46 protein-coding genes and 1 pseudogene (1 of these 47 only partly in view) are annotated in these 57671 nt (G+C 74.6%); 23 read left to right on the forward strand and 24 right to left on the reverse strand.

Features of this window, described 5'->3' with window-relative positions:
- Nucleotides 1-216 precede the first annotated feature (216 nt).
- Nucleotides 217-1161: a hypothetical protein gene (locus ACSLTV_RS15360; protein ID WP_435612316.1), complete on the reverse strand. Its 945-nt coding sequence runs from the start codon at nucleotides 1159-1161 to the stop codon at nucleotides 217-219.
- Between the two features lie 305 nt (nucleotides 1162-1466).
- On the opposite strand from ACSLTV_RS15360, the gene ACSLTV_RS15365 reads away from it, so the two are divergent.
- From ACSLTV_RS15365 to ACSLTV_RS15400, 8 genes are all read left to right on the forward strand, one after another.
- Nucleotides 1467-1868 carry a cupin domain-containing protein gene (locus tag ACSLTV_RS15365; RefSeq protein WP_432157643.1) on the forward strand — a complete coding sequence of 134 codons (402 nt, stop codon included), beginning with the start codon at nucleotides 1467-1469 and terminating at the stop codon, nucleotides 1866-1868.
- Between the two features lie 105 nt (nucleotides 1869-1973).
- Nucleotides 1974-2663, forward strand: a complete 690-nt coding sequence (locus tag ACSLTV_RS15370; protein ID WP_432157642.1) for a lipoprotein — start codon at nucleotides 1974-1976, stop codon at nucleotides 2661-2663.
- Between the two features lie 116 nt (nucleotides 2664-2779).
- On the forward strand, nucleotides 2780-5260 hold the full coding sequence (locus tag ACSLTV_RS15375; RefSeq protein ID WP_435612317.1) for a SpoIIE family protein phosphatase: 2481 nt from the start codon (nucleotides 2780-2782) through the stop codon (nucleotides 5258-5260).
- 61 nt (nucleotides 5261-5321) lie between these two features.
- A complete protein-coding gene (locus tag ACSLTV_RS15380) occupies nucleotides 5322-8108 on the forward strand; it encodes a SpoIIE family protein phosphatase (RefSeq protein ID WP_432136482.1) in 2787 nt (928 codons plus the stop codon).
- A gap of 122 nt (nucleotides 8109-8230) precedes the next feature.
- Complete coding sequence (locus ACSLTV_RS15385; protein WP_432136481.1) at nucleotides 8231-9595, forward strand: FAD-dependent oxidoreductase; 1365 nt, start codon at nucleotides 8231-8233, stop codon at nucleotides 9593-9595.
- 214 nt (nucleotides 9596-9809) lie between these two features.
- Nucleotides 9810-10775 carry a DUF1152 domain-containing protein gene (locus tag ACSLTV_RS15390; RefSeq protein WP_432136480.1) on the forward strand — a complete coding sequence of 322 codons (966 nt, stop codon included), beginning with the start codon at nucleotides 9810-9812 and terminating at the stop codon, nucleotides 10773-10775.
- 414 nt (nucleotides 10776-11189) lie between these two features.
- Nucleotides 11190-11681, forward strand: coding sequence for a hypothetical protein (locus ACSLTV_RS15395; protein WP_432136479.1), 492 nt, complete (start codon nucleotides 11190-11192; stop codon nucleotides 11679-11681).
- Between the two features lie 294 nt (nucleotides 11682-11975).
- A complete protein-coding gene (locus ACSLTV_RS15400) occupies nucleotides 11976-13211 on the forward strand; it encodes a hypothetical protein (protein WP_432136478.1) in 1236 nt (411 codons plus the stop codon).
- Nucleotides 13212-13601: 390 nt separating this feature from the next.
- Here ACSLTV_RS15400 and ACSLTV_RS15405 read toward each other — a convergent pair whose 3' ends face one another.
- The gene (locus ACSLTV_RS15405; protein WP_435612318.1) at nucleotides 13602-14624 is read right to left on the reverse strand and encodes a hypothetical protein; all 1023 of its coding nucleotides are present in this window, start codon (nucleotides 14622-14624) and stop codon (nucleotides 13602-13604) included.
- A gap of 231 nt (nucleotides 14625-14855) precedes the next feature.
- Between ACSLTV_RS15405 and ACSLTV_RS15410 the strand changes: the two genes are divergently transcribed.
- From ACSLTV_RS15410 to tgmB, 3 genes are all read left to right on the forward strand, one after another.
- Nucleotides 14856-15227, forward strand: coding sequence for a YkvA family protein (locus ACSLTV_RS15410; protein ID WP_432136476.1), 372 nt, complete (start codon nucleotides 14856-14858; stop codon nucleotides 15225-15227).
- A 117-nt stretch (nucleotides 15228-15344) separates the two neighbouring features.
- Nucleotides 15345-15536 carry a putative ATP-grasp-modified RiPP gene (gene tgmA / locus ACSLTV_RS15415; protein WP_435612319.1) on the forward strand — a complete coding sequence of 64 codons (192 nt, stop codon included), beginning with the start codon at nucleotides 15345-15347 and terminating at the stop codon, nucleotides 15534-15536.
- Nucleotides 15537-15552: 16 nt separating this feature from the next.
- On the forward strand, nucleotides 15553-16551 hold the full coding sequence (tgmB, locus tag ACSLTV_RS15420; protein ID WP_435612320.1) for an ATP-grasp ribosomal peptide maturase: 999 nt from the start codon (nucleotides 15553-15555) through the stop codon (nucleotides 16549-16551).
- A 105-nt stretch (nucleotides 16552-16656) separates the two neighbouring features.
- On the opposite strand, the pseudogene ACSLTV_RS15425 reads toward tgmB, so the two are convergent.
- The 9 genes and pseudogenes from ACSLTV_RS15425 to bdeA all read right to left on the reverse strand — a co-directional run.
- A pseudogene (locus ACSLTV_RS15425) lies at nucleotides 16657-16947 on the reverse strand (ABC transporter ATP-binding protein); the annotation flags it as partial.
- Between the two features lie 186 nt (nucleotides 16948-17133).
- Nucleotides 17134-18402: an ABC transporter substrate-binding protein gene (locus ACSLTV_RS15430; RefSeq protein WP_432136473.1), complete on the reverse strand. Its 1269-nt coding sequence runs from the start codon at nucleotides 18400-18402 to the stop codon at nucleotides 17134-17136.
- On the reverse strand, nucleotides 18399-19535 hold the full coding sequence (locus ACSLTV_RS15435) for a branched-chain amino acid ABC transporter permease (protein WP_432155360.1): 1137 nt from the start codon (nucleotides 19533-19535) through the stop codon (nucleotides 18399-18401). The genes ACSLTV_RS15430 and ACSLTV_RS15435 overlap by 4 nt, the downstream gene beginning before the upstream one ends.
- A 4-nt stretch (nucleotides 19536-19539) precedes the next feature.
- Entirely contained in the window at nucleotides 19540-20436 is an 897-nt protein-coding gene (locus ACSLTV_RS15440; RefSeq protein ID WP_432155216.1) for a branched-chain amino acid ABC transporter permease, read from the reverse strand.
- On the reverse strand, nucleotides 20433-21236 hold the full coding sequence (locus ACSLTV_RS15445) for an ABC transporter ATP-binding protein (RefSeq protein ID WP_432136471.1): 804 nt from the start codon (nucleotides 21234-21236) through the stop codon (nucleotides 20433-20435). Before ACSLTV_RS15445 ends, ACSLTV_RS15440 begins: the two co-directional genes overlap by 4 nt.
- The gene (locus tag ACSLTV_RS15450; RefSeq protein ID WP_432136470.1) at nucleotides 21233-22072 is read right to left on the reverse strand and encodes an ABC transporter ATP-binding protein; all 840 of its coding nucleotides are present in this window, start codon (nucleotides 22070-22072) and stop codon (nucleotides 21233-21235) included. Before ACSLTV_RS15450 ends, ACSLTV_RS15445 begins: the two co-directional genes overlap by 4 nt.
- Nucleotides 22073-22637: 565 nt before the next feature.
- The gene (locus tag ACSLTV_RS15455) at nucleotides 22638-23927 is read right to left on the reverse strand and encodes a PucR family transcriptional regulator (RefSeq protein WP_432155217.1); all 1290 of its coding nucleotides are present in this window, start codon (nucleotides 23925-23927) and stop codon (nucleotides 22638-22640) included.
- A 74-nt stretch (nucleotides 23928-24001) separates the two neighbouring features.
- A complete protein-coding gene (locus tag ACSLTV_RS15460) occupies nucleotides 24002-27451 on the reverse strand; it encodes a helix-turn-helix transcriptional regulator (RefSeq protein WP_435612321.1) in 3450 nt (1149 codons plus the stop codon).
- A gap of 222 nt (nucleotides 27452-27673) precedes the next feature.
- A complete protein-coding gene (bdeA, locus tag ACSLTV_RS15465) occupies nucleotides 27674-28594 on the reverse strand; it encodes a bis(hydroxyethyl) terephthalate hydrolase (RefSeq protein WP_432136467.1) in 921 nt (306 codons plus the stop codon).
- 433 nt (nucleotides 28595-29027) lie between these two features.
- Here bdeA and ACSLTV_RS15470 point away from each other — a divergent pair, with 433 nt between their 5' ends.
- Nucleotides 29028-29234 carry a hypothetical protein gene (locus tag ACSLTV_RS15470; protein ID WP_432136466.1) on the forward strand — a complete coding sequence of 69 codons (207 nt, stop codon included), beginning with the start codon at nucleotides 29028-29030 and terminating at the stop codon, nucleotides 29232-29234.
- Here ACSLTV_RS15470 and ACSLTV_RS15475 read toward each other — a convergent pair.
- Complete coding sequence (locus ACSLTV_RS15475; RefSeq protein ID WP_432136465.1) at nucleotides 29231-30412, reverse strand: sulfite oxidase; 1182 nt, start codon at nucleotides 30410-30412, stop codon at nucleotides 29231-29233. The two genes, ACSLTV_RS15470 and ACSLTV_RS15475, sit on opposite strands and share 4 nt — an antisense overlap.
- Nucleotides 30413-30549: 137 nt before the next feature.
- Entirely contained in the window at nucleotides 30550-31011 is a 462-nt protein-coding gene (locus ACSLTV_RS15480; protein WP_432136464.1) for a DUF5709 domain-containing protein, read from the reverse strand.
- Between the two features lie 341 nt (nucleotides 31012-31352).
- Here ACSLTV_RS15480 and ACSLTV_RS15485 point away from each other — a divergent pair, with 341 nt between their 5' ends.
- Together ACSLTV_RS15485 and ACSLTV_RS15490 are read left to right on the forward strand one after the other, a co-directional pair.
- Nucleotides 31353-32825: an APC family permease gene (locus ACSLTV_RS15485; protein ID WP_435612322.1), complete on the forward strand. Its 1473-nt coding sequence runs from the start codon at nucleotides 31353-31355 to the stop codon at nucleotides 32823-32825.
- 9 nt (nucleotides 32826-32834) lie between these two features.
- A complete protein-coding gene (locus ACSLTV_RS15490) occupies nucleotides 32835-33794 on the forward strand; it encodes a hypothetical protein (protein WP_432136462.1) in 960 nt (319 codons plus the stop codon).
- 258 nt (nucleotides 33795-34052) lie between these two features.
- Here the strand turns inward: ACSLTV_RS15490 and ACSLTV_RS15495 are convergent, their stop codons facing one another.
- The 3 genes from ACSLTV_RS15495 to ACSLTV_RS15505 all read right to left on the reverse strand — a co-directional run bounded on the left by ACSLTV_RS15495 (nucleotide 34053) and on the right by ACSLTV_RS15505 (nucleotide 36375).
- Nucleotides 34053-34997 carry a lysylphosphatidylglycerol synthase domain-containing protein gene (locus ACSLTV_RS15495; protein WP_435612323.1) on the reverse strand — a complete coding sequence of 315 codons (945 nt, stop codon included), beginning with the start codon at nucleotides 34995-34997 and terminating at the stop codon, nucleotides 34053-34055.
- 147 nt (nucleotides 34998-35144) lie between these two features.
- The gene (locus tag ACSLTV_RS15500; RefSeq protein WP_432155221.1) at nucleotides 35145-35900 is read right to left on the reverse strand and encodes an HAD family hydrolase; all 756 of its coding nucleotides are present in this window, start codon (nucleotides 35898-35900) and stop codon (nucleotides 35145-35147) included.
- A 79-nt stretch (nucleotides 35901-35979) separates the two neighbouring features.
- Complete coding sequence (locus ACSLTV_RS15505; RefSeq protein WP_435612324.1) at nucleotides 35980-36375, reverse strand: YybH family protein; 396 nt, start codon at nucleotides 36373-36375, stop codon at nucleotides 35980-35982.
- Nucleotides 36376-36411: 36 nt separating this feature from the next.
- On the opposite strand from ACSLTV_RS15505, the gene ACSLTV_RS15510 reads away from it, so the two are divergent.
- Nucleotides 36412-37077: a nucleoside/nucleotide kinase family protein gene (locus ACSLTV_RS15510; protein WP_435612325.1), complete on the forward strand. Its 666-nt coding sequence runs from the start codon at nucleotides 36412-36414 to the stop codon at nucleotides 37075-37077.
- Nucleotides 37078-37159: 82 nt separating this feature from the next.
- Here ACSLTV_RS15510 and ACSLTV_RS15515 read toward each other — a convergent pair whose 3' ends face one another.
- The 5 genes from ACSLTV_RS15515 to ACSLTV_RS15535 all read right to left on the reverse strand — a co-directional run bounded on the left by ACSLTV_RS15515 (nucleotide 37160) and on the right by ACSLTV_RS15535 (nucleotide 43666).
- Nucleotides 37160-38995 carry a hypothetical protein gene (locus tag ACSLTV_RS15515; RefSeq protein WP_435612326.1) on the reverse strand — a complete coding sequence of 612 codons (1836 nt, stop codon included), beginning with the start codon at nucleotides 38993-38995 and terminating at the stop codon, nucleotides 37160-37162.
- Nucleotides 38996-39001: 6 nt separating this feature from the next.
- Nucleotides 39002-39880, reverse strand: a complete 879-nt coding sequence (locus tag ACSLTV_RS15520) for a carbohydrate ABC transporter permease (protein WP_432136456.1) — start codon at nucleotides 39878-39880, stop codon at nucleotides 39002-39004.
- 30 nt (nucleotides 39881-39910) lie between these two features.
- Nucleotides 39911-40888 carry a carbohydrate ABC transporter permease gene (locus ACSLTV_RS15525; protein WP_432136455.1) on the reverse strand — a complete coding sequence of 326 codons (978 nt, stop codon included), beginning with the start codon at nucleotides 40886-40888 and terminating at the stop codon, nucleotides 39911-39913.
- Nucleotides 40889-40935: 47 nt separating this feature from the next.
- Nucleotides 40936-42267, reverse strand: coding sequence for an ABC transporter substrate-binding protein (locus ACSLTV_RS15530; protein WP_432136454.1), 1332 nt, complete (start codon nucleotides 42265-42267; stop codon nucleotides 40936-40938).
- Nucleotides 42268-42532: 265 nt separating this feature from the next.
- Nucleotides 42533-43666, reverse strand: a complete 1134-nt coding sequence (locus ACSLTV_RS15535) for an ROK family protein (protein ID WP_432136453.1) — start codon at nucleotides 43664-43666, stop codon at nucleotides 42533-42535.
- 213 nt (nucleotides 43667-43879) lie between these two features.
- Here ACSLTV_RS15535 and ACSLTV_RS15540 point away from each other — a divergent pair, with 213 nt between their 5' ends.
- The 5 genes from ACSLTV_RS15540 to ACSLTV_RS15560 all read left to right on the forward strand — a co-directional run bounded on the left by ACSLTV_RS15540 (nucleotide 43880) and on the right by ACSLTV_RS15560 (nucleotide 51315).
- The gene (locus ACSLTV_RS15540; protein ID WP_435612327.1) at nucleotides 43880-44821 is read left to right on the forward strand and encodes an N-acetylglucosamine kinase; all 942 of its coding nucleotides are present in this window, start codon (nucleotides 43880-43882) and stop codon (nucleotides 44819-44821) included.
- Nucleotides 44822-45018: 197 nt separating this feature from the next.
- A complete protein-coding gene (locus tag ACSLTV_RS15545; protein ID WP_435612328.1) occupies nucleotides 45019-46944 on the forward strand; it encodes a phosphatase PAP2 family protein in 1926 nt (641 codons plus the stop codon).
- A gap of 273 nt (nucleotides 46945-47217) precedes the next feature.
- Nucleotides 47218-48141, forward strand: coding sequence for a MurR/RpiR family transcriptional regulator (locus ACSLTV_RS15550; protein ID WP_432136450.1), 924 nt, complete (start codon nucleotides 47218-47220; stop codon nucleotides 48139-48141).
- Between the two features lie 309 nt (nucleotides 48142-48450).
- Nucleotides 48451-48831: a hypothetical protein gene (locus tag ACSLTV_RS15555; protein ID WP_432136449.1), complete on the forward strand. Its 381-nt coding sequence runs from the start codon at nucleotides 48451-48453 to the stop codon at nucleotides 48829-48831.
- Nucleotides 48832-48924: 93 nt separating this feature from the next.
- Entirely contained in the window at nucleotides 48925-51315 is a 2391-nt protein-coding gene (locus tag ACSLTV_RS15560) for a SpoIIE family protein phosphatase (protein ID WP_435612329.1), read from the forward strand.
- Nucleotides 51316-51551: 236 nt separating this feature from the next.
- On the opposite strand, the gene ACSLTV_RS15565 is transcribed toward ACSLTV_RS15560, so the two are convergent.
- The gene (locus tag ACSLTV_RS15565; protein WP_435612330.1) at nucleotides 51552-52190 is read right to left on the reverse strand and encodes a peptidoglycan-binding domain-containing protein; all 639 of its coding nucleotides are present in this window, start codon (nucleotides 52188-52190) and stop codon (nucleotides 51552-51554) included.
- Nucleotides 52191-52251: 61 nt separating this feature from the next.
- Complete coding sequence (locus ACSLTV_RS15570) at nucleotides 52252-53079, reverse strand: hypothetical protein (RefSeq protein WP_435612331.1); 828 nt, start codon at nucleotides 53077-53079, stop codon at nucleotides 52252-52254.
- 181 nt (nucleotides 53080-53260) lie between these two features.
- On the opposite strand from ACSLTV_RS15570, the gene ACSLTV_RS15575 reads away from it, so the two are divergent.
- The 3 genes from ACSLTV_RS15575 to ACSLTV_RS15585 all read left to right on the forward strand — a co-directional run bounded on the left by ACSLTV_RS15575 (nucleotide 53261) and on the right by ACSLTV_RS15585 (nucleotide 57495).
- Nucleotides 53261-53929, forward strand: a complete 669-nt coding sequence (locus ACSLTV_RS15575; protein ID WP_432136536.1) for a TetR family transcriptional regulator — start codon at nucleotides 53261-53263, stop codon at nucleotides 53927-53929.
- A 161-nt stretch (nucleotides 53930-54090) separates the two neighbouring features.
- Complete coding sequence (locus tag ACSLTV_RS15580) at nucleotides 54091-54504, forward strand: Zn-ribbon domain-containing OB-fold protein (RefSeq protein WP_432136445.1); 414 nt, start codon at nucleotides 54091-54093, stop codon at nucleotides 54502-54504.
- A 204-nt stretch (nucleotides 54505-54708) separates the two neighbouring features.
- Entirely contained in the window at nucleotides 54709-57495 is a 2787-nt protein-coding gene (locus ACSLTV_RS15585) for a hypothetical protein (protein WP_435612332.1), read from the forward strand.
- Nucleotides 57496-57578: 83 nt separating this feature from the next.
- On the opposite strand, the gene ACSLTV_RS15590 is transcribed toward ACSLTV_RS15585, so the two are convergent.
- A protein-coding gene (locus tag ACSLTV_RS15590; RefSeq protein WP_432136443.1) for a PPOX class F420-dependent oxidoreductase crosses the window boundary here: on the reverse strand, nucleotides 57579-57671 show its final stretch. 288 nt of this gene lie beyond the right edge of the window; the window shows 93 of its 381 coding nt (coding positions 289-381); the start codon falls outside the window, past its right edge; its stop codon occupies nucleotides 57579-57581.

The raw sequence follows: 57671 nt of genomic DNA on the forward strand, positions 1-57671 counted from the left end.
CCGGCGGCTCGGGCATCGGCACGCGCGCGTGGCGGACGCGGAGCAGCCGTGCACGCGCGCGAAGCACCGCGGGGACGGTCGGAAACGGTCGGGGACGAGGGCGGCTGTGCCCTTGTGCCTGCGGCTACCCGGGATGCACCCGTCACGGTGCCTCAGGAGCTTGCGTGCGTCGTAGAGCGGGTGACGGAGGCGCCTCGGCCGGGGGCTTGCGCCCGCTCACCGGGTCAGCGTGTCCCGCGCCCGTTGTGCCGCGTTGGCCCAGTCGAAGGCGGCGCTCGCCGAGAGCGTGACCCGGTCCAGGGGGTCGGCGGCGGGCACCCGCGGAGAGGTCGTCGCGGCCTTCCGGACCGGCACGACCGCCGGCGCGCGCACCGGTTCGTCCGGCGGCTCGGGGGCCGGGCCGCCGGTGAGCCCCAGCCGCCGCAGCCAGTCGCCCGCCCGCGCCCGCAGGGCCTGCTCCCGGCCGTGCAGCAGGCCGAGGACGATCGCCGCGCCGACGGCGACCAGGTGTTCCCGGCCGGCGAGATTCGGCTTGGCCACGGCCTCGACGATCATCGAGCCGCCGGTGAGGACGAACACGACCGGGGCCCGCCGGATGACCGAGATGTACGTGAACAGCCCGACGACGGCCGCCGACGGGCCCGTGTCCAGCACCTGCCCGGCCTCAGGGGGCAGCCCGAAGCCCCACCAGCCCGGTCCCACCGCCATCATCAGGCGTGCGGTGAACGTGCCGGCGAGCGTGGTGGCGTAGGCGACGAAGAGGGTGCGACGGCGGCCGATGGCGGTCTCGGCCAGCGCGAAGGCGAGGAAGAGCTGGGTGAGTCCGGCCCAGACGGGGAGGTCCAGCGCGGGAACGTACAAGGACACGGGGGTGCGCAGCAGCGCCAGCCACAGGGGCAGGTCGCCGCGGACCCCGCCGGTGACGCGGACCACGGTGGCGCCGGTGGGATGCTGGGCGATGGCGTGGAAGAAGATCACGCCCGCGCAGGCGACGGCCGCGAGCAGCAGGGCGGACGGGCCACGCCGGAAGAGTTCCCGGACCGGCTCGACGAAGATGCCCCGCCACTCGCCGAGCACCGTACGCCCGGCCGCACGGGCCATCCGGGAGAACACGGCCCATGCCCGGGCGCTCCCGGACGGCCACCGCTTCTCTGGACGCACAGGGCCCCCTACTCGCTCACCGCTGACTGGTCGTGACGATCGATTGTCGGCCCTGCGCGGGCGGTATCGACCACAGGCACTCCGGCAGACGTGAAAGCCATCGGGAGGGTTGCCCCGTGCCCGGGTCCTGTGACCGACGTCGCGGGCGGCAGGGTGCGGCCCGCCTCCCCGGGTGGGGCGGGTGCGCGTGACACAGAGTTCACTGCGCGTAGCGGTGGGTGGGATAACCTCACCGGCGTGGATCACATAGCCGACAGGAACGACAGGATGACCGCCGCGGCCGCGTTAGGACCGGGGGCCGCCGTATGACGGGCCCGACCTGTGCGACCGCCACGTCGACGGCCGGTCCCGCCCCCTCCGTGCTGGCCGACGGCCTGCTCTGCGAGCGCCTCGCCCTCTCCGTCCCGCAGGGCACCCGTGCGGTGGTCGCCCGCTACGACATCCCCCCGGGCGACACCCTGCCCTGGCACTACCACGAGGGGCGCGTCATCGCCGTGGTCACGTCGGGCACCCTCACCCGGACCCTGGCCGACGGCTCGGAGTGCGTGACGCCGGCCGGGGGATGCATCGTGGAGCCCGTGGGCCCCCGGGGCGTGCACAAGGCCGAGAACCGCGGTGACGAGATCCTCACCCTGCACGCCGTCTTCTTCGTGCCCCAGGGCAGCCCCCTCTCCACCGGCGCCCCGCCCCCGGACGGCCTGACGTGACCCTGGGCGGGGACAGGACGCGGGGCCCCGGGGCGCCCGGGGTGTGTGCAGGTGGTACCGGGCGCTCGGCTAGAGTTCGCCGCTCAAGTCGAGAGGAGACGTGCGGTGTGGTGCGGGGCGGGGAACGCGGTCCGGGGTCTGGCCGCGGCGGCATGCGCGGCGGGACTGCTGACGGGCTGTGGGCAAGGCGGGGGTGAGGGCGAGGCGCGGGCGTCCGGGACACCGTCGGCGTCGGCGTCGGCGTCGGGTGAGAAGGCCGCCCGGGCCGTCGGCAGCGTCGGCGGCGCCGGTTCGGCGTGCGAACTTCCGGTCACCTTCGCGCTGGCCGAGCGGTGGCATCCGGACGCCGTCTCCCTCGGGGCGGACGCCGACCCCCCGCTCGACGAGGAAGTGGCCGAGGAGGTGGCCGCACTCGCCCGGCAGGGCTACGTGACCCTGGCCTGCGAACTCGACGCCAAGCCGGCGGGCCACATCGGCTTCCTGCGCGTGTACACCGGCGAGCCGGGGGACGCGGACGCACGGCAGGTCCTGGAGGCGTTCCTGCGCGCGGAGGACGGTGTCGAGGAGGCCGAGTACCGCTCCTTCCGGTCGGGCCCCCTGTCCGGCACGGAAGTGCAGTACCGGCACACGGTGGAAGTCCTGGACGAGACCAGGACCGAGCGCGCCCTCGCCGTCGTCGCGCCCGACGGTCCGGTCGTCCTGCAGCTCGGCGGCCTGGACGACGAGGAACACCGCGACATGCTCCCGGCGTACGAGCTGGCCAAGCAGACCCTGCGGGTGACCGCCCGGCGGTAGCGGCCCCGCGGCGCCCGGCACACGCAGGTCGGCGCTCCCGCGGATGCACAGCGGGTGCCGGGTGGCGCATTCTTGCTGTGTCGCCCACCCGGCGGCGTACGGACGAGGTGGGGCGGATGACTGGGAGCGCCGAGGTGGAACAGCGGCCGCCCGGGCGGCTGGCCGCGCTGCTGACCGGGACCGCCACGGACGCGCTGCGCGCGGCCGGCGGCCTGGGCGCGGGTGTCTACCTACGCTCCCCCGCGCCCGCGGTGTTGCGGCTGGCGGTGCTCACCGGCCTTCCGGGGCCGCTCTTCCGGCACTGGTGGCAGGTGCACGTGGACCGGCCGTTCCCGGTGACCGACGCACACCGCTCGGGCCTGCCGGTGGTGCTGGCCGATGCGACCGAGACGATGCGCCGGTACCCGCAGTTCGCGGCCGGGCTGCCGTTCCAGTTCGGCACCCTGGTGGTGCCGGTCGTGGCTGACGGGCGGGCGTACGGCGTGCTGATCGTGCTACGGCCGGCCACCGACGACGCCGCCGACCTGGTGACCGAACGGGACCGGCTGACCGGGCTGGCCGGGGACCTGGGGGCGGCGCTGGCCCGGCTGGAGGCCGGCGGTCCGCCCGTGGTCTGGGACGACGAGCCGCTGTGCGTGCGTCCGCCGGCCGCCGGACCGGAGCAGGCGCGCGTCGGCCACTTCGTGTGGGACCCGGCGACGGACAGCGTGTCCGCCGACTCTTCGGCCCACACGCTGCTGGGTCTGCCCGCGGGCACCTTCCCGGCGCCGTCGGACGCGCTGACCCGCGCGATGTCCGCCACGGACACCCCGCCGGTCGGCGTCCTCCTGCGGGCGGCCGCCGGCGGCCGCCCACCGCCGCAGCCGGTGCGGGTGCGCACGGCCGACGGGGCGGTGCGGCTGCTGGACCTGTGTGCGCCGCCCGCCCCCGCGGCCACCCCGCCCGCGTCGCCGCTGGTCACCGGGATCCTGCTGGACGCGGCGCCGACCGCCCTCGGGGACGCGGCGGCCGACCTGCTGCCGCAGGGGGTGTTCTGTCTCGACCGGCTCGGCGTCATCGTCTACGCCAACCCGCGCGCCGCCGAGCTGCTGGGCGTACCCCGCTCCCGGCTGCTCGGGCGCCCGCTGTGGGAGGCCGTGCCGTGGTGGCGGGAGACGGCCGGGGAGGACCATCTGCGGGCCGCCCTGCTGGCACCGGAGCCGGTGCACTTCCATGTCCGGCGGTCCGCGCCGGGGCCCTACGAGGGTGACTGGCTGAGCGTGTCCGTGCACCCGGGGCCGGACATCCTCACCTGCACGGCCGTCCCGGCGAACCGCATGGCGCAGGAGTCGGCGCCGGAGGGGACGGCGGTGGTGTCCGACGCGACCGCGCCGGTGCAGCGGCCCATCGGGCTGGCGATCGCGCTGACGGAGGCGGTGACCGCGCGCCAGGTGTCGGCGGTGGTGATGCAGGAGGTGCTGCCCGCCTTCGGCGGTCGCCGGCTGGCGATCTACCTGCTGCAGGAGCGGCACCTGTACCTCGCCTGGGAGGCAGGGTTCCCGGAGGGCTTCCTCGCCCCGTTCGAGGGGGTCGGGCTGGACGCGCGGCTGCCGGGCGTGGAGACGCTGACCACCGGCCGCCCGCTGTTCTTCGACTCGATGCGGCAGCTCGAGGACGCCTACCCGGGCATCGCGCTGGACGCCACGGTGGGCGCGCGCGCCTTCCTGCCGCTGATCGCCTCCGGCCGTCCCGTCGGCTCCTGCATCCTCGGCTTCGACCGCGAGCGCAGTTTCAGCTCCGAGGAGCGCACGGTCCTCACCGCGCTCGCCGGGCTGATCGCGCACGCCATGGAGAAGGCGCACCGTTACGAGACGGAGGCGGCTCTCGCGCGCGGACTGCAGCGGGCGCTGCTGCCGCGGCGGCTGTCCAGCCACCCGGGCGTGGAGACCGCCGGGCGGTACCTGCCGGGCACCGAGGGCATGGACGTGGGCGGCGACTGGTACGACGTGGTGGAGGCCGGGGACGGGCTGGCGCTGGTCATCGGGGACGTCCAGGGACACGGGGTGCAGGCGGCGGCCACGATGGGGCAGCTGCGCAGCGCCGTACGGGCGTTCGCGCTGGGCGACCGGCCTCCGGAGGAGGTCATGGGCGGCACCAACCTGCTGCTGATCGACCTGGACCCGGGGCAGTTCGCGAGCTGCTGCTACGTACGGCTGGACCCGGCCACCGGGCTGGCCCGGGTGGTGCGCGCCGGGCACCCGCCGCCGCTGGTGCGCGACCCCGACGGCCGGACCCGGGTGGTGGAGCTGCCCGGCGGGATGGTGCTGGGCGTGGACCCGCGCGCCCACTATCCGGTGGCGGAACTGCGGCTGGCGCCCGGCGCGATCCTGGCGCTGTACACGGACGGGCTGGTGGAGCGGCCCGGCGCCGACATCGACGACGGGATCACCGCGCTGCGGCGGGCGCTCGCGAAGGTCGGCGACCTGGACGCGCGGCCGCTGGCGGAGGTCGCCGACCGGCTCACCGCGACGGCCCGGCAGGCCGTCGACCGGCCCGACGACATAGCGCTGCTCCTGGCCACCCGGGACGGCTCCGGCGCGGGCGGGGGTGCGCGGTGATCGCCGGCGGGTTCCGTGGCGCCCCTCGCCTCTCCGGGCCGGGCAGTGTAGACATGGGCACATGGCCCGACTTCCGGAGCGATCGGAGATCCGGTCGGCCCGCAGCCCCCGAGAACCGCGCACCCGGCGCCCGCCCGTGCGTGCCCGGCCCGGAACCGAGGACCGGGTGACCTCCCGGCAGCGCCCCTCCGCCGGCACCGCGTCCGAGCCGCGGCGGCCCGCCAAGGGCCGCGCGGCGCTGCGCGGCCGCAGCCTGGCGGGACAGGTGTTCGTGTTCCAGGTGGCCATCGTGGTGCTGCTCGTCGTGGCGGCGGTGGTGGCGCTGGTGCTGCAGGTCCGGCACGACATCACGAGGGAGGCCCGTAACCGCTCCCTGGCGGTGGCCCAGACCTTCGCGAACTCCCCCGGAATCGTCGAGGCGTTGCGCTCCCCCGATCCGACGGCGGTGCTGCAACCGCGGGCGGAGGCCGCCCGGGCCGCCACCGACGTGGACTTCATCGTGGTGACGGACCCCGACGGCACCCGCTACACCCACCCCAAGCCGGACCGCATCGGCAAGCAGTTCGTCGGCAACATCGCCCCGGCGCAGGCCGGGGGGATCGTGGTGGAGGAGATCGACGGCACCATCGGGCGGCTGGTGCAGGCGGTGGTGCCGGTGAAGGACGCCGACGGGCGGGTCGTCGGTCTGGTGTCGTCCGGCATCACCACCGAGCACGTGGGCGGGACCGTCAACCAGCAGTTGCCGCTGCTGCTCTTCGCCGCCGCCGTCGCGCTCGCCCTGGCGACGGCGGGCACCGCGCTGGTCAGCAGACGGCTGCTGCGCCAGACGCATGGGCTGGGCCCGCACGAGATGACCCGGATGTACGAGCATCACGACGCGGTGCTGCACACGGTGCGCGAGGGCGTGATCATCGTGGGCGGCGACGGCCGGCTGATGCTGGCCAACGACGAGGCGCACCGCCTGCTCGACCTGCCCCAGGACGCCGAGCGGCGCCCCGTGCTGGACCTGGGCCTCGATCCGGACACGGCCGACCTGCTCGCGTCGGGCCGGGTGGCCACGGACGAGGTGCACCTGGTCGGGGACCGGCTGCTGGCGATCAACCAGCGGCCCACCGACGTGGCGGGCGGTCCGGCGGGGAGCGTGGCGACCCTGCGCGACTCCACGGAGCTGCGCGCACTGTCGGGTCGCGCGGAGGCGGCCCGTGAGCGGCTGGACCTGCTGTACGCGGCCGGGGTGGGCATCGGCACCAGTCTGGACGTGACGCGGACGGCTCAGGAGCTGACGGAGCTCGCGGTGCCCCGGTTCGCGGACTTCGCCACGGTCGACCTGTACGACGCGGTGCTCGCCGGGGAGGAACCGCGGCCGGAGAGCGCGCTGCGGCGGACGGCGCTCGGCGCGCGCCGCCCCGGGGCGCCGCTGTACGCGGTGGGTGAGCAGATACGGTTCATCGGCTCTTCCCCGCAGGGCCGCAGCCTGGCGGAGAGCCGGGCGGTGCTGGAGGCCAGGCTCGCCGAGGCTCCGGGCTGGCGAGCCCAGGACCTGGAACGTTCGGAGCAGGTCCTGGGGTTCGGCATCCACTCGCTGATCACGGTGCCGGTGCGGGCGGGTGCGCTGGTCCTGGGCGTGGTCAGCTTCTGGCGGTCCGAGCGGCCGGAACCGTTCGACGCGGAGGAGGTGGCCCTGGCGGAGGAGCTGGTGGCGCGGGCGGCGGTGTCCATCGACAACGCGCGCCGCTTCACCCGCGAGCACGGGCTGGCGGTCACCCTGCAGCGCAGCCTGCTGCCGCGCACACTGCCGGAGCAGAACGCCCTGGACATCGCCTACCGCTATCTGCCGGCGCAGGCCGGCGTGGGCGGCGACTGGTTCGACGTGCTCCCGCTGTCGGGCGCCCGGGTGGCGCTGGTGGTCGGCGATGTCGTCGGGCACGGGCTGCACGCGGCGGCCACGATGGGCCGGCTGCGCACCGCGGTGCACAACTTCTCCGCGCTGGACCTGTCGCCGGAGGAACTGCTCGGCCTGCTGGACGAGCTGGTGGCACGCATCGACCAGGACGAGACCGCGGAGGGGGCGGTGGGCCCCGTCTCCGGCGCGACCTGTCTGTACGCGATCTACGACCCGGCGGCCCGGCGCTGCACGGTGGCACGGGCCGGTCATCCTCCGCCCGCGCTGGTCCACCCGGACGGCCGGGTGGAGTACCCGGAGGTGCCGGTGGGTCAGCCCCTGGGGCTGGGCGGGATGCCGTTCGAGTCCGCCGAGCTGGAGCTGGCCGAGGAGAGCCGGCTGGTGCTGTACACGGACGGGCTGATCGAGGACCGGGAGCGGGACATCGACGCGGGCCTGGAGCTGCTGCGCGCCGCCCTGGAGCGGGCCGACGGCTCACCGGAGGGGACGTGCCAGGTGGTGCTGGAGTCGATGCTGCCGCCCCGTCCGAGCGACGACATCGCGCTGCTGGTGGCCCGCACCCGGGCGCTGGGCGCGGACCGGGTCGCCGAGTGGGAGGTGCGCATGGACCCGGCGGCGGTCGGGGAGGTACGGGCGGCGGTCACCCGGCAGCTGGACCGCTGGGGGCTGGTGGAGCTGACCTTCACCACGGAGCTGATCCTGAGCGAGCTGGTCACCAACGCCATCCGCTACGGCAGTGCCCCGGTGCGGGTACGGCTGCTCCGTGACCGCTCGCTGATCTGCGAGGTCTTCGACGGCAGCAGCACCTCGCCGCACCTGCGGTACGCGGCGATGACGGACGAGGGCGGGCGCGGGCTGTTCCTGGTGGCGCAGCTGGCCGAGCGGTGGGGCACGCGGTACACGGCGACCGGGAAGATCATCTGGGCCGAGCAGCCGCTATCATGAGTTCTTGGGGGACTCATAAAAGAGCCTTATGAGCTCATAGGTCGGACCCGCGTACCGACTTAGGCTTGCCTTAGTTTAGGCTTCCTTCGAGTCGATCTTCCACCGCTCGAAGGGACCTGATCATGCCCCGCCCCCTGCGGGTAGCCATCGTCGGAGCCGGCCCGGCCGGGATCTACGCCGCCGACGCGCTGCTGAAGTCCGAAGTGGCCGCCGACCCCGGCGTGTCCATCGACCTCTTCGAGCGCATGCCGGCCCCGTTCGGCCTCATCCGCTACGGCGTGGCCCCGGACCACCCCCGTATCAAGGGCATCGTCACCGCCCTGCACCAGGTGCTCGACAAGCCGCAGGTCCGCCTCTTCGGCAACGTCACCTACGGAGCCGACATCCACCTCGACGACCTGCGCGCGTTCTACGACGCGGTGGTCTTCTCCACCGGCGCCATGGCCGACCGCGAGCTGCGGATCCCCGGCGTCGACCTGGACGGTTCCTACGGCGCCGCCGACTTCGCGTCCTGGTACGACGGCCACCCGGACGTGCCGCGCACCTGGCCTCTGGACGCGGAGAAGGTCGCCGTCCTGGGCGTCGGCAACGTGGCGCTCGACATCTCCCGGATCCTCGCGAAGACCGCGGACGAGCTGCTGCCGACCGAGATCCCGCCGAACGTCCACGAGGGCCTGAAGGCCAACAAGGCCGTGGAGATCCACGTCTTCGGCCGAAGGGGCCCGGCGCAGGCCAAGTTCAGCCCGATGGAGCTGCGCGAGCTGGACCACTCCCCCACCATCGAGGTCATCGTCAACCCCGAGGACATCGACTACGACGAGGGCTCCATCGCCGAGCGGCGGGGCAACAAGCAGGTCGACATGGTCGCCAAGACCCTGGAGAACTGGGCGATCCGCGACGTCGGCGACCGCCCGCACAAGCTGTACCTGCACTTCTTCGAGTCGCCGGTGGAGATCCTGGGCGAGGACGGCAAGGTCGTCGGCCTGCGCACCGAGCGCACGGAACTGGACGGTACAGGCAACGTCAAGGGCACCGGTCAGTTCACCGACTGGGACGTCGACGCGGTGTACCGCGCGGTCGGCTACCTCTCGGACAAGCTGCCCAAGCTGCCCTGGGACATCGAGTCGGGCACGGTCCCCGACCGGGGCGGCCGGGTGCTCCAGGAGTCCGGCGAGCACCTCCGGTCCACGTACGTCACCGGCTGGATCCGGCGTGGCCCGGTCGGCCTGATCGGCCACACCAAGGGCGACGCCAACGAGACGGTGGCCAACCTGCTGGACGACCACGCGAACGGCAGGCTGCACACGCCGGACTCTCCGGCGCCCGAGGCGGTCGAGGCGTTCCTCGCCGAGCGCGAGGTCCGCTACACCACCTGGGAGGGCTGGTACAAGCTGGACGCCGCCGAGAAGGCGCTGGGCGAGCCCCAGGGCCGCGAGCGCGTGAAGATCGTCGAGCGCGAGGACATGCTCCGCGCGAGCGGCGCCTGACCCGGGCGGAGGGGCCCGCGGGTGAGGACCACGACGCTGTCGGACCGGCGTCGTGCGGACCACCCGCGGGCCCCTCCGCATCCCGGGCTCGCCGGCCCCTCCACGTCCCGGGGCCCTCGGGCTCTCCGCGTACCGGGAACCGTGAGGCCCTCCGCGTCCCGGTGATCGGGCAAAACCACGGGCCCGATGATCGACATCCTGTTACGTTCCCCCGGTGTTCTCTCTCCACGAACCTCCGCTGTTCACCCGGCTGCGCGACGCCCGCCGGGTGCTGATCGCCGGCGCGGGCGGCGGCTTCGACGTGTACGCGGGGCTCCCGCTGGCCCTCGCCCTGCGCTCGGCGGGCAAGGACGTCCACCTGGCCAACCTGTCCTTCGTGGACCTGTACGGTCTGCCGGCCGAGGTGTTCGAGGCGCCCGACCTCGCGGCCGTACGGCCGGACACCCCCGGCCACCACGGCTACTTCCCGGAGCGCACGCTGGCTCGCTGGCTGGACGGCCAGGGCCTCCCCGCCACGGTGTACGCCTTCTCCCGCACCGGGGTCGCCCCGCTGACCGACGCCTACCGCGCGCTGCTGGACCGGCTGGGCGGGGTGGACGCGATCGTGCTGGTGGACGGCGGGACCGACATCCTCATGCGGGGCGACGAGCACGGGCTCGGCACGCCGGAGGAGGACATGGCCAGCCTGGCCGCGGTGCATGCGCTGACGGACGTGGCCCAACGGCTCGTCGTCTGCCTGGGCTTCGGCGTCGACGCGTATCACGGCGTCAACCACGCCCTCGTGCTGGAGAACCTGGCGGCGCTGGACCGTGAGGGCGCCTATCTCGGTGCCTTCTCGGTGCCCCGTGACAGCGCCGAGGGCGCCGCGTACCTCGACGCGGTGGCCCACGCGCAGACGTGTACACCGGACCGCCCGAGCATCGTCAACGGCTCGGTCGCCGCGGCCGTCCGCGGGGAATTCGGCGATGTGCGCTTCACCGAGCGCACCAGGGGCGGCGAGTTGTTCGTCAATCCGCTCATGGCCCTGTACTTCTGTGTCGACGCGGACGGTCTGGCCCGGCGCAACCTGTATCTGGACCGGCTCTCGGACACCGTCCTGATGCGTCAGATCAGCTCCCGGATCGAGGAGTTCCGCGACGAGGTGCCCCGGCCGCGCCGCCCGCGCGCGTTCCCGCACTGACCGCTCGCGGTCCCAGCAGACCGCCGGGCCACGAGAACTGCCGCTCCGCGCCGCGGCACAGGGCCGGCCCGGCCGCCCCGGCGCCCTCTCGACCACGGCCCCGGCCACCTGGCGCGGGACGGCGTGCGGTGGGAGGGCACGGGCCATGCCGGCCCGCCCCTGGACCGCACGTGTGCCGTCGATGCGCCGACACGCCGGACGATAACGCGTCGGATGCTGTGAAACGCGCCCTCACCGGGTAGATCTCCCTCAGCGCACCTGCGCGCCGCCCTCTCGACGACAAAAGGACACATGGCCTTGGCTCTCGCGTACCCCGACGCCCCATCAACTCGCCGCCCGGGTCGGTCGTGGACGATCCGGGTGACGGGACACCGCGACCGCAGCGCTTCCGTCAGCTGCTCCTCGGGCTGCCGTATGCCCGCCCGTTCCCGGGACATCGCGGCCCTGCGCCGTTTCGCCGACGCCCACGCGGCCGCCCACGCCCGGGCCGCGACCGTACGGCCGGACGCCTCCTGCGGCTGCCGGCTGCACAAGTGCTCCGCCCATGAGGGCGCGCGCGTGACCTGCGCCGGGGCCGTGGTGCTGGTGCTGCGGCACGACCCGTCGGTGGGCCAGGTGTGGACGCTCACCGAGGTCTGCTCGGCGTGCGCCCCGCTGATGAGCCACACACGAGTGGTCGCCCGGGCCGCCCCGCCCGCCCGCCGGCCCGCCGAGGCACCCGCCGACGGCAGCCCTTCCGAGGCGCCGGCGCACCGGACCCGTGCTCCGGACACGCCGCGCGCCCCCGAGACGCGCGCCGTACCCGGCGGCTTCAGCGCTCCCGCACCGGGGCCCGCACCGGACGGCGCCCGGGTCGGCGGCCAGCGGCGCCGCCGGGGCCGTACCGGGGACGGCCGCCGGGTGTGAGACGCCGGGACGTGCCGCGGATGGCGGGCAGGGCCCGCCCCGACGCGGATGGTGGGCGGTCCCTGCCCGCCCCGTCGATTGTCGGGCTCCGCCCACGGCCAGGACACGGGTGTGCACCGGCCGGCTGGTGCGCGCCGTACGCGCCCCGAGCGCGCGGCGCGCGCCCCGTGGATTCGGTGGTGCGACGCGGCGCGTAGGGGCGCGGTGCCGCGGGCACACCCCCATGTGATCGACTTCGCCGGACGGCGGGCGATACTGGAACACGCACGCCGTCCCCCTCCCCCAGATGGACTCATGCCGACCTCCTCCACCGACCGTCCGCCGACCCCCTCCACGGTGTGGCTGGCCCGGGGCCGCCATACCGGTGCCGCACCGGCCGAGGAGGTGGTGCGGCAGCTGCGGCGACGCAAGAACGCGGGCGACGTCCTGGACTTCCTGGAGCTGTCCGACGCCGAGCGCCCCGCCGGCCGCCGGGTCTTCGAGGCCCGCTGGACCGTCCCCGGGGACGTGACCGTGCGCGCCCGGCTTGAGCTGGCGGACGCCGTTCCCGGCCGCGGGCCGGGCCAGGCGCGGGAGTGGATCCTGGTCGCGGAGGCCGAGGCCCCCTGGAGCCAGACGTGGCCGGCGCCCAGCGGCCGGTTCTGGCCCGAGCCGGAGCGCGCGCGGGAGCCCGGGGACGCGGAGGGCGGCTGGGACCACGCCGCCCTGCCGGGGCTGCGGCTGGGGGCCGCCAACCGGCTGCCCGAGGACGACAAGGATCTCCGGCGGGTGCTGCGGGCCGCGCTGCGGGACGACTGGAGCGTCCATCTGGTGGTGCACGAGGCGATGACGACGGACGAGCGGGGCAGCGCGTCCCTGGTGCGCTTCCTTCCGGCGGGCCTGCGCGACCGGGTCGTCGAACACCGGGCCGCGCCTCACCAGTTGCGTGCCGTCAACTGGGCGCTGCGCGATTCGGGAGCGCAGGTGCCGCGCGGCGGGGCCGTGCTGCTGCCGGGCGGGCCTGGCTCACGGCCCGACGACGGCGACTGGTCCTTCGCCGTGCGGACCGTCTTCCTCGACGGGTCCGAGCCGTCGGAGCTCATCGACGCGGTGACCCGGTACACCGCCGTTCCCGGTCCGCTGCCGTCCGGTGCCGAGGAGGTCCTCACCGCGCTGCGCGAGCAGTGGCACGTGCTGACGCCCGAGGAGGAGCTGGCCCGGCAGAAGCAGCTGGTCGCCATGTACGCGGAGGCGCTGGAGTCGATGACGCGCTCCCGCGACCTGTACCGGGAGGCCGCCGAGCGGGCGCACGAGGCGCTGGCCGTACTGCGGGAGAACGCCGCCGACGCGCCGGCGGCCGGCCTCCCGGAGTCGCAGCCGGCCGCGCGTCCCACGGGCTCCCCGTTCCAGCAGCTGACCCGGACGCTGGAGCGCCTGAAGCTGCCCGGCAAGTCAGCAAGGCCGCCCCACTCCCCCACCGATCCCGGTGCTGCGCCGGGTGTCCTGCCCGGGCAGCGCGGCGAGGAGGAGTCTTCGGGCCCGGGGCGGTGAGGGCCGGCTGAACACGGGAGGCGGGCGGGCGGGGTCGGGCCGAGCACCGTCCGCTCGTGGGCGGTGGGCGGAGCCCGTCCGGTGCCGCCCGGGGGTGTGCACGGCGGTCCCGTCCACCGGCACCGGCCGGCCGAGCGGACCGTCCGCGGTGGCGCGCACCGCGGTCAGGCCTTCACCTGCCGGTGACGGGACGTCCGCCAGACGGGTGATCGGGTCGGCGGCCGTCGGCATGTGCCTGGAGGCAGGTCACGCAGCCGTTCGAAGGGGGGAACACGCTCGTACCCACCCGGCCGAGGCGGCGTCCGCCGGCCGCGCCGATGGACGCCGTCACGGGGCCGTGGCGCCTGGCCGGCCCCCGCCACGGAAGGGCGGGGGCCGGACACGCCCGTGTCAGCCCGTCCCGACGGGTGTCTCGGGCGCGGGCTCGGCCGGTGCGGGGCGGCTCGTGGGCTGCAGCGCCGGCAGCAGGGCCGTCAGTGCGACAACCGCCGTGCACACGGCGACCGCGCCGGCCTGCCAGGGGGGCGCCGCCATCGCCTCCAGCACCCGGGTCAGCCGCTCAGGACCGAAGCGGTCCGCGAACACCGCCCAGTCGGCCAGGGCGGCCGGTACCACCACGGCGGCCACGAGCAGCACGACGGCGGGCCGCAGGAAGAGCACCAGGGCCGGCATGACGCACAGCGCGGAGACGCCGACGAGCGTCCCGAACCCCTGCGCGGAGAGGCCCGTGGTGGTGAGCGGCGCGTGGGCCGCCCCGCAGGCCGGCAGGAGCACGGCGGCGAGCCGGGCGGGCCACGGCGGCGGCCCGGGCACCCGCCCGGGAGCCGCCTCGCGACGGCCACCGGTCACCGCACGGGTCCGGCTGCTGACCGTCACCCAGGGGAGACCGTCCTCCTCCGGTTGCCGACCGCCCTCGGCGGCGGGCTGCGGGTCGTCGGCGCCGGACGGGGGCGGCGTGAGTTCCACCACACCCAGCCGCCCTATCAGGTCGACGAGTTCCTCTATCGGCCGCCGGGTGGCGGCGGTGCGCATGGCCTCCTGTTCGCAGTGGGGTTCGAGCGCGGTGCGGTGCAGCAGCGCCATCAGCTGGCTGACTTCCTCCACCGGTCTGCGCTCGGTGGCGGCGCGGATCAGTTCGTCGGCGCTGTCCGCGGGCCGCGGCGGCTGGGTCAGCAGGATGACCAGCCGGGCGACGTCCTCCACGGAACGGCCGACTCCGGCGGAGCGCAACGCGTCACCGGCGGCCCGCGCGTCATCGGGCGACCGCTGCAGCAGGGTGATGAGCTGGGCGACCTCCTCCAGTGGCCGGTCGGCCACGGCGGCCCGGACCAGTTCGTCCACCACGCCGGTGCGCGGCGCTTCGGCCGGAGGCTCCGGTGGCGGCGCCGAGGTGGCGGCCGGCAGCTCGCTCACGGGGATCGCGGTGGGATTCGAAGGGACTGAGGGAGACCGGGTGGTCATGGTGTGCCCCATGCAAGGGAGGCGGCCGCTCCATGCGCCCCCGAGGCGCGGCGCGCGACTACGTTGCCCATTAGGAGCCACCTGGACGGCGCCGCGCCACTCGGGTGAGCCACAAGGAGGAGAAACGGGTACTCCGTGAGAGGGGGCCCGCGTCCGGCGTGCCCCGGACTCCGGGGAGGACCCGTGGACACGACCACGACTGTGATCGTCGTCACCTCGCTCCTCGCGGCCGCCACGCTCGCCGTCGCCGCGGGGCTGGCCGTACGACTGGTACGGACCCGACGCGACCTGCGCCGGGCCGGGCTGCCGACCGGACCGCGCTGGGTGTTCTGGGGCGCGGTCCTCTACCTGTTCCTGCCCACCGACCTGCTGCCCGACCCCGTGTACCTGGACGACATCGGGGTGCTCCTGCTCGCCCTGCGCTCGCTGCGCGCGCCGCTCGCCGGGCGGGAGCGCGGGGCCGGCGGGGAATCCTCTGACGACGAGTCAACCTTTCGGCGTCCCGCGACCGTCTCAGGTCCGGGACGTCGAACGCGCCGCGCTCACGGAGCGTAAGGAAACCAACCACTCGTTCGATTCGTATAAGTAAGAGGAAGCCCAGAAGATCGATGGGCGAAGCGACGACGCGGCAGATCACGGCTCGGTCGGCGCAGCACCGAAGAGGGAGAGACGATGCAACCGTTCGCGCTCAACTACGCTCGCCCGGTGGCGGAGTTGGAGGTTTCCACTCCGTACGCCTACGACTCCGGACTGCAGTTGAACGTACTCCTCGACGGGCGGATCGCCGCCTCGGACCACTCACTGCTCAGAGAGCTGGGAACCACCACGTCCACCGCGGGCTCGAAGACCCACTTCGACGACTGAACGCGGATTCACGACGATGACGGTGCTGATCCTGACCAGTGAACAGGACGTGACGGCGGACATGGTGGTGGTCCACCTCCACGCGTCCGGGGTTCCCGTGGTCCGGTTCGACCCCGCCGACCTCACGGGCGGGGTGTCCCTGTCCGGGGAATACGTGCACGGCGCCTTCCGCGGGCATCTGTGGGCCGGCGGCCGGCTGGTCGGCATGGACGGGCTGCGGTCCGTCTGGGTACGCCGGCCCGGGGTGCCCGCCTCCCGGGTCGCGGAGCCCTCGGCCTGGCTGACCGAGGAGTCCGCGCAGGCGCTGTACGGGATGCTGCGGGGCACGCAGGCGCGCTGGATGAACCATCCGGACGCGGCTCGCCGGGCCCGGCACAAGCCCTGGCAGCTCCGGCTGGCGCAGCGCTGCGGGCTGCCCGTGCCGGCCACGCTGATCACCACCTTCCCGCAGGCGGCCCGGGAGTTCGCCGAGCGGTTCCCGGACCTGGTGGTCAAGCCGGTGTCCGGGGCGCATCCGCAGGAACCGCCGCGTGCGGTGCCGACCAGCAGGGTGGCGCCGGACACCGACTTCTCGGCGGTGGCGTTCGGGCCGACGCTGCTGCAGCGGCGGGTGGTCAAGCAGGCGGACATCCGGCTCACCGCGGTGGGCGAGCGGATGCTCGCGGCCCGCAAGGCGACCTCGCCGGACGCCGACCCCGACGAGGTCGACGTGCGCTTCGCCTCGGCGGCCACACCGTGGCTGCCGGTGGAGGTGCCGCCCCGGGTGGCCGCCGGGGTCCGCGCGTATCTGAGAGGGGCGGAACTGGCCTACGGAGCCTTCGACTTCGCGGAGGACTCGGACGGCACGTGGTGGTTCCTGGAGTGCAACCAGTCCGGCCAGTTCGGCTTCGTCGAGGTGGAGACGGGGCAGCCGATCGCCCGGACGATCGCGGAGTGGCTGTCCACTCCGGCGCCGGTGCCGGCGGCCGGCGAGCGGGCGCCCTGCGGAGGGGGTGCGAGCAGCATGCTGAGCTGAGCCCACCGCTCCGCCGGGCCCCCCGCGTACCGGGCGGGGAAGCCCGCCCGGAGCTCCCGTCGGGCGCGCCGGTCAGGCCGCCTGCCCCCGGTGCAGGGCGGTGTACCCGTAGAGCAGGCGGACGTACAGCAGGTGCAGGGGGTAGTTGACCACCAGGATCACCATGATGACGCCGGTGGCGGTCCACAACCGGGAGACCGGCTGGTGCTGTACGACGGTGTCGATGATGTGGGCGGTGATCAGCGGCAGCAGCCAGACGGGGCTGTGCTTGACGGTGAACACGACGACGGCGCACGCCAGTTGTCAGCGGTCGGCACGCAGGAGGTAGGCGAGGGTGCGGACGGGATGTTCGTCCCGGTAGCGGTGGTCGAGCGGTCGTTCGTGCGACGACGCCATCTGGGGTGGTCCTTCAGGAAGCCGGGTGGGTGCAACCGCTTCCTATCCCACGCGGGCCCGCAGGTCCAACGCGTTCCGGCGAACGCATTCAGCAGGGCCGTCGCTCAATGGGCCGGGCGCTCGGCCCGCCCGCACCCCGTGCCGGTCCGGCCCGCGTCGAGGTGACGCGGGCCGGACTCCGGTCGGTCAGGAGCGGCCGGCGAGGTATTCCTCGACGCCCGGCGCCTGGTGGGCCTCCTCCACGTCGACCAGGCCACCGGCGGCCTGCGCGTCGGGCTTGAGGACGTAGTTCTTCAGGCTGGCCGGGCGGGCGGCGTCGGAGAAGTCCTGCGGGGTGCCGAGGCCGGTGTCGGCGTTGGTCTGCGAGCGGTGTGCCTTGACCACGTCCTCACGGGCGAGGCTGCCCGCGGCGCACGCCTTCTTCAGGTCGGCGCCCATCAGTTGGGCGGCGTTGTAGCCGGACAGCACGCCCGAGTCGACCTGCGCGCCCGGGTACTTCTTCTGGTAGGCCGCGACCATCTTCTGGACGCCCGGCAGGTCCGAGCTCACGGCGGGCGCCGCGCTGATGACGCTGAGCATGGCGGTCAGGGCGGGCGCGGCCGGCGTCTTCATCAGCTGCGGTGCGAAGCCCGGGGCGTTGCTGACCACCGGGACGCGCAGGCCCCGGGAGGCGGCGACGCCGACCAGCGACGCCGTCTGGGCGGGCCCGGCGCTGATCAGGATCGCCTTCACGCCCTCCTTGCGCAGCGCGGACACCTGCGCGGACAGGTCCGTGTCGGTCGCCTTGATCTTCTGCCCGGCGACCTTCATGCCGGCGCGTTCGGCCGCCCAGGTCGAGCCTTCGAGGGCGTTGCTGCCGTAGTCGCCCTCGAAGTAGACGTGGCCGATGGTGTCGCCCTTCTTCAGGCCCTTGGTGCGCACGAGGTAGTCGACGGCGGCGATCATGTCGACGTCGTAGGTGGTGCCGATGACCTGGACGGCGTCCTTGTCCAGCAGGGAGGCGGCCCACGCCTGGGGGAAGGTCAGCAGTTGGTCGCGCCCGATGTCGTCGAGCAGCGCGGCGACCACCGGGGAACCGATGACCTGCGGCAGCGCGACGACGTCCGGGGCGATGTCGGCGTAGGCGGTGACCGCCTTCTGCACGTCGTAGCCGTGGTCCTTGACGACGATCTCCACCTTGCGACCGCAGATGCCGCCGGCGGCGTTGGTCTCGTCGGCCCACATCTGCTGGGCCTGCACGATGCTCTTGCCGAGGGTGGCGTAGGGGCCGGTGAGGTCGGTGAGGGCGCCGAGGCGGACGGTGTCGGCGCTCACCCCGGGCCCCGCCTTGACGCCGTCGGCGCCGTCGTCGGTGCTCTTGTCGCCGGCCTTGGAGCTGCAGCCGGTGGCCGCGATCAGCAGTGCGGCCAGGGCGGAGGCGAGGGCGATGCGGGGGGTGCGGTGCGTGGCGTTCACGGGGTGTGCTCCTTGGTTCGTGCGGCGGAGGCGGGAGGGTGGTCGGCGGGCTCGCGGTCCGGGTCGGGGCCGGGGGCCGGCCCGGTGCCCGGGGGGCGCGTCCGGCCGCGCAGCCGGGCGACCGCCCGGCGGGTCAGACCGTGCAGGCCGTCGGGCGCGTACAGGAGGATCACGACGATGGCCGCGCCGTACAGGTAGCGGGCCGCCTCCGTGGGACCCACACCGCCGTCCCCGGCGCCGGGCGTGGTGACCAGCGGCAACTGGTCGGCGTACCGCGTCATCAGCAGCGGCAGGGCGGTGACGAAGACCGCTCCGGCGGTGGCGCCGGCCACCGAGCCGAGTCCGCCGATGACGATCATCGCCAGGTAGTCCACGGAGAGCGCGAGGCCGAAGTAGTCGGGCACCACGCGGCGGAAGGCGAGGGCGAGGAACACCCCGGCCAGACCCGCGTACATGGAGGACACCACGAAGGCGGCCGAGCGGTGCCGGGCGATGTTCACGCCCATCACCGCCGCGGCGGTCTCGCTGTCGCGCAACGCGGCCAGGGCCCGGCCGGGGCGTCCCCGCAGCAGGCCGCGTGCGGTGAACCAGGTGAGCGCGAACAGGGCGAGCCCGAGGAACCACAGCCGTTCCTCCGCACCGAACGGCACGCCGAGGACGACGAGTTCGGAAGCGGAGTCGAAGGCGACCCCACCGATGCGGAACACCGGCACCGAGCTGCCGTTGAAGCCTCCGGTGACGGAGTCCGCGGTCAGCAGCAGGTGGTGGCCGAGGAAGACCAGGGCGAGCGTGGCGACGCCCAGGTAGATGCCCCGCACCCGCCCGGCGACCGGGCTGAACAACCCGCCCGCCGCTCCGGACAGCAACACCGCCAGCACCAGCGCGAGGACGGGCGGCAGTCCCGGTCCCCGGTCGCCGTCGGCGAACCAGGTGTAGCCGTAGGCGCCGACGGCCAGGAAGAAGGCGTGGCCGAGGGAGAGTTGCCCGGCGGTGCCGCTGAGCAGGCCGAGACCGATCGCGCCGATGGCGGCGGCCATGGCGAACAGTCCGATGCGCAGCCAGAAGGCGTCCAGGTAGAACGGCGGTACGCACAGCAAAAGCGCGACGACGAGGATGCGCGCCCGGCGCGCCATCAGGTCAGACACGGGCCGCTTCCTTTCCGCCGAAGAGCCCGGTGGGCCGGATCAGCAGGACGACCACCATCACGGCGTAGGGTGCGACGTCGCCGAAGCCCTCGCCGAGGACGTGCAGGTCGGACTGGTAACCCGCGACGAGTGCCTCGGTCAGGCCGATGACCAGGCTGCCCGCGAGGGCGCCGGCCGGGGAGGCCATGCCGCCGAGGATCGCGGCGGGGAACGCCTTCAGGGCGATCTGTCCGGTGGTGCGCTCCAGCCCCGGCGCGGGGAACGCCGCCAGGAAGACGGCGGCCAGGGCGGCGAGCGCACCGGCCAGGCACCAGGCGTACGTGCGCACCCGGTTCAGCCGTACGCCCATCAGCGCGGCCGCCTCCACGTCCTCGGCCGCCGCGCGCAGCGACAGGCCCCAGGGGGTGAACCGGAAGAGGGCGAAGACACCGGCGATGACGACGGCGGACACCGCGATGGCGGCGAGCCGGCTGTCGGCGACGGTGACCTGTCCGAGCCGGGCGACGCCGTCGCCCCACGGGTCGCCGAGGGAGAGCAGGTCGCCGCCGATGCGCCGGGCCAGCTCGGTGGCGAGGACGATGTCGACGCCGATGGTGACGATCGTCTGGACGTGGGCGGCCGCCGGATCGGGGTCGCCGCGGCGCAGCAGCAGCCGGTCCAGGGCGCCCGACACGGCGGCGGTCACCAGCACACCCACCGCGAGGGCCCCGGCGAAGCCGAGGTCGTCGTGGAGGACGGCGACGAGGTAGCCGCCGAGCAGGAGCAGGGAGCCCTGGGCGAAGTTGATGACGCCGCTGGCCTTGAAGACGACGACGAAGCCGAGGGCCACGAGGGCGTAGACCGCGCCGAGGGCGAGGCCGTTGAGCAGGTTGTCCAGGAGCCCGGTCATGCGGCGTCCTCTCCTTCCGCGCCGGTGCCGAGGTAGGCGCGCAGCACCTCCGGGTGGCGGCGGATCTCGTCGGGGGTGCCGTGGGCGATCGGCCGGCCGAAGTCGAGGACGGTGACCTCGTCGGCGAGCCGCATCACCAGGCCCATGTCGTGCTCCACCAGCAGCACGGACAGGCCGAGTTCGGCGCGGACGGCGTGCACCACCTCGACGGTCCGGGCGCGTTCGGCACCGTTCATGCCGGCCACGGGCTCGTCGAGGAGCAGGACACGCGGCTCCAGGCAGAGGGCGCGGGCCAGTTCGACGCGCTTGCGGTCGCCGTACGACAGGAGGGCCACGGGGGTGTCGAAGTGCTGCCCCAGGCCGGTCAGTTCGGCGATCTCGCGGGCGCGGGCCAGATGCTCGCGCTGCTCGCGCACCGCCGCGGGCAGTCGCAGGGCGCTGGCCAGGAAGCCGGCCCGGGACAGGGCGTGGCGGCCCAGCATCAGGTTGTCGGCGACGGTGCCGGCGGTGGTGACGATGTTCTGGAAGGTGCGGGCGACGCCCAGCGCGGCGATCCGGTGGGGTGCCAGGCCGGTGAGGTCGGTGTCGCCGAGCAGTACCTGGCCGGCCGCCGGGCGGTACAGGCCGGACAGCACGTTGAAGCAGGTGGACTTGCCCGCCCCGTTGGGGCCGATGATCGCGTGCACCGAGCCCGGGGCGACCGTGAAGGACACCTCGTCGAGTGCGGTCAGGCCCGCGAAGCGCACGGTGACGTCCCGGACGGCGAGCGTCGGGGGTGGTGCGGTGGTGCGGTCGTTCACGCGGCCCCCTGGTCGCCGGTCGTCACGTCGGTGGTGGTGTTCTCGGTGCCGGCCGTCTCGCCGAGGTACAGCCGGCGTACGGCGTCGGTGCGGGCGAGTTCGGCGGCGGGGCCGGACAGGCGGACCTCCCCGACCTCCAGCACGTGGGCGTGGTCGGCCAGGGACAGGGCCATGCCCGCGTTCTGCTCGACCAGCAGGACGGCGGTGCCCTGGGCATTGATCTCGCGGATCACCTCGGCGATCCGGTCGACCATGCGCGGGGCGAGGCCGAGGGAGGGCTCGTCGAGCAGCAGCAGGCGCGGGGCGGCCATCAGCGCGCGGCCGATGGCCAGCATCTGCTGTTCGCCCCCGGAGAGCAGACCGGCGTGCTGGCGGCCCCGCTCGGCGAGGACGGGGAAGAGGGTGAACACCCGGTCGCGGGCCTCCCGCACCAGGGCCGGGGCGCGTCGGCCGAGCCCGAGCCCGCCACTGCGCAGGTTCTCCTCGACGGTGAGACCGGCGAAGACGCGCCGGCCCTCCGGGACCTGGACGACTCCGGCCCGGACCGCGCGCACCGGGTCCCGGCCGTCCAGCGCGGTGTCGCCGTAGCGGATCCGGCCGGCGGTCAGGGTGCCGCGGTGCAGGCGCAGCGTCCCGGACACCGCCCGCAGCAGGGTGGTCTTGCCCGCGCCGTTGGCGCCGAGCAGGGTCACCACGCCGCCGTGCGGCACGGTCAGCGAGACGGAGCGCAGAGCGGACACCGCGCGTCCGTACATCACGTCGATCCCCTCGACGCTGAGTGCGGGCGGTTCGAGCGGTGGTCCCGCGGACCGTTGTCTCGGTGGTGCTTCGGGCATCGCGGCTCCTCGGTCCGTGCCGCGCGGGCACGGCGCTTCGGCGGTTCCTGGCAGGGCAGCCCACGACAACACGGCGACGGGATGCGGTACAGGCACCGGGAACTGGGTCGCTGCGCGGGCCCAGCGGGGGGTGGGGGAGGTTGTGCGGGGGCACAGGGGGGCGGCGCGGCGCGGACGGCGTGAGCCGGGCCGAGGGCTCACCGGACGGGAGGCCAAGGCGGACGGAGACCGGGGCATACGGCAGACCGGAGCGGACGGGAGGCCAGGGCGGACGGCAGACCGGAGGGACGGGAGACGGGAGCGGACGGTGGCGCGCCGGCCCGGGGTCGACTGGGAAGGTCGGCCGGCGGGGCTGCGGCACGGGCTGGGGCTGGACTGGATCAGCCGGTGACCGGGCCGGGCGAGGAGCCGGGCCAGAGGAAGGCGCGCCGACCCAGCGCGGCAAGGTCCGTGGCCCGGCCGGGAAACGTCGGCGGCAGGAAGGGGCACGTCGATGGCGCGGCGGGGCGTCCGTCGCCCGGCATTCGAAGGCGGGGGCGAGCCCGCAGGGTGGTGGCGGCCGGGGTCAGTGTGTGCGCAGGCCCCGGGCCGTCAGGGCGAGGCTGATCTCCACCATGTCGGTGGGACGGGAGAGAGAGCGGCCGGTGAGCTGCTCGTAGCGGCGCAGGCGGTTGAGGACCGTGTTGCGGTGGCAGTAGAGCCGCTCACCGGCCCGCTGCGCCGAGCCGTCGCAGGCCAGCCAGGCGGCGAGGGTGTCCAGCAGGACCTCCGCGTCGGCGGGATCCAGCGCGGCCAGCGGGCCGAGGACCCGGTCGGCGAGGGCCTGCCCGAGTTCGGGTGCCGCCAGGACCAGGGCGGCCGGGAGCCGGTCGGTGAGCCGGACCGTGCCGCCGGCGGGCGGGCACATGCGCAGGGCCGTGTCCGCGAGACGACGGGCGTCTCCGACGGCGGCCAGTCCCGACACGGCCGTGCTGACACCGACGCGCACGCCGGGTGCCGGCCCGCCGGGAACGGCGAGGTCGGCCGGAACGGCCGGCAGCGGTGCCGCGGGGTCTTCCGGGAGCAGGACGATGCCGTAGTCGGCGTCCTGCCCGGTGTGCCAGTGGGCCCGGGTGCCCTCCCCCAGGACGGCGCGCGCCGCGGCGCCGACCGCCGCCGTGCCGCCGGCCGCCGCGACGACGGCGTACCGGCCGTGCTCGGGCAGGTTCAGTGCCTGGGCGGTCTCCGGGAGGTCGGCGATGCGGATGCTGCCGTCGAGGAGGGCCCCGGTCAGCACCCGCAGCCGGTTCTCGCGCCGCCAGGCCAGCTGCCGCTCGGCCTGGCGGTAGGCGTCGGCCACGAGGGTGCAGTGCTCGTCGACGAAGTGCCACACGTCGGCGGCGACGTGCACCAGGAGCCGGACGTCCTCGGGCGCGGTCCGCGAGGTCTCCTCGACCAGGGACTGCCACACCAGGGACCCGCCGAGGCGGAAGGCGTGCAGCAGCGCGTCCAGCGGCAGTCCCTGTTCGGCGCGGGTGGTGCCGATGCGCCAGGTGCAGCGGTGGGCCGCGTCGCGGTTGCCGCGCGGGTCGAGCAGGGAGGCCACGCTGTGCCGCAGCGAGCGGTTCACCTCCTGCCAGGTGGTGCCGGCGTCCTGGTCCATGCAGAGGCGGTAGGCCGGTTCCTGGTCCTGCAGCGCCGCCAGGAGCCGGTCGGTCAGCTCCGGCAGGTCGTCCAGCAGGACACGGGCCGCGCGGTGCAGGACGTGCAGGGCGTCGGCGTCGATCAGCGACCGGACCCGCCGGGCGCGCGAGCGCGGAGCCGGCGCGGCCGGCGCGGGGCGCAGCGCTGCACGGGGCCGTACGGCGTGCTGCATGACGGTCCTCCCCAGGGTCGGTGTCCGGGCTGGTGCGTCCTGACCCGCAGGATGACATACCGTCCGGTCGGTCCCTAGGGGTGTGCGGCGGTCTTTTCACTCGGTCCGGCGCGTCCGGCCTGTTCGGTCAGCTCCACGAGCCGGGCGAGTTCCACCCGGGAGCGGACACCGAGGGCGGCGAAGACCTTGCGCAGGTGGTAGTCGACGGTGCGGGTGCTGACGGTCAGGGCCTGGGCGACCTCCCGGTTGGTGGCGCCGCGGGCGACGTGGCGGACGATGCGCAGTTGCTGCGGGGTGAGCGCCGTGAGGTCACCGGCCCCGGCGCCGCCCGCCGAGACGCCGTTGGCCCGCAGTTCGGCCCGGGCCTGCTCGGCCCATGCGCGGGCGCCGCAGCGTTCGAAGCCGACCAGGGCGGCACCGAGGTGTTCCCTGGCCTCGCGCAGCCGACGCCGGCGGCGCAGCCACTGGCCGTGCAGGAGCTCGGTACGAGCCCGCTCGAAGTCGCCGCCCGCCCGTTCGTGCAGGTCGAGAGCGCGGCGGTAGAGGAGGTCGGCGCGGTCGGGCGGGGCCAGCAGGGCGCGGCAGCGCAGCAGCTGGGCGGGGGCCTGCGGGTCGGCCCCGAAGCGGGCCCAGAGGGCGAACTCGTCGACCAGAGCGGCCAGGCCGTCGCGTCGGCCGGCGCGTACGGCCGCCTCGACCGCGCAGGGGACGGCCAGCATCCAGACCGCGAAGTGCCCACGCCGCGGGCCCGGCCGCACCAGCGGGGCCAGCCGGTCGGCGGCCTCGGAGGGGCGCCCGGCGCCCAGGTCGGCGCGGGCCGCGGCCCACTCGGTGAGCGTGGCGGTCTGGGTGAGCCCGTGGCTCAGCGCGATCCGCAGCGCCGCCGACACATGCCGGCCGAGCGCTTCGCGGTCCCCGTCGATGGAGGCGGCCAGGGCCAGCACCGCGTGGTGGTGGGCGGCGATGTTGCGCTGGCCCGCCCGGTGCGCGGCACGCAGCCCCTCCTCGGCGTGGGTACGCGCCACCGCGTGCCGTCCGGCGCGCAGTTCGGCGTAGGCGAGGTACTCCAGGGCAGGCGCCACCGCGTGGACCGTGCCGTGGGCGCGGGCGGCAACCAGGGCGTCGGCGGCGTTGTGCCGGGCCGCGGCGAGGTCGCCCATCAGCAGGGCCGCCGCCGCGCCGCGCAACGCGCCCTCCGGATCGCCGCCGGTTCCCCCGGCCTCGACCACACGCCGCAGCGACTCCACCGCCGCGCCGAACCGGTGCTCGAGCAGCGCCCGGAGACCGAGCCGGTGGTGGGTGAGCGCCTCGCCCACGCCGCTGGAGGGCACTCCCGCCGCGCCGCGCGCACGGCCCGCCCCCGCATCCCCCGCGGCCTCACACCGCGCCCCGCCCCCCGGCTCGCCCTCGCCGCCCGCGTCCTCCCCACGGGCACCCGCGGCACCCGGAGCGGCCCCGCCCGTCGCGTCAGGGCGGGAACCGCCCAACGCGGTGCCCGGCCCGCTGGTCGCCCGCGCACCGGTCGCGGCCCCGTGACGCGCCTCGCCGGTGGCAGCTCGGGGCGGGTCGCCCGACGGCTCGTCCGGGGAGAGGCCGGCCCGCGGAGTCCTCTCCCCTGCCGCACCGCACGGGGACCGGCCACCGGGCACGGCCCCGTAGCCCCGGCCGGGCGGGTCCGGGAGCGGTCGGCGACCGCCCACCGCTCCTCGCCCTCCCTCCCCGGCGCCGGGGGTTGCGCCGTCCGCTCCCGTGGCGCCGAGCGCACGGAGACAGCCGGTCGTGTCGCCCGCCGCCCAGGCCGCGTCGACGGCGGCGAGGGCGGCCGCGTGGGCACGGTCGGGGGCGTGCGGGTGCAGGAGCCCGGCGGCGAGCAGGAGCGCGGCGTGTGCCTCACCGACCGGGCCGTCGTGCAGGAGCGCGGTGCCGCGCAGGAGGTGGGCGAGGCCGTGGACGGCGGTGGGACCCGTGGTGACCGGGGCCGTGGCCAACAGGCGGAGCGCCCGGCCGGGGCGCCCGGCGAGCAGGGCCTGTTCGGCGGCGGCGAGGCCGTACCGGGCGCGGTCCGAGTCGTTCTCGGCCAGTTCGGCGGCGCGGGCCAGTGCCGCGTACCGCAGCCGGTGCGGGGCGGGGCCCGCCGGGTCGGTGGCGGCCTCCACGAGCCGCGCCGCCGTCTCCGGCTCGGGCACCGTCCGGGACCACGAGCGGTGCAGCAGCGCCGCGAGCCCGTGCTCCTCCCCCGCCAGTGCCCGGTGAACGGCCCGTCGACGCCCGCCGTCCGCCCCGGCGTACACCGCTCTGCGCAGCAGGCCGCTCCGGAACCGCAGCCGGCCGTCCACCAGGGTCAGCGGCCCGGGCGGCGGATCGAGGCCGGGCACCGTGTAGTCGCCCGCGAGCCCGGCGAGCGCCCTCAGCACGACGCCCACGGCCGCCCCGCCGTCGGCCGAGGCGCGTACGGCGGCGGCGACGGTCAGCAGGACATCCCGCTGCGCCCTCGGCAGATCGCCCAGGCGCCCGTCGGCCGGCCCCGCCGACAGCCCGGTGTCGGTCACGGGGTGCGGCAGCGGGCGGTGACCGAGCAGTTGCGCCGGGGACAGCGAACGGGCCAGGGCCAGCAGCAGCCCGGGATTGCCCTCGGCCTCGTCCACGAGCACATCGCGGACCGCCGGGTCGACGGCTCCCTCGGTCACCGCGTCCAGCAACGCGGCCGCGTCCACGGGGGCCAGTGGGTCCAGTCGCAGCACGGGCAGTCCGGCGAACTCCGGCCCGACCGCCACGTGCCCGGCGACGGCGACGAGCAGGCGTACGCCCTCGGCCCCGCAGCCGGCCGTCGGCACACCCCGCAACCCACCCTCGGCACAGTGACCGGCCGTCGGCACACCCCACGACCCGCCTCCGGCACCCTGACCAGCCGTCGGCACACCCCACGACCCGCCCTCCGCCCGGGGGCCCGCCGTCCGCGCACCCCGCGACCCGCTCAAGGGCCCGCACGCGGTCACCGGCGTGCCCCGCGGCCCGCCCGTGCCCCCGCCGCCGACCCCGACCACCCCCCGCGGCACAACCGCGCAACCGCCGCCGGCCCCGGGCACCCCCACCGGCATCGTGGGCGCGCCCCCGGCCCCCGCCCGCCCCGGCGGCACCACGCCGGCTGCCGGGCAACCCTCGGCGGCCGCCTGGAGCAGCCGGGCCGTCTCGCCGAGCGCGGCGCGGGACTGCGGGTCCCACAGGTCGGCATCGTCGGCGCAGACCAGCACCGGCGCGCGGGCGGCCGCGGCGCGCAGCGCCTGGAACAGGGCCGTCCTGGCCGAGTCGAGGGAGCCGACCTCGGCGGGCGCCCGCCCGATCAGGTGCCCCAGGGCGCGCAGCAGGATGCGCAGGTCGCCGTAGGGCACGGCGGGGCGCGCGGGGTCGGCGGTGAGGTGCACCACCGGGCCCGCCGTGAAGGATCGGGCAGCCTCGTGCAGGTACCGGGTGCGCCCGCAGCCGGGCTCCCCGGTCACGACGCGCACGGTCGTGTCTCCGGTCATTCCCGCGACGTTACGCGCGGGTAACGCCCGTCGGAAGCCGCGCGTCCGTGCTCTCGGGAGCCGTCATCCCGTGTGCCACCTGTGCGTTCACGGGTGCCGGGCGCGGTGTGGACTGTGCCGGCGCCCAACACCGGGCGGGCCGCGCCGTGCGCCGGCACAACACGCGGCGGCGGCCGCGCGGGAAGCGCGACCGCCGCCGGGCGGACCGTGGGTGACAGTCCGTCAGGAGGTGTGCGGGCAGTTGCCCCGGTACTCCTCGATCGTGAAGCTGGGCCGCGGCAGCGGGCACAGGAACTGCTCGTAGCGGGTGTCGTCGTCGATGAAGCGCTTCAGCCAGGACACGCTGTACTTGGCGATGGTGGTGTTCGACGTGTTCGGGCTGAAGTGCGTGGCGTTGTTGAGTTCGAGGTACGCCCGGTCCAGCGAGGACGGCAGGCTGGTGTAGAAGGGCTGCGCGTGGGTGGCGACAGGCGCGATGATGTCGCCGTCGGCGCCGAAGATCAGGGTGGGGGTGCTGATCTCGGGCCAGGTCTTGTCGAGGTTCCACGGGGTCAGCGGGATCGCCGCCTGCAGGGAGGGCCGGGACTTGGCGGCCTCCAGGCTGCCGCCGCCGCCCATGGAGTGGCCCATGACGCCGAGGCGTGAGCTGTCGACCCGGGAGCGCACGCTGCTGCGCTGGGTGAGGTAGTCCAGCGCGGCGAGCAGTTGGCGGCCCCGGGAGTCGGGCTGGTCGAGGGTGGTGATGGTGTCGATGGTGAAGACGACGAAGCCCTGGGAGGCCAGGCGCGGGCCCAGCCAGGCGATGGACGACTGGGTGCCGGTGTAGCCGGGCGAGACGGCCACGGCTCCGAAGGTGCCGTCGCTGGTCGTGGTCGGGTAGTAGATGGTGCCGCCGCCGAAGCCGGTGACGAAGAACGAGGGGACCGTCGTCTCGGAGACGGCGTACGGACCGCGCAGGGCCTCGATGCTCGCGGTGGTCGGCGCGGGGCCGCGCTCGTAGGGGTTGTCGGCGGCGTGGGCGCCGGGCCCGCTGAGGGTGGTGAGACCGATCACGGCGGCCAGCGCGGCGGCCGCGCCGGTCAGGCGTCCGGCGCGGCGCCGGGTGGGGCGGTGGGGGGCGCCGGTGCGGGTGGGGAGTTGCACGACGAGTCGTCCTCTCGGTCGGGGGGTGCCGCCCGGCCGGAGCGAGGCCGTGGCACCGCCGTCGGGTGATGGCGGTGCCACTGTCGGGGCTGGGTCGTGCCCCGGGGACCGGCGAAGTCACCGGTCTCGTGGGGACGGGGACGTGGACGGGGGCGCGCGGAGGGCGACGTCCGTGCCGGCCGTCCCCTTGGTCAGCCGGGCGGGCTCGGATCACGGGCCGCCGGGCCCCGAGGCGTCGAAGTGCGCCCGTTCCCAGGCAGGTCACGGGGTTACACACGGGCGCCGCACGGTACCCCTGAGTGGCGGAGGGACCGGGTCCGGACGGTCTCCGACCGCTTCGGGATGCACGGTGGGCTTCCGCGATGAATGGTGATAGTGGGCCCGGTGACCGCACCGGGGCCGAAGCAGTCCCCCGGACGCGAGGAGCAGAGAAATGTCGACGTCACAGCCGGGAGAGTCCCGACCCTCCCAGAACCGCATCACTCCGGACCGTCTGCTCCACGCGCGCACCGGCACCGACGTGTCGCCGGAGGACGTGGTCCTCGCCGCCGGCCGGGACCTCACGCCGCACAACCTCGAATGGGCCCGGCGGAAGCTGGAGAAGGAGGGCACCAGTGTGATCGAGAAGCTGCTGCCCTAGCCGGGCTCCCCCGGCCCCAGCGGCCCTCGTTCCCGCCCCTGTCCCGGCTCCCGTGCCGTGTCGGCGCAGAGCACGGCGACCCGTTGGACCGCGTTGTTGGCGAAGCCGCCGCGATTCCAGGGCGGGCTCGGGGGCTGCGTGCGTCCCTCGGCGTCGGTGGCGCGGGCGCACAGGACGTGGTCGCCGGGGGTGGCGGGCCAGGTCAGGTGCCAGCGCCGCCAGGCCCAGGGGTGACCCTCGTCCGGGGCGAGGGCGGCTTCGCGCCAGGTGTCCCCGCCGTCGGAGCTGACCTCGACCCGGGTGACCGGGGCGTGCCCGGACCACGCGCGGCCCTCCAGCGGCACCGGGCCCGGGCGCACGATCCGGGTGCGGGACATGAAGTCGGGGAAGCCGGGGGGCACCAGGAGTGCGCGGGGGGCGATCCGGGTGACCGGCTCGCCCTCGTCGTCGGGGCGTTGGCGCAGCCGGTAGGCGACGGTGTGCTGGAAGCCGGTGAAGGGAGCGTCGACGACGGTGATGTCACGCAGCCACTTCACGTGGGCCATGCCGTACCAGCCGGGCACCACCAGGCGCAGCGGGTGGCCGTGCTGCGGGGGCAGCGCGGTGCCGTTCATGGCGTACGCGACGAGCACCTCGGGGTCGGTGCCGGTGGCCGCGGCCAGGGGAAGGGCGCGCCGGTAGTCCTGCTCGACGCCGCGTTCCACGCCGTGGTCGGCACCGGTGAAGACCACGTCGACGGCGGACGGGTCGGCTCCCGCCTCGGCGAGCAGCAGCCGCAGCGGTACGCCGGTCCACTCGGCCGTACCGACGGCCTCGACGAGCCAGGGCTGGCTGACCGGCCGCGGCGAGAGCAGGGCGCGCCCGTTGCCCGCGCATTCGAGGGTGACGCGGGTGGTGACGGAGGGCAGCGCGCGCAGGTCGTCGGGGGTGAGGCTGAGCGGGCGGGTGACGCGGCCGCCGAGCGTCAGCCGCCACACGGTGGCGTCGGTGACCCAGGGGATGTCGTAGTGAGTGAGGACGTAGTGCAGGCCCGGCGGGGTGAGGTCGTACCGCAGGGCCTCCAGGGGGAGGCCGTGGTTGCGGGCGGCCAGCGCCAGCTCGTCCCGGCCGATGCCCTCGTCGGGGGCGGCCAGCCGGGCGGGAGTGCTGGCCCCGCCGATTCCGTTTTCCTGGCCCACGTTCCGATTGTCGCGCCGCGGGGCCGCGCGCTCATCCCGGGGCCGCGCTCATCCCCGGGCCGCGCGCTCACGTCGTGGCCACGCTCCGCCCTCGCGGGCCGCGTTCCGTCCTCGCGTGTCCGCGCTCCCCCGGCCCGTCACTCCTCGATGACGTGGACCGCCGCCTCCTCGGCGCTCGCGGCGCCGCCGTCCACGCCCTTGTCCTCGGCGATCTCCTCCTTGGTGGTGTCGGGGTGGGCGCCCTGGTCGGGGGCGACCAGCCGGCCGGCCCGCTCCTCGCCCGCCTCGGGGTCCACGGGTTCGCCCTCGCCACCGGGCAGGTCGCCGACGCCGTCCCCGACGGGCTCACCGACGTCCGGGACCTCCTGGCCCAAGCGCTCGTCGAGGGTCTCGCCGTCGTGCTGTTCGGCGGCGGTGACGCCGTGCTTGGTGACGCCCAGCGGCTTCTCCGGCGGTGAGTAGCCCTCGTCGAGCATGTCGTCGTAGGTGCGTTCGTCGACGGCGTCCTGAAGGTCCAGCGGCGCCGCGTCCTGCTGTTCCTCGTTGCTTCCGGTGGGCTGGTAGGCGTCGTCGCCCATCGCCTGGGGCTCGCTGCCCATGGGTGCCTCCTTCGCTCGCCGGGTGTGCGGTGTCGCGGTACCCGTTTCCCGGTTCGCGTTTCCCGGCTGAGGTCCCCCAATCCCGGCATGTGCCGGGCGCACGGTCCGGACGGAGAATTCCGCTCCGCCAATCTTGAAAGATCAAAGGCTGGCACTATCATCACTCGCACACTCCGTGTGACCGTCCGCCGACGCACCGTGTGACGGTCGCCGCCACGCCCCGCTCCGCCGGCACCCCGAGGCCACCCCTCGCGGTGCGCGGCGGTCGCTCGACCCCCCACCCCCCGACGCCGCTCGGACGCTGGTGTCCGCGAGGCGTGCACGACGGAAAGCAGCGCACCATGAGCTACAGCAGCGGCCGCGGCCTGCGGGCCGATGCCCTGGGCACGTCCGACACGGTGGTGATGGCGGTGGCGGGCAGTGCGCCCGCCTACTCCATCGCCGCCGGCACCGCCGTCCTGGCCGGAGCGGTGGGCCTGGCGAGCCCGGCGGCGCTGCTGTACTGCGCGATACCGATGGCCGGCATCGCGCTGGCGTTCAGCCGGCTCGGCCGCATCGACGTGAACGCGGGCGCCAGTTACTCCTGGGTGGGGCGCACGCTCCACCCGTTCCTCGGGTTCCTGAGCGGCTGGGCGCTGGTGGTGTCGGCCACGATCTTCATGGTGGCGGGGTCGCTGCCCGCCGGTTCGATGACGCTGGCGCTGTTCGACGCGGACCTGGCCGACGACACGGCGCTGTCGACGGTCGTCGGAGCCGCCTGGTTCCTGGTGATGCTCGGGGTGGTGCTGGGCGGGGCTCGGCTGACCGTGCGGGCGCAACTGCTGATGACCGGCGTGGAGTCGGCGATCCTGGTCCTGTTCGCACTGCTGGCCTTCCTGCACCAGGACACGGCGCGCTCGTTCGACCCGTCGTGGCTGGGTCCGGGCCACTTCGACGGGGTCTCCGGGTTCGCGTCGGGGGCGCTGGTCGCCGCGTTCTTCTACTGGGGCTGGGACGTCACCGGCAACCTCAGTGAGGAGACCCGCGACAGCCGCCGCACCTGCGGGCTCGCGGGGCTGATCGGCCTCGGCGCCGTCTTCGTGCTGTTCGAGGTGTTCACCGTCGCGGCGAACGTCATCCTGACGTCGGACCAGGTCCAGCACAGCGGCGCCGGTGTGCTGGCGGTGCTGGGCGAGGAGATCTGGCCGGGCTGGGGCGGCCGGCTGCTGACGGTCGCGGTGATGCTGTCCACCATCGCCACGCTGGAGACCACCCTGGTGCAGGTGACCCGCTCGCTGTTCGCGATGGGCCGGGACCGTACGATGCCGGCCGCGCTGGGCCGGGTGCACGCGCGGTGGAACACGCCGTGGGTGGCGTGCGCGGTGGTCGGCACGGTGGCGCTGGCACTGTTCGTGGCGTCCAACGCGCTGGGCACGGTGGGCGACATCCTCGGCGACGCGATCTCGGCGATGGGCCTGCAGATCGCCGTGTACTACGGCCTGGCGGGTCTGGCGGCGGTGGTCGCCTACCGCAGGACGCTGCTGTCGTCGCCGGCCGCGTTCCTGCTGGGCGGGGTGTGGCCGCTGTCGGGGTCGCTGTTCATGTTCTGGGTGTTCGCCGAGTCGCTGGGCGAGCTGAGCCCGTCCGCCGTGGCGATCGGTCTGGGCGGCCTGGCGGCGGGTGTGGTGCCGATGCTCTGGTTCTGGCGGCGGGGCAGCGAGTACTACCGGCCCGCCCGGCTGGACGCCTCGCGTACGGTGGAGGCGCGGTCCGTGCCGGGACTCTCCCCGGCCGCGCGCTCGGCGTCGTACGAGGGCCTTCCCACCGACTTCTGAGGGGGTCCGATGGCGCGCGACCGCTTCGCCCTCGACTTCGACCCCGACTGCGGGGACCGGGCCGTCTCCGCCGCCCGGCACGACATCGTCATCGGCCGCTGGCAGGGCCTGCGGGAGCTGCTGCGGGCCACCGGGCCCGACTGGACGGTGCGCGGCTTCCGGGTGCGGCAGCTGGCGCAGGCCTGCGCGGGCACGTCCACGGTGGAGACCTGGCTGGCCGCCGAGCCGCGCAGCGCGGACGCGCTGGTGCTGTGGGCTGCCACGGAGACCACCCGGGCCTTCCACCTGGCCATCGCCGCGGGACGCGGGGTGCCGATCGACCAGGAACGCGTGGACGCCGCGGTGCGGGCGTGCCTGGCGGCGACCGAGGCGTACCCGGCGGACCCGACGCCGTGGATCTCGCTGATCTCGGTGGCGCGGCTGTACCCGGCCGGGGTGCGGCGGCAGGAACTGGCCCGCTGGTGGGACGAGTTGCACCGGCGTGACCGGTACAGCATGGAGGGCCACCTGCAGGTGCTGCACTATTACGCGGCCCGCTGGCACGGCACGCACGGGCTGATGTACGACTTCGCCCGCGACGCGGCCGGGGTGGCGCCGCCCGGCTGCCCGCTGCCGGTGCTGGTGCAGTACGCGCGCGTGGAGGAGTACCGGTACGCGCGGGACATGCCGGGCGGCCGGGCGCCCGGGCTGCTCTCTTGCCAGCACTGGAAGCACGACGGCGCCGTGAGCGACGTACGGCGCACCTGGGACCGCTGGATCGCCGTCCGGCCCGGCGGCGCGGTCGCGCCCGCGGAGCTGCGCGACCTGAACTGTCTGGCCCACGCGGCCTGTTGGGCGGGGGCGGACGACATCGCGGGCGCGCTGCTGCGGATGCTGGGCCGACGGGTCACCCGTACGCCCTGGTCGTGCACGGGCGACCCCGCCCAGCAGATCATGCGGCGACGCAGGGAGTTGGCGGTGCCGGCGTAGGGCAGCCGGCCGCGGCTCTCCGCAGGGGCGCTCGAAGCCCACCCTCCCGTTGCTCGCCGGAGCCACGGGGTGGATGCGGCGGTGGCGTCCGGGCAGCCGGTGGCGGAGTCGGCGGCCCCCGCTGCGCGGCCTGCGGCGCCCCGGGGCGGCGCGCCGTCCCGGGCCATCACGGCTTCCCCACTCCCGCAGGCCCACGGAGTCCGGAGCCCTCCGCGTGGAAGCGGCGCTTCTCGTACAGGGCGCACGCCCCCGCACCCGTCACAGTGCCCGGCGTCGGACGAGCACCCCCAGCACCAGCAGGCCCGGGACCAGCGGCAGCCATACCGTCAGCAGCCGGTATCCGAGCACCGTCGAGGCCGCCGTCGCGCCCGGTGCCCCGGCGGCGGCGAGGGCGAGGACGAGGGCCGCGTCCAGGGAGCCCAGACCGCCGGGTGTCGGCAGCAGGGCGGCGGCCGTGCTCGCGGCGACGTACAGCAGCGCCACCCGAGCCGGGGGCAGCGGCAGTTCGACGGACCGGGCGACGGCGACCAGCACCAGCGCGTGCAGGGCGGCGAAGGCGAGCGAGCCGCCCCACAGCGCGGCGGCCCGGCCCGGGCGGGCGTGCACGGCCCGCAGATCGCCGCCGACCGCCGCCAGGGCGCGCCGGCAGCGGGGCCGCAGCGGGCCGCACAGCAGCAGGACGAGCCCGGCCGCGGTGGCGGCGACGACGGCGGCGCCGGTCGGGGAGACCCCGGGGAGCCGCACGACTCCGGGGCAGGCCGGAGCGAGTACGGCGATCAGGGCGACGCGGACCAGGGCGGCGGCGGCCGCCTTCACGGCCAGCGCGCTCGCCGAGCGGGCCGCCGGGAGGCCGCAGCGCATCAGGAACCGCAGGTTGACCGCGCTCGCGCCGACCCCGGCGGGCAGCACGTGGTTGGCGGCGGAGGCGGCGAACTGGGCGGCCACCAGCCGGGCGCCGGGCAGCCGCCGGGGCACGGCGCCCTGCTGGGCGAGGGCCGCCGAGGCCCAGGTGGCGAGGGTGGCGGTGGCGCCGAGCAACAGCCAGCCCTGGTCGGCGGCGGCGAGCCGGCCGGCGCCGCCGCGCAGCAGCGGCCAGTGGCTGTGGGCCAGCCAGACGGCCGCGCACAGCACCGCGACGGACAGCGGCGTGTGCCAGGCAACGCCCCGCCGGACGGGTGCGGCGACGCACGGCTCGGTCGTCATGCGGCGCTGCCCCTCTCGACGGTCGGCTCGCGGCGGCCAGCATCCGGCGTCCCTGCGGAGTGCGCGGATCACGGTCAAATTAACCCGGTCTTCCGCGGGCCGTCCCGTCCGGTGCGCCCGTGCGGAGGACGCGCGGGGCGTGGTGACTCAGCCGGAGCCCGTCAGTTCCGCGAGGTCCCGGACGACGATGTCCGCGCCGTGCGCGTAGAGGGCGTCGGCCTGACCGACGCGGTCGACGCCCACCACGTACCCGAAGCGGCCGGAGCGGCCGGCGTCCATGCCGGCCAGGGCGTCCTCGAAGACGGCCGCGTGGGACGGCTCGACGCCCAGGTCCGCGGCGGCGGCGAGGAAGGTGTCGGGGCGCGGCTTGCCGGGCAGCCGCCGCTCGGCGGCCACCACGCCGTCGATCCGCACGTCGAAGAGCCTCTCCGCGTCGAGGGAGCGCAGCACGGCCAGGGTGTTGGCGCTGGAGGAGACGATCGCGGTGCGCAGGCCGTGCGCGCGGGCGGTCTCGATGTAGCGCAGGGTGCTCTCGTAGGGTTCGACGCCCTGGCTGCGGATCCTGTCCAGCAGCAGGGCGTTCTTGCGGTTGCCGAGGCCGTGGACGGTCCGGGCGTCGGGCGGGTCGTCGGTGGTTCCCTCGGGCAGTTCGATGCCCCGGGAGGCGAGGAAGGTGCGCACGCCGTCGGCGCGGGGCAGGCCGTCGACGTACTCGTCGTAGTCGTGGGAGGCGTCGAAGGGGCGGAAGGAGCCGCCGTCGCGCTCCCGCAGGAACGCGTCGAAGGTCTCCTTCCAGGCCGCGGCGTGCACCAGGGCGGTGCGGGTCACCACGCCGTCGAGATCGAACAGGCAGGCCTGGATCGTGTCGGGCAGTCCGAGCGAGGTCGTCGATTCGGTCGTCATGAGGACACCGTTCCCCTCCGGGGGCCGATCGTGCGTCCGGCACCCTTGCCGCATGGCTCCGCGGTGCGTCGGCCGGGCCTCAGTCGTGCGGGAAGGAGTGGTGTTCGTGGGCGATCAGCCAGCGGTCGCGCTCCTTGCGCAGCCCGAACGTCAGCCGCAGCCGCAGCCCGGGGTGCGCGGCCAGCTCCTCCGGGCTGCCGCAGCGCAGCAGCGCGTGCGCGTAGGCGACGTACGCGCCGGCGGTGATGTCCAGGGTGTCTATCTCGAAGCGCGCGCCGGTGGCCTGCCAGGCGAAGAACGGCGGCCACAGCGCCCGGTAGGCGGCCAGGCCCCGCAGGCCCTCGGGGGGCGGCGGCACGTTGTACATGACGAGGTCCTCGGCGTGGCCGGCCAGCACGCCGTCGAGGTCGCCCCGGTGGACGGCGTCGGCCCAGCGGGTGATCAGGGTGCGGATCTGCGTCTCGTCGTCGGGCACGGTCCTCCTCCTTCCTCCGGGTGACACACTGCGGGTGTGTCTGTTCTGTTCGACGATCTGGTCCTGCGTGCCCGTTCCCTCGTGCGGGACGGGCGGCGGGCGCTCCTCGGCATCACGGGTGCCCCGGGCGCGGGGAAGACGACGCTCGCCGAGCGGCTGGTGGCCGCGCTGAACGGCGCCGGCCGGCCATGGGCGGCGCACGTCCCGATGGACGGCTTCCACCTCTCCGACACCGAACTGGACCGGCTGGGCCGCCGTGACCGCAAGGGGGCGCCGGACACGTTCGACGCCGCCGGGTACGCGGCGCTGCTGCGGCGCCTGCGGGACGACACCGAGGACGTGGTCTACGCGCCCGGCTTCGAACGGGTCCTGGAGCAGCCGATCGCCGGGGCCCTCCCGGTGGCGCCGGCCGCGCGGCTGGTGGTGACGGAGGGCAACTACCTGTTGCTGGAGACGGGCGCGTGGGCGCGGGTGCGGCCCCTCCTGGACGAGGTGTGGTTCTGCGAGGCCGACGAGGAGTCGCGGCTGCGCGGGCTGATCGCCCGGCACGAGGAGTTCGGCAAGAGCCACGAGGACGCGGTGGCCTGGGTCATGCGCTCGGACCAGCGCAACGCCGAGCTGGTGGCGGCGACCCGGGAGCACGCGGACCTGGTGGTGCGGGGCGTCGTGGGCCGGCCGGGACGGGAGCGGACCGCGCCGTAGCGGTGCCGCACCGGGGGAAGCCGGAGCGGACCGCCGTGGGTGAGCGGCGGTCCGACCGCTCGCCGTCTCGGGGCGCGTCAGGTCACGGTGCCGCGCGCAGCGTCAGTTCCGGTTCCCCCCGGGCGTCGCCCGCCGGGTCGCCGAGTACGGCGGTGAACGCGTCGGTGCGTACGGTCAGACCCGCCTCCGCGTGCTCGACGGACACCCGGAGGGGTTCCGCACTGCCGTAGCGGACCGCGAAGACGGTGAGGTCCTCGGGGTCGCCGGGCAGCGGGTCCGCCTCCAGGGCCGTCGAGGAGACCAGGTGCCGCCACCCCTCGTCCGGGTCGCCATAGCCGCGCGGGTCGGCCGCCAGGGCGAAGGCCGCCTGTTCCTGGGTGAGTTCGGCGCGGGCGTCGAAGTGCTCGGGCCCCGACGACGCGGGGTGCGTGAGGCGCAGGGCGCCGGCCGCGCCCACGGCCGCCTCGGCGGTGCGGCGCACACGGTCGCCGTCGTCGGCGGCGTACGGCATCCCGGCGAGCAGGTACGGCGTGCCGTCCAGCCGCTCGACGGCCACGGTGACCCACAGGAGGGTGCCGTCGGTGACGTACAGGGACCGCACGTGGCGCAGGACGTGGTCGCGGCCGACGACCGGTTTGGTGACCAGTTTGGCCGTGAGGCCGCCCGCGCGGGCGTCGCGGACGCGCACCTCGCCCATGGGGCGGCACAGCAGGAAGCCGTCGGCGACCGGTCCGTGGCCGTGCTGGCGGTTCACGGCGGCCGGCAGGCAGTAGGTGCCGCCGGCCTCGACGACCGCCGGGGTCATCCGGTCGTCGAAGGCCACCGACACCGTGCCCGAGCGCAGTTGATGGCGGGAGAAGCCGTTCGACGGGGTGCGGTGCCAGCGGGTGGGGTCCTGGATCTGCCAGACCAGCATCCACGCGAAGTGGCCGTCGACGCCGCCGTCGGCCTTCACCGCGTGCCGTCCCCAGCGGGTGTCGCCCCGGTAGCGGCCCAGGTCGGCGCCGACGCGGGCGCCGAAGTAGCGCAGTCCGAGCATCGCTTCGAAACCGGAGTGCTGCTCGCTGTAGCGGGGGCCGCCGTTGTCGAAGCCGCCGCCGGTGAGGCGGGCGTCGATGTAGCGGGCGAGGGTGTCGCCGTCCTCGGCGAACACCTCCTCGCCGCTGACGATGTGGGCCTGGGCGAGGAAGGACAGGGAGATCGGGCCGTAGTTGTTGTCGTAGGCGCCGCCGTGCTCGGGGGGCAGCAGCGCGCCCCGGTCGCGGACCCGGTGGGCGCGGATCTCCTCGCGGTACAGCTCCAGCGCCCGGGAGCGCACCGCCGTGCCCTCGTGGCCGGGGAGGTGGCGGGCCAGCATCAGCCCGCCGACCACGCAGCCGATCGCCTGGTTGCCGGCCTCCTGCGGGTTGAAGAACGTCGCCTCGGTCAGCCAGCGCCAGTAGCCGCGCGCCACGTCCAGCAGTGCGGCGCGCTGCTCGTCGGGCACCAGCCCGTCCGCGAGGTCGAGGACGTCGACGGCCTGGAGCAGCGCCCACACCGTGCTCGGCCAGTCGCCGATGGGGTGGGCACCGGGTCGAAGGACGTAGCGGGCGTAGGGCAGACCGGAGTCGCGCACCCTCAGGTTGGGGTAGCCGGGGTTGTCGTCCCGGTACACCCGTCGCTCCAGATGGAAGGCGAGGCTGCGGCGCACGGCCTCGGGCAGCCGGGGGTCCTTGCCGCGCTGCCAGGCCAGGGCCAGCAGGGAGGTGATGCCGAGGGAGGTGTCGCCGACGTCGTCGGTGCAGTCCGGGTGTTCCAGCCCGCCCTCGGGGGTGAGGCGGGCCAGCGCCTGCTCGGTGACGTCGGCGAGAACGGCGTCGTAGGCCTCGGGGGTGTCGGGCAGGTCGTGCAGCGGGCCGCGCTGGCGGGGGAGGTGCATGTCGCGTCAGCCCTTCATTCCGGAGGTCGCCAGGCCTTCCACCAGCCTCTTCTGGAAGACGAGGAAGCAGATGAGGGTGGGCAGGAGGGCGAGGGTCGACATGGCGAACATGGCGCCGTACGACGAGCCGCTGGTCTTGTCCAGGAAGAGGGTCAGGCCCAGCGGGACGGTGAAGCGGTCGTTCTGCTGGAGGTAGACGAGCTGGTGGAGGAAGTCGTCGTAGGTCCAGATGAAGGTGAAGATCGTGGTGGTGACCAGGGCCGGCTTCATCAGCGGCAGGATGATCTTCCAGTAGATCTGCAAGGGGTTGGCGCCGTCCATCATGGCCGCCTGGTCCAGCTCGCGCGGGATGGAGCGGATGAACTGGACCATCAGGAAGATGAAGAAGGCGTCCACCGCGAGGAACTTGGGCACGATCAGCGGCAGGAAGGTGTTGATCCAGGTCAGGTTGTAGAAGATCGTGTACTGCGGGATCAGCACGGCCTGGGTGGGCAGCATCAGCGTGCCGAGCATCAGCCCGAACCAGACCTTCTTGCCGCGGAACTCGAAGCGCGCGAAGGCGTAGGCCGCCAGTGAGCAGGAGATGACGTTGCCGATGACCGCGCCGATGGTGACGATCAGCGAGTTGGTGATGTAGAGGGAGAAGGAGTTGCCGGAGCCGCTCCAGCCCTCGGAGTAGTTCTCGGGGCGGATCTCGCCCGGGATGAGCCCGGGGTGGGTGAAGATCTCGCCGTCGGGCTTGACGGAGCTGCTGAGCATCCACAGCAGCGGGTAGAGCATCACGACGGCGACACCGACGAGCAGCGTGTGGATCAGGATGCGCCGGGGCCCGGGCAGCGAGCGGAACTTCTGCAGCGGCGTCGGGGAGGGGGTGATGGCGGACATGGGAGGTGGTTCCTCTTCCTCGCTCAGGCGTCAGTCGTCGTAATGGACCCAGTAGCGGCTGGCGATGAAGTTGACCGCCGTGAAGAGGGCGATGACCAGGAAGAGCACCCAGGCCAGCGCCGAGGCGTAGCCCATCTCCAGGTCGGTGAAGCCCTTCTTGTACAGGTAGAGGGAGTAGAGCATCGTCGAGTTGAGGGGGCCGCCGGAGCCGTTGCTGATGACGAAGGCGGGGGTGAAGGTCTTGAACGCGTCGATGATCTGCAGGACGACGTTGAAGAAGACGATCGGGGTGAGCAGCGGCAGGGTGATGCGGAAGAACCGGGTGACGGGTGTCGCGCCGTCGATGGCGGCGGCCTCGTAGACGTCCTTCGGCAGCTGCTTCAGGCCGGCGAGGAAGATGACCATCGGGGTGCCGAACTGCCAGACGGCCAGCAGGACCAGGGTGTAGAGGGCGCTGTCGGGGCTGGAGATCCAGTCCTGGCCCTCGATGCCGAACCAGGCGAGGAAGTCGTTGAAGAGGCCGTCGCCGCCGAAGACCTGGCGCCAGACGATGGCGACGGCGACGGCGCCGCCCAGCAGTGAGGGCAGGTAGAAGGCGGCCCGGTACAGGCCGATGCCCTTCAGGTCGCGGTTGAGGAGCATCGCCACCCCCAGTGCGAGGGCGAGTTTGAGGGGCACGGAGACGACGACGTAGATGAGGGTGGCGTGCACCGAGTCCCAGAAGACCGGGTCGTCGCCGAACATCCGCGAGTAGTTGTCCGCGCCGACCCACCGCGCGGGGGTGAGCAGGTCGAAGTCGGTGAAGGACAGGTACAGCGAGTCGAGCATCGGGTAGATCGTGAGGCCGAACAGCCCGACGAACCAGGGGGCCAGGAAGAGGTACGGCCACCATCCGCCACCCCGCCGTCTGGCGAGGCGGCGACGCTGGCGCTCGCGTTCCCGCAGGTCGGACGGGGTGGTCGGAGCCGCCGGCTCCGTCACGACCGCGTCGGTCTTCACGGTGGTCATACTCATCTCCCTGGCCCTCTCCCGGTGTTTCAGACGTACGGCGCGGCCTACTTGGCCAGGATTCCGGCCGCCTGGTCGAAGAACGCGCCCAGTTGTGCCTTGATCGACTTCTTGCCGAAGGCGATGGCGAGGTTGGACTGGAACAGCAGGTCCCAGACCTGGTCGGCGCCCTGCGGCGGCGGCACGGGTGCGGGGAGCGCGTTGCCGGCCTTGGAGACGCGCTGGGAGATGTAGTCGGCGTTGGCCATGTTCAGCTTGTCCGTCTCGGTCAGGCCGGAGGCGATGAGGTCGCGGGCCTTCTCGGTCGGCGGGATGCCGCGCAGCAGCTGCATGTCCTTGATGGCGGTGTCGTCCTGCGCGAAGAACGACATGATCTTGACGGAGTCGTCGATCTTCTTGCTCTTCTTCGTGGCGCTGAGCAGCACGCCGCCGTTGACGAAGTTGCCCTCGCGGGCGCCGGACCAGTCGCCCTGCGGGGTGGGCAGGAAGTCCAGCTGGGCGTCGGTGATGGAGCCGCCCGCGCCGTAGACGCCGGAGTCGAAGGTGAACAGGGCCTTGCCGATGACGACGGCGTTCTTGGTGAGGTCGTTGTGCGCGGCGGAGGTGATCGCGGCGGGGCCGCAGGCGTTGGTGGCGCGCATCTCCGCCCAGTACTCCCACCACTCCTGGAGGGTGTCCGGGGTGAAGCCGAGCTTCTTGCCGTCGTCGGTGAAGAAGGTCTCGCCCTTCTCGCGGGCGAAGATCTCGAAGCACTGGAGGGTGGAGCCGCCGCCGTCGTCGACGCCGTAGGTCTTGCCGCCGCTCTTCTTGTGGACGTCCTGGGAGATCTTCTTCAGGTCGGTCCAGGTCCACTCGCGGTCCGGCAGCTTCAGGCCGAGGGCCTCCAGGCCGCTGCGGTTGACGGTGAGCTGGTTGACGCCGATGCCCGACGGGACGCCGTACAGCTTGCCGTCGACGGTGCCGGCGGCGAGGAGCGTCTTGGAGAAGCCGGTGAGGTCCAGGGTCTTGCCGACGTAGGAGTCCAGCGGGGCGAGGACACCCTTGCGGGCGTACTGGGCGACCAGCGCGGTGTCCATCTGCATCAGGTCGGGCGCGCTGCCGCCGGCGACGTTGGTGTTGAACTTGTCGAAGTACCCGTCGTAGCCGGAGTAGGTCTCCTGGACCTCGATCTTCGGGTTCTTCTTCTGGAAGGTGGCGAGCGCCTTCTTGTACGCCGCGTGGCGCTGGTCGCTGCCCCACCAGATCATGGTGAGCTTGTCGCTGCTGGAGCCCGCGCCGGTGCCGCCGGCGCAGGCGCTGAGCGAACCGCCCAGTGCAGCCGCGACGGTGACGCCGCTCGCGGCGCGGAACAGGCTTCTGCGCGAGATGTGGTGACCCACCGGGTCCTCCCTGGATGTGCGTGACGGATCGTCCGGCCGGTCGATACGGCTCGGGTCCTTTGCGGAAGGCGCTTTCTGTGCGCGACCTCGCCCGGTCGCGCCATCCTGACGGGTACCGGCCCCCGGCGCCATGGCCGTCGTCACGCGAGCACGCCCTCGCGCGGCTGCCGTACCTCGGGTACGGGCGGGACACTCCCCTCAAGTCGGCGTCCCGGCCGACTTAGAAAGCGCTTGTCCGGACATTGGCAGACCGGGCGGGAGGGCGTCAATCCTCCACCCGCGCTCCCCGGGTCACGGTTTGGACTCCCCGGGCGACGGCGAGGCGGGCGGCCCCGACGACGGTACCCAGATCGCCCACGGTGCTGCTGACCACCTCGGTGGGCCAGCTGAGCCGCGCCAGCTCGGCACGCACCCCGGGCAGCAGCCGGTGGTCCGCGCCGGTGCTGCCGCCCAGCACGATGAGCCCCGGGTCCAGCACGGCCGTCACGGCCGCGGCGAGCCGGCCCACGTCCACGGCGTGGCGGTCGACGACGGCCCGCGCGGCCGGCCGGCCCGCGCCGGCGAGGGCGAAGAGCCGTTCGGTGGTGCGGGGGCACGGGCCGTCCGTGTCCGGCCAGGTGTCGCGGGCGCGCCGCAGCAGGGAGCGGGCGCCCAGGTACTGCTCCAGGGCCTCATGGCGGGGTACGCGGTCGTCGTCCCACGGGTAGGGCAGCCGGGCGAGTTCACCGGCGGCACCGTTCGCCCCGCGCAGCACCCGGCCGCCGACCACGATGCCGAGGCCGACGCCGACGCCGACCCGGAGGTAGCCGAAGGTGTGGCGGCCCCGGGCGGCGCCCTCGTGCAGCTCCGCCAGGGCCGCGCAGTTGACGTTGTTCTCCAGGTGCACCGGGACGCCCGGGGGCAGGGCGACGGCCACGGCGTCGAAGACCGGCCCGGCCTTGGCCGTCGCGGGACGCATCCCGGCGCCCGTGCCCTCGGGCCGGGTGACATCGCCGACGGCCATGACGATGGCGCGCAGCGGGGCGTCGGCGGGCAGCGCGAGCAGCACGTCACGCACCACGTCGACGGCGTCGGCCCGGGAGCCGTCGGCCTCGGTGAGCAGGGCGCCGTCCAGGGAGCAGGCCCGGACCCGGGTGAGCGCGGGTCCGAGGTCCACGGCGAGGACGGCCCCCGCCGCCGGGCCGAGGCGGTAGACGGCGGCCGAGCGGCCGGTACCGCTGGAGGCGGTGCCGGAGTGGGCGGCGAGGCGGACGCCCTCCAGTTCGGCCACGGCGGCGGACACGGTCGGCTTGGACAGCCCCGCCAGGCTCGCCAGCTGCGGCCGGGTCGCGCTGCCCGCCTGAGCCAGCACGGTGAACACGGTGTTCGCGCTCTCGGTCAGACGGGGAGCGCTCGTCACTACGTGTTCCACGGTTCTCCCACAGGTCGTCGGCGGTGCGGTGTGTGTGTGGGGGGTTCAAGGACCCTTGACGCCCCGTACTTCGTTAGTTAATTTCCTAACGAATCCCACGGTACTCGCCTGCCGTGGTCCGCCGGAAGCCCGTCCCGGGGCTTCCCCGACCCTCTGCTCCAGCTCCAGGCACGGCTCGCCCGCCGTCGCGGCCCAGCGCACATGACGCTGTGCGCATACGACGAAAGAGGATCCGTGCACGACGCCCTGTCCTCGTCCCCGCTCGTGGTCGGCATCGACGTGGGCGGCACCAAGACGCACCTGCGCGCGCTCGCGGGGGACGCCGTGGTCGCCGACCACGTCCGGCCGAGCACCGGCTGGCGCCCGCACGACGCGCCGGCCGCCGCCCGCCGGTTGGCCGAGACGGTCCGCGAGGCGCTGCCCGCGGGGAGCACGCCCGCGGCCGTCGCCGTGGGCGCGCACGCCTGCGAGACCCACCGTCAGTGCGCGCGGCTCCGTGCCGCCGTGGCCGAACTCCTGGGGGTGCCCGCGCGGGTCGTGGGCGACGCCGAACTCCTGGTCCCCGCCGCCGGTCTGGACCAGGGTGTCGGCCTGGTGGCCGGCACCGGCTCCGTCGCGGTGGGCCGGCTGCCCGACGGCACGTCCGTGCAGGTGGGCGGCTGGGGCGCGGTCCTCGGAGACGAGGGCGGCGCGGCCGGGCTGGTCCGGCAGGCCGCCCGTGCGGTGTGGGCCGCACACGATCGCGGCGAGCCGCCCGACCCGCTCACGCTCGCCCTGACCGGGGCGTTCGGCGTGGTGGAGGTCCCGGCCCTCGGCGCGGCCCTGGAGAGCGCCACCGACGTCTCCGCCGAGTGGGGCCGGCACGCCCCGGTCGTCTTCGCCGCCGCCGAGGCGGGTTCCCCGCTCGCCCGTTCCGTGATCGCCGAGGGCGGCCGGGCGCTGGCCGCCCTCGTCGCCGGGCTCGCCGCGCGCGGGGTGCCGGTCGACGACGTGGTGGTGGCGGGCGGCACCGTACTCGGACGGCCGGCACTGTACGGCGCCTTCACCGCGGCGCTCGCCGAGGCGGTGCCCGGCGCCCGCGCCAGGCCGCTGGCGGTGGCGCCGGTCGAGGGCGCGGTGGCGCTGGCCCGTTCGATCCTGTGACCCCCGAACGTCCCGTTCACCCCCGGGACACGCACCGGCCGCCCGGTGATCCGGAAGGCGACACGCCCCGGCCGTAGATCTTCGCGCAGAGGCGGCGACCGGCTCGTCGAGCCGTCACGACCGCTCAGGACCGCACTCGTTCGCACGACCTCAGCCCCCGGCCGCAGGGCCGGTCCACTCTCCAGAGAGGCACACGCATGCCGTCGTCCCGCGCCGGGCTCCAGCCCTCCGCGTCCGTGAACAGAAGGCGCTTGCTGAAGGCGTCCGTCGGTGGTTCGGCCGCGCTCGTCGCCGCGCCGACCCTGGTGTCCTGGCTGGCCGCCGCGGACGCCAAGGCCGCCGACGGCGCCGCGCTCGCCGACTTCGTCGACGACTACAGATCCAACGTCATCGCCCACCAGACGGCCGAGACGAACGCCGTGGTGCGGATACTGGGCGGGTTCGCCCGGGTGTGGAAGACGGGGGACACCTGGAACACGGGCAGTCCCCTGCGGCCGGAGGTGCTGCGCGCGAACATGCGCTACTGCGCCCGCGTGACCGCCGGGCGTACCGAGGAGCAGGCGAAGGAGTCGTTCGTCTACGACCGCCAGCACCAGAGCTACGCCGTGATCGCCGCTCTGGGCCCGCTGGCCGGCCTGTACCGGGAGGGCGCCCGGGCGGTCACCTCGATCACCGGGGCGCCGGACGGCACCCCCGCGGGCAAGGTCCACGACGAGGTGCCGGCCGATGCCCCGGCGGGCTCCGCACTCGGCGCGGGGGCGCACGACTCGGCCCTGGGCAGGGTGGCCGAACTGGTGGACACGGTCCGCGGGCCGTTCGCCTCCGGCAACCCGGCCAAGTACGCCCACCAGTACCCGCGCCCCTGGCGCATGAACGAGGACAGCGAGGTCGTCGACACCGGCCGGACCGACGACCTCGGCTACCCGGTGTACGACTCGCGGGTGGTCGTGGCGCCGCAACTGCTGCGCCAGCGCAGCACCTCACCGGCGGACGACGGAGGCTTCCCCAGCGGCCACACCAACGCCTACCACCTGGCCTGCCTGGCGTTCGCCTACGCGGTACCGGAGCGCTTCCAGGAACTGGTCACCCGCGCCTTCGAGTTGTCACACACCCGGATCGTGGCCGGCATGCACTCCCCCGTCGACGTCGTCGGCGGCCGGGTCATGGCCACCGCCCTCGCCGCGGCCACCCTGGCCGACCCGGCCAACGCCGAGCTGAAGGCGGCCGCCCGGGCGCAGGCGCTGGCCTACTTCACCGAGCGCACCGGGACGGACCCCGACACGCTGTTCGCGTACGCGCACCCGGGCGCCGACGACCCGTACGCCGACCGGGCGGCCAACGCACGCGTGGTGCGGCCCAAGCTGACGTACGTCCTCACCCGGCACGGCCGCGAGCGGCCGCTCACGGTGCCGAAGGGCGCCGAGGTGCTGCTGGAGACGCGACTGCCGTACCTGAGCGCGGCCCAGCGCCGCGAGGTGCTGCGCACCACCGCTCTGCCGTCGGGCTACGTACTGCTGGACGGTCCCGAACAGTGGGGCCGGCTGGACCTGTTCACGGCCGCCGACGGCTACGGCGCGTTCGACTCCGACGTGACGGTCACCCTGGACGCGGCACGCGGCGGTTTCCACGCGGCCGACGTCTGGCGCAACGACATCGCGGGTGAGGGCGGGTTGACCAAGGGCGGCTCCGGAACGCTCACTCTGACCGGGCACAACCGCTACCACGGCTCCACCGTCGTGACGGCGGGCACGCTCGTCGCCGGGCACGCGAACGCCCTCGGCCAGGGCGACGTGCTGCTGCGCGGCGGCACCCTGCGCGCGGACCGTCCGGTGCGGGTGCGCGGCGCATGGCTCCAGGAGTGCGGCGGGACGCTCGACCTGGCTCTGCGCAGGGACCACGGCCCGGTGCTCGGCGTCTCCGGGCGGGCGCGTCTGGACCGCGGCAGCGCGCTCACGCTGCGGCTGGACGCGGAGCGCCCCCCGCGGGCCGGCACCACCGTCCCGGTACTGCGGGCCGGGGGACTGCGCGGCCAGTTCGACCGGATCGACGTGTGCTCCGAGACCCTGCGCGCCGAGCCCGTGTACACCGCCCACGGCGTCTCGGTCCGCCTCCTGAACCGCTGATCCGCCCCGGCGGCGGGCACCGGTGCGGGCGCCCCCACACGCCCCACCGGTCCGCCCCGGCCACGGCTGCCCCGGGCCGAGCCGCCGGGGGCGGCTCCCGCCTCGACCGGGAGGTGACGGGGCAGCCGGGCAGGAGGCCGAGGTCGCCTCCCGGCCCTGCTCTGTCGCAGGTGAGGGGGGTACGAACCGGTGCCCGGGGAGGTCCGGGGCCCCTGGGTGACCACGCTGCGTGAGCTATGTTGAGTGGTCGTGGGAGACAAAGGAAGCACCCCCGTGCCATCGCCGCAGCAGGCACGCGCGCAGGCGTCAGCGATCACCTCGGGCAGGACGGCTCCGGAGGAGGGTGGCTCCCCGACGTCACGGCTCCGGGCGCTCTTCGACGGGCCCCACCTGTCCCCGGGGCAGCGACGCATCGCCCAGTACCTGATCGAGAACATCACCGAGGCCGCGTTCCTGTCGATCACCGACCTCGCCGAGCGGGTCGGCGTCAGCCAGCCGTCGGTGACCCGCTTCGCGGGGGCCGTCGGCTTCAGCGGCTACCCGGCGCTGCGGGAGAGGCTGCAGTCGATCGCGCTCGGCACCCTCGCGAGCGGCGGCGCCGCGGCCGAGGTGAACCGCAGCAACGAACTCCAGGCGGCGGTCGACGCGGAGCTCGAGAACCTGGAGAACCTGCGCCGGGACTTCGCCGACCCCGACCAGGTGATCGAGATCGGCCGCAGCCTGTCCCGGTCCGCGCCGCTGACCGTGCTGGGCCTGCGCATCTCCGCCTCGCTCGCCGAGTACTTCGCCTACGCGGCCCGCCGTATCCACCCCGACGTTCGGCTGGTGACCCGGGGCGGCACCGTCGCGTACGACGCGTTGCTGCAGTCCCGGGAGGCCGGCGGCAGCTGGGTGCTGGCGTTCTCGATGCCCCGGCACGCCCAGGAGACCCTGACGGCGGTGCGGGTCGCCCGGGGCGCCGGACTGAAGGTCGCGCTGATCACCGACCTGGCGCTCGGGGCGATCGCCGACGAGGCGGACGTCACGTTCGCCACCGGGACCGGTTCCCGGCTGGTGTTCGACTCCTATGCGGCGCCCGGCCTCATGGCCGCCGCGCTGCTGCAGGCGATGACCGACGCCGGCCCCGAGCGGACCCAGGCGCGCCTGGAGGAGTACGAGCAGATCGCCGAGCAGCACCAGTTCTTCCTGCGGGAGTGAGCTCCGCTCCCCCGCCCCCACCGCACCCCGGCCGCGCCTTCACTCACTGCGACTATTCACAACAGATCACGCATGAATGTTTTCATACGTCTTGCAAAGGAGACGGCATATATAAATACTGCTCACGTCCGCACCGCCCGATAAGGGCACCTGAACGGGCACCCGGAGCCGCCGTCCCCTACCCACGACGGTCCCAGGGTGTTCGGGGCATCGCCTGCGCGAGCGCCCGTGGCGGTCCCGGCCATCCCCTAGGCCGGGGCCGCCCCGAACCCGTCGGACCACCCGATCCGACGTCGTACACCGGAAGCGATGAACATGGCCCTCACGACGACGCGCATCAGCCCGGACTGGCCCTGCCAGGTCAAGACCCCCGGTAGCTACGACTGGGAGCGGTCGGCGGCCAAGTGGCTGCGCGAGCTGGTGCCCGCGCGCTACGCCAGCTACCCCGCGCTGCTGCGCCACCCGGTGCTGCTCGCCCGCCACGCGCAGATCCAGGTGCAGCAGGAGATCCGGGTCGCCCGCACCGCCCTGCAGACCGCCCGCGCCGACCTGCCCCGGCTCGGTATGCCCGAGTCCGTCATCGAGCACACCATCAAGCTCTACGCGGCCGAGATCATGCAGCTGCAGCACATCGCCCGCAGTGTCCGCGCGGTCACCGACGCCCTCGTGGACCGCGCCGCCGGGCGCTGACGGCGCCGCCGGCCCCGGCCGCCGGACCGGGTGCTCCGGGCCGGTGCCCGCCAGGACCTCATCGGATCCCCCGCTGTGTGCGATGCTCAAGACGTGACGAGGGAACCCGCGGTGCCGGGTGAGCCGGGCGACGTGTCGGAGCTCGCCGCGCTGACCCGTGAGGTCGCGCGCCAGCGCGCCGAGATGGACCGGCTGCAGGAGATCGCGGCCACCGCCGCCGTGGTGGAACGGGCCAAGGGCGCCGTCATGGCGCAGACGGGCTGTTCGCCGGACGCCACCGACGAGATTCTGCGACAGCGGGCGAAGGCGGCCCGCCGCACCCTGCTGGAAGAGTGCTGGATCGTCCTGGGGAATCTCACGCCGGCCCCCCGCCCGGACCGCTCGCCGCTCGGGGACGAGCTGGTGGACCCGGAGGCGGATCCGGTGCCCGCCCTCGCCGACGACGTTTCCGACGCCCTCGGCCGGCTCGGCCGGGCCCTGGTCCGGGTCGGCACCCCGCAGGCCCTGGCCCACTGCCTGCTCGGCCATCTCGGCCCCGGCCTGGGCACCGACGCGGTCATGCTGTTCGCACTGCTGCCCGGCGGCGGCCTGGAGCTGGTGGGATACGCCGGGATCGACGACGCGCTGGCCCGCCAGTGGCACCAGGTGCCCCCGCTGCCCGGCATACCCGCTCTGGACGCCCTCCGCAGCGGGCAGCCCCGCTGGCTGGACGGCACCGGAACCGAGCACGCCGGATACCCCCTGCTCGGGGGCGCCCCGGGACAGTGGCGCTCCCAGGCCTGGGTGCCGGTGTGGGTCGGGGAGCACGCGGACGTCGTCATCGGGGTGCTGCGGGGTGCGGGGAGCGCGTTCACCTCGCGGGACCGCCGGCATCTGGTGGCCGTCGCCCGGCTCTGCGCCGGTCCGCTGCGCATGTTCGGGACCCGAAGGGAGTCCCCCGTCGGCCCGGCCGTGGACGCCCTGCAGGCGGTGTTCGAGCGGCTGCCGGTCGTCGCGTTCCTGCTGACGCCGCTGCGCGCGGCGTCGGGCCGGGTGGAAGACTTCCGGATCGACGCGGCCACCGCGGAGGCCTTCGACGGCCTCGGCCGACAGGGTCGCGAACTGCTCGGGCTGCGACTGCTGGAGTGCTGGCCGACCGTGGCCGACGAGCCGCTGTGGCAGGGCTTCCTGAACACGCTCGCCGACGGACGGCCGTACCGGAGCGACCCCTTCACCCGACAGCGGGCGGTGGCCGGCGGCACTGAGCTGTCCACCTTCTCGGCACGGGTGGAGCGGCTGGGCGACCAACTGGTGGTCAGCTGGTTCCGGGACGGCCTCACGGGCCGCCGGGAACACCGGCCGGCCGACGACCAGCGGCTCGGCAACCTCGGCTGGGCCAGCTGGAACCTGGCCGCCCGGGAGGCCACCTGGTCCGCCCAGCTCTACGCCCTCTTCGACCGGGACCCGGCGCAGGGCCCGGTGCCGCTGACCGGACTGGCCGAGCTGGCCCTGCCGGAGGACGCGGCCGCCCTCGCCCGGGCCGTCGACGAGCTGGTGCACGCGGGACGGCCGTGTGACCTGCAGTTCAGGATCGCCACCCGCAGCGGCATACGGCATCTGCGGGCGGTCGCCGAGGCGGCGGCCGGCGCGGACGGCGCAACCGTGGAGGTGCACGCCTGCGTGCAGGACCTCACCGCACAGCGCAGCGCCGAACTCGCGCTGGTCGCCAGTGAGCGCGCGATGCTGACCCAGCACCATGTACTGCAGGCCGAGCGGACCGTGGCGGCGCGGCTGCAGCACGCGCTGCTGCCGCTGTCGCGCCGGGCGGTGCGGCTGGCCGGGCTGCGCGTCGAAGTGTCCTATCTGCCAGCGCAGTCGGGACTGAGCGTCGGCGGGGACTGGTTCAGCGCCATCGAACTACCCGACGGGGACGCCCTGCTGGTGGTCGGTGACGTCGCCGGACACGGCATGGACGCGGTGGCCACGATGGCGCAACTGCGGTTCACAGCCAAGGGCATGGTGATCACCGGCTCCACCCTGACCGGCGCGCTGGCCCGGCTCAACACCCTGCTGCTGCACTCCCGGGGGCCGCACGGCTCGGCCACCATGGTGCTGGCCCGCTACCGCGCCGCCGAACGGCGGCTGGTGTGGGCGCAGGCCGGCCACCTGCCGCCGCTGCTGGTGCGCGGCGGCCGGGCCCGCTGCCTGGACCGGCCGGCCGGCGTGCTGCTGGGGGCTTGCGACACCCCGCTCTACGAGGAGGCGGAGTGCCGGCTCGAAGCCGGGGACCGGGTCGTGCTGTACACCGACGGACTGGTCGAGCGGCCCGGTGAGAGCATCGACCAGGGGCTGGAGCGGCTCATGGGCGCGCTCGAGGCGCAGGCCCGGGGCGGCCACGCCTCGTTGGACCGGCTGCTCGGTACGGTGCTGGAGGGCGAGCAGCGCGACGACCTCTGCGTGCTGGACCTGCGGGTCCCGCAGCCCGGTGAGGCCGCCACCGCCTGACGGCGGGTCCGAGGGGTCACTCGCCGCGGTGCCGCCAGTACCAGAACACTCCGACGAGCAGGGCCACGAGGAACACGACGGGCAGCAGCAGACCGGGGATGCGGGAGACGTCCATGCAGAGGGCTTTCGGTTCGGTGGGCCGAGGTGCCGAACGCCCGTCGACCCGGCCCTCATTGTGACACGCGCCACACCTCTCCCGGCCGGGCCGACCGGCCCCGCCCCGGTCCGGTGGTCCCCTACGTCCGCGCCTCCAGTTCGCGGCGCGTGTCGTCGCCGTACACACCGGTCTCGTCGCCGCGGACGCCGTACCAGAGCTGGAAACGGGCGACGGCCTCGGTGAGGGCGCTGTCGTAGCGGCCGTCGGCGGCGCGCGCGTCGTAGACGTCCGGGATGCGTCCGAGGCGCCGCTGCAGCTCGCTCACCTCCGGCCCGATGTCACCCTCCCGGAGGATGCCGGTCCGGTCCGAGGTCACCGGGGCGGACGGGCCGGCCGGCGTCGACGGCGGCGGAGTCGCCGTCGCGTCCCCCCGGTCCGGAAGCAGCAGCGCACTGCCGAACCCGGCCAGGGCGGCGGCGAGGATCCCGCCGGCGACCGCGGCGCGCCGGCGGCCCGGGAGCACGGCGGGGACGGTGGCGGCCGGCGCCGCGCCGGCCGCCACGGCGGCGCGCCGCCTCCGCGTCGCGGGCCCCGGTCGCGGCGGCCCGGCGTCCCGGACGGACGGAGCGCGAGGCGTGGCCGGGGCGGCGGCGGGCGGGTCCTCGGTGAGTTCGCGGAAGAGTTCCGCGAGGGCGTCGGTGCTCCGGTGCCGTATCACCCGGATCGGTTCGAGGACTTCTCGCTGCCGGGACTCCCCCGGTTCGGGCGGTGTGGGCACCCTTGTCTCCTTCGCTGCCGTGGCTCCCCGGGGAGTGATACGGGTGCGGCCCGGGGAGGGTTCAGCGCGCGAGGAAGCGGTACAGGGAGGCCGTCAGCGCGGCCACGAAGGCGTCCCGCCCCCGGTCGTCGAGGGTGTCGAGGGACAGGTACGGGTTGAGGTCCTCCAGTTCCACGAGGAGCAGTCCGCCCTCGGGCGCACGGCAGGCGTCGACGCGCTGCACGCCGTGCGCGAGCCCGTTCCACTCGATGAAGCGGCGCGCGAACTCCAGGTCCGCCGGGGACGCCTCGTAGGGGGCCAGCTCCCAGCGCCGGCGAGGGTCGGGGGTGTACAGCGCGTACTGGAAGGCGTGGTCGACGAAGTAGAAGGAGACCTCGTAGGAGAAGTCGACGCGCGGCTGGACGAGAACCTTGCCGTCGGCGAGGCCGGGCAGTTCCTCGCCCGGCACGATCCGCAGGCCTATGGAGTCGGCGCCCAGCTTCGGCTTGACGACATAACGGTCCGCGGGGGGCAGCAGCCCGAGGTCCTCGGGCCGGTCGACGGTGGGGATGACGGGGAACCCGGCGGTGGTCAGGTCGAGGAGGTACTGCTTGCCGGCCATGTCCGCCCGCCCGGTGAGCGGGTTGTAGACCGGGGTTCCCTCGCGCAGCGCGCGCTCCCGGAAGGCGTCGTACTCCCGCCGGTACGCGAGGACCGGGCCGCTGTTGCGGACGACGACGGCGTCGAAGGCGTCCATCAGGGCGGCCGCGTCGCACGGGTGGCACAGTGCGAGGTCGAAGTCGGCGCGCAGCCGGGAGGTCAGGAAGATGTCCTCGTCGCAGTAGCGGCGCCCGCGCGCGGGGTACGCCAGATCGGTGACGTAGAGGAGGCGGGGGCGGGCGACGGCCATGCGGTTCTCCGGATCGGGCTCGGGGTGGTCTCCTGCGGACGGCCAGGGTATGCCGGGGCCCTGGGCCCGGCCCGCGCCCGGTCCGGGAGGTACTCAGTTCCCTGCGCCGAGGGAACTGAGTGCCATGGCGTGCTACGTTCCCACCATGATCTCCAGTGACAAGGCGGAGGCCAGGCCGCCGATGCGGGACGCCCTCGTCGCGGCGGCCTTCCGGCTGTTCCTGGAGCGGGGGTACGAACAGACGACGGTCGACGACATCGTCGCGCTGGCCGGTGTCGGGCGGCGGTCGTTCTTCCGCTACTTCCCCTCGAAGGAGGACGTGGTCTTCCCCGACCACGAGCGGTGCCTGGCCGACATGACCGCGTTCCTCGCCGCGGGCGACGACGCGGCGGACCCGGTGCGCCGGGTGTGCGACGCGGCCCGGCTGGTGCTGCGGATGTACGCCGAGAACCCCTCCTTCTCGGTGCAGCGCTACCGGCTCACCAAGCAGGTGCCGGGACTGCGGGCCTACGAACTGAGCGTGGTGTGGCGCTACGAGCGCGCGCTCGCGGAGTATCTGCGCGGGCGGTTCACCGGACGGCGCGACGGCACACTGCAGGCAGACGTGATCGCGGCGGCGGTGGTCGCCTCGCACAACAACGCGCTGCGCTCCTGGCTGCGCTCGGACGGGCGGGGGGACGCGACGGCCACCGTCGACCACGCGCTGGCGTACGTGCAGTCGGCGTTCGGCGCCTCCCCCGTGCCGCCGGCCGACGAGCGGCCCGAGGACGTCGTGGTGGTCGTCTCCCGGCGCGACGCCCCGCTGTGGCGGGTGGTGCAGGAGATCGAGACGACCCTCGGTCGAAGCTGAGCACCGGCCCGGCTCCCGCAGATTCGGGGTACGCAGTGCCTTTACGGGTGGCACTCAGTGCCATACGCTGAGGCCGTGCACGGTGGCACGGTGAACCGCGCACCCGCGTGCGTGTCGCGTCCCGCGCGCGGTCCCAGGGCGAGCGCAGGGAGTTGACCAGCGTGTACCACCACTCGACAAGCGCCGTGTCGCAGCAGGCCGGAACCACGGCGGGCGTGCTCGACCGCGGCCGCGGCGACGGCGAGACCATCGTGTTCCAGCGCTGCACCTGGTGCGGCACCGCCATGTACCACCGGGTGCTGTGTCCGGTGTGCCGGGGCAGTGAACTGCGCACCGAGCGCAGTGAGGGGGTGGGCACCGTGCGCCACTCGACGGTGGTGCACCGCAACACGCCGGCCGCGCGCAACGTCTCGCTGATCGAGATGGCCGAGGGGTTCGTGCTGCGCGGCCGGGTGATGGGCCCGCCGATCGGCATCCACAGCGGCGACCGGGTACGGCTGTCCACCGCCCAGGACCCGGTCCGGGGCGAGCCGGTCTTCCAGCTGATCGACGAGCCCTACCGCGCCTGGACCTGACCGGCCCTCGGCCGGCCGCCGGTCGAGCGGGTCGCCGACCGCCCCCGTGCGGACCGCCGGCCCCGGTGTCCGGATCCTTGCGCACGCCGGGCCGCGCCCGCGCGCACAGGCAACCCACAGATCGTCCTCCGCATCCTCCGGGGCGTGCGGGGCTCCCGAGACCGACGGGCCGCCCGCGCACCTCGTGTGGAGAGGGGACGACCATTGATCCGTGCCCGGCGAATAGGTGTGACCGCCGTCGCGGCGCTCGCGGCGCTGGCGGCATCACCGGGGCTGGCACAGGCCCAGCAACCGCCCGGAAGCGCACCGCTGACCACGGTGTCCGGCACTGAACTGCCGCCAGGCTGGCAGATGTCCGGCGAACAGCTGATCTGGCGCTCGCCGTCGCCCGTGCCCATGGGCGACGCACGCGTGGAGTTCCACGCGAACGACCGGCTCCTCGGCGTCCCGGCGCCCGGCGAGGACGGCCGGACCTTCCGGCTCAGCCTGGACGACGCCGCCACCACCGACCTCCAGGACCTCGGAGACCTCCAAGTCATCGCTGCGGGGCGGCGGTTGGACACGCCCGACGGGCCGCCGCGGGACGCCCGCGGCGGCCGTCGCTCCCCCGCGGCCGCCCCACCGGCGGCGGGCGCCCGGAAGGCGCCCGCGGGCGCGGTGGACCCCGGTTCACCGGGCCCGTACGGCACGCAGCGCGCCGCGTACGACCTCGACCCGGTGCGGCTGCCCGGCTTCCCCGAGCCCGTGGAGATGCGCGCCGAGGTGGTGGCGCCGGCCGGGGCGGTCGGCAGGCGGCCGCTCGCACTGTTCCTGCACGGCCGCCACGCCACCTGCTACAAGCCGGGCACCGAGGACGACGTCACCGGCGACTGGCCCTGCGCCGACGGCTACCGGCCGATCCCCAGCCACAGGGGCTACCTGCGGGACCAGCAACTGCTGGCATCCCAGGGATATCTGACGGTGTCGATCTCCGCGAACGGCATCAACGGCCAGGACTGGCAGGCCGAGGACGGCGGCGCCCAGGCCCGCTCCTCGCTAGTGCGCCGGCACCTGGACCGCTGGGCCGACTGGTCCGCCCACCCGGCGAAGGCCCCGGCCGCCCTGCGCGGGCTCACCCGGGCCGATCTGCGCCGGGTTCTGCTGGTGGGCCACTCCAGAGGCGGCGAGGGCGTCAACCGGGCCGCGATGGACAGCCTCTACCCGCCGCCCGCCGACCAGGACGGCTACCGGGGCAGGGTGCGCTGGACGGTGCGCGGCACCGTCCTCATCGGACCGACGATCTTCGGCCAGAACCCGGTCGCCGACGTGCCCTCCACGACCATCCTGCCGGGGTGCGACGGCGATGTGTCCGACCTGCAGGGCGAGGTGTTCGTGGACGGCACGCGAGGGGTGAGCCGCGGCACCGCGCTGCACAGCGCGGTCTACGTGGTGGGCGCCAACCACAACTTCTTCAACACCGAGTGGACGCCGGGCCAGGCCGAGGCGCCCGCCACGGACGACTTCTGGAGCGACCCGGAGCAGCCGGACCCGGTCTGCTCGGCGAACGCGCCGACCCGGCTGACCGCCGACCAGCAGCACCGGGCGGGCGCCACCTACATCGCCGCCGCGGCGCGGCTGTTCGTCGCCGGTGACGACCGGGCGCGTCCGCTGCTCGACGGCACCGGACTGCGCGCGCCGTCCGCCGATCCCGCCCGGGTGCTCACGCACGCCGTGGGTGCGGCACGCGGCGCCGGGTTCCTGCCCGACGGTCCGGTGCGGGTGACCGGCGGCCGGCTCTGCGCGGCTGTCGACCCCGACCCCGCGGCCGCCTGCCTCGATCCGGAGGGCCAGGGCCGCTCGCCGCACTTCGCGCGCTGGGACACCGACCGGGAGACCGACCGCCGGGCCGTGGCGCTGGGGTGGTCGGCGCCCGGCGCCACCACCACCGTCCGCCCGCCCGAGCCGCTGTCGCTGGCCGGGTCCCACAGCCTCGCGCTGCGGGTCTTCGTGCCGCCGAACACCACCGGCACCCGGCTGGACGTGGCCGTCACCGACACCTCCGGACGCCGGGCCGCACTCGGCCGGATCACCGTCGACGGTCTGCCCGGCAGCGAGTCGACTGCCTCCTACTGGGCCCGGGAGCTGCGCGTCCCGCTCACCGCCGCCGCCCGCGCCGGACTCGACCTGCGGCACGTCCGCTCCCTCGAGCTGACGCCGCGCTCACCGTCGGGGCAGGCCTGGCTGATGGACGCCTGGGGCTGGCGCCCGGGTACCCCGTCGGTGCGGCCGACCGCTCTGTCACGCGTCGACGTCGGCCGTACGGTGGTCAAGGAGGGCGACGAGGGCGTGCGCACCTACCGGATGCCCGTCCGGGTGTCGGGTCGCGGCAGCGGCCAGGTCCGCGTCTACACCGTCGACCCGGTGACCGGTGAGACCCGGGACAAGCTGGTGACCGTCCGGCCCGGCGGCCAGGACATCGACGTGTCGGTGGAGGTGCGGGGCAACACCCGCTACTCCGAGGACGTCCGGCACGACATCCTCGTCAAGGCAGTGCGGGGCACCGTGGTGGGCTCCTACCGGGGTGGGGTCCTGGTCGAGAACGACGACGCGATGCCCACCGTGACGATCACGCCCGTGGCCGACCGGGTGACAGAGGGCCAGGCCCTCGCCTGGCGGTTGACGCTCTCGGAGGCCGCCGACACCGAGATCTGGAAGCTGTTCCGGACCCAGCCGGTCGCCGACGAGCTGTCCACCAAGGACGTGGACGCGAACTGGCTGCGGGAGCAGACCGGTTCGGAGCCCGACCCCGAGCGGCCGCTGTCCCAGGCGGACCTGTGGGTGGGGCTGTCCGTTCCCGCGGGCAGCACCGGCGTCGACTGGAGCGTGCCGACCGTCGTCGACGACGTGAGGGAGCGCGCCGAGTCGGTGCGGTTCGAGGAGATCAGCTGGGACGACGACGAACCCCGGCCCGGCGGCCTGGTGTTGACGGGCACGGTGCTGGACGCGTCGTAGTCCGTAGGTGCCGAGGGGGCCCGGGCCACGCGGTCCGGGCCCCTGTGCGCGTCAGCGCCGCGCGCTGCGCGGGCGTACCGGTGTCACAGGGTGACGCGGATACCGACGGTGCGGTCGGCGCCGCCGCGGAGCCGGCTGCCCAGCAGGGTGAGCCGACCCATGATGCCGTACTTGCG

The sequence above is a fragment of the Streptomyces sp. bgisy159 genome (genome assembly GCF_965341775.1).
Classification (GTDB): Bacteria; Actinomycetota; Actinomycetes; order Streptomycetales; family Streptomycetaceae; genus Streptomyces.

What these genes read in the sequence shown, in the direction of transcription:
- ACSLTV_RS15365 (WP_432157643.1), top strand. Translation starts at nt 1,467, where the DNA reads ATGACGGGCCCGACCTGTGCGACCGCCACGTCGACGGCCGGTCCCGCC.
- ACSLTV_RS15375 (WP_435612317.1), top strand. Translation starts at nt 2,780, where the DNA reads ATGACTGGGAGCGCCGAGGTGGAACAGCGGCCGCCCGGGCGGCTGGCC.
- ACSLTV_RS15380 (WP_432136482.1), top strand. Translation starts at nt 5,322, where the DNA reads ATGGCCCGACTTCCGGAGCGATCGGAGATCCGGTCGGCCCGCAGCCCC.
- ACSLTV_RS15385 (WP_432136481.1), top strand. Translation starts at nt 8,231, where the DNA reads ATGCCCCGCCCCCTGCGGGTAGCCATCGTCGGAGCCGGCCCGGCCGGG.
- ACSLTV_RS15395 (WP_432136479.1), top strand. Translation starts at nt 11,190, where the DNA reads ATGCCCGCCCGTTCCCGGGACATCGCGGCCCTGCGCCGTTTCGCCGAC.
- ACSLTV_RS15400 (WP_432136478.1), top strand. Translation starts at nt 11,976, where the DNA reads ATGCCGACCTCCTCCACCGACCGTCCGCCGACCCCCTCCACGGTGTGG.
- tgmA (WP_435612319.1), top strand. Translation starts at nt 15,345, where the DNA reads ATGCAACCGTTCGCGCTCAACTACGCTCGCCCGGTGGCGGAGTTGGAG.
- tgmB (WP_435612320.1), top strand. Translation starts at nt 15,553, where the DNA reads ATGACGGTGCTGATCCTGACCAGTGAACAGGACGTGACGGCGGACATG.
- ACSLTV_RS15435 (WP_432155360.1), bottom strand. Translation starts at nt 19,535, where the DNA reads ATGGCGCGCCGGGCGCGCATCCTCGTCGTCGCGCTTTTGCTGTGCGTA.
- ACSLTV_RS15440 (WP_432155216.1), bottom strand. Translation starts at nt 20,436, where the DNA reads ATGACCGGGCTCCTGGACAACCTGCTCAACGGCCTCGCCCTCGGCGCG.
- ACSLTV_RS15450 (WP_432136470.1), bottom strand. Translation starts at nt 22,072, where the DNA reads ATGCCCGAAGCACCACCGAGACAACGGTCCGCGGGACCACCGCTCGAA.
- ACSLTV_RS15455 (WP_432155217.1), bottom strand. Translation starts at nt 23,927, where the DNA reads ATGCAGCACGCCGTACGGCCCCGTGCAGCGCTGCGCCCCGCGCCGGCC.
- ACSLTV_RS15460 (WP_435612321.1), bottom strand. Translation starts at nt 27,451, where the DNA reads ATGACCGGAGACACGACCGTGCGCGTCGTGACCGGGGAGCCCGGCTGC.
- ACSLTV_RS15470 (WP_432136466.1), top strand. Translation starts at nt 29,028, where the DNA reads ATGTCGACGTCACAGCCGGGAGAGTCCCGACCCTCCCAGAACCGCATC.
- ACSLTV_RS15480 (WP_432136464.1), bottom strand. Translation starts at nt 31,011, where the DNA reads ATGGGCAGCGAGCCCCAGGCGATGGGCGACGACGCCTACCAGCCCACC.
- ACSLTV_RS15485 (WP_435612322.1), top strand. Translation starts at nt 31,353, where the DNA reads ATGAGCTACAGCAGCGGCCGCGGCCTGCGGGCCGATGCCCTGGGCACG.
- ACSLTV_RS15490 (WP_432136462.1), top strand. Translation starts at nt 32,835, where the DNA reads ATGGCGCGCGACCGCTTCGCCCTCGACTTCGACCCCGACTGCGGGGAC.
- ACSLTV_RS15495 (WP_435612323.1), bottom strand. Translation starts at nt 34,997, where the DNA reads ATGACGACCGAGCCGTGCGTCGCCGCACCCGTCCGGCGGGGCGTTGCC.
- ACSLTV_RS15500 (WP_432155221.1), bottom strand. Translation starts at nt 35,900, where the DNA reads ATGACGACCGAATCGACGACCTCGCTCGGACTGCCCGACACGATCCAG.
- ACSLTV_RS15515 (WP_435612326.1), bottom strand. Translation starts at nt 38,995, where the DNA reads ATGCACCTCCCCCGCCAGCGCGGCCCGCTGCACGACCTGCCCGACACC.
- ACSLTV_RS15520 (WP_432136456.1), bottom strand. Translation starts at nt 39,880, where the DNA reads ATGTCCGCCATCACCCCCTCCCCGACGCCGCTGCAGAAGTTCCGCTCG.
- ACSLTV_RS15525 (WP_432136455.1), bottom strand. Translation starts at nt 40,888, where the DNA reads ATGACCACCGTGAAGACCGACGCGGTCGTGACGGAGCCGGCGGCTCCG.
- ACSLTV_RS15540 (WP_435612327.1), top strand. Translation starts at nt 43,880, where the DNA reads ATGACGCTGTGCGCATACGACGAAAGAGGATCCGTGCACGACGCCCTG.
- ACSLTV_RS15545 (WP_435612328.1), top strand. Translation starts at nt 45,019, where the DNA reads ATGCCGTCGTCCCGCGCCGGGCTCCAGCCCTCCGCGTCCGTGAACAGA.
- ACSLTV_RS15555 (WP_432136449.1), top strand. Translation starts at nt 48,451, where the DNA reads ATGAACATGGCCCTCACGACGACGCGCATCAGCCCGGACTGGCCCTGC.
- ACSLTV_RS15570 (WP_435612331.1), bottom strand. Translation starts at nt 53,079, where the DNA reads ATGGCCGTCGCCCGCCCCCGCCTCCTCTACGTCACCGATCTGGCGTAC.
- ACSLTV_RS15575 (WP_432136536.1), top strand. Translation starts at nt 53,261, where the DNA reads ATGCGGGACGCCCTCGTCGCGGCGGCCTTCCGGCTGTTCCTGGAGCGG.